Source organism: Shinella sp. 1A1, from assembly GCF_055379515.1.
Genome location: NZ_AP039671.1, coordinates 1158600 through 1214549, shown reverse-complemented (window position 1 = coordinate 1214549; position 55950 = coordinate 1158600). Strand labels below are relative to the sequence as shown.

The window sequence follows — 55950 nt, the reverse complement described above, 5'->3', positions numbered from 1 at the left end:
GTGCCGTCCTTGATGAGATCGATGATGCCGCCGAGCTGGGCGGGCGAAACCGGAGTCTCTTCAATGGCTTTGCCGTCCTTGTTCAAGGCGCCCAGCAAGTCGTTGATGACCCAGTTCGCGGCGATCTTGCCGTCGCGGCCGGCGGCCACGGCCTCGTAATAGTCGGCGATCGCCTTTTCCGAGACGAGCACCGAGGCGTCGTAGACCGAAAGGCCGAGATCCTTGACGAAGCGGATCTTCTTGTCATCCGGCAGTTCCGGCAGGTCGGCAAGCAGCGCGCCGACGAATTCGTTATCGAATTCGAGCGGCAGCAGGTCCGGGTCGGGGAAATAGCGGTAGTCGTGCGCGTCTTCCTTCGAGCGCATGGAGCGCGTCTCGCCCTTGCCGGGATCGAAGAGGCGGGTTTCCTGGTCGATACTGCCGCCATCCTCCAGAATGCCGATCTGGCGGCGGGCCTCATATTCGATGGCCTGGCCGATGAAGCGGATGGAGTTGACGTTCTTGATCTCGCAGCGCGTGCCGAAGGCTTCGCCCGGGCGGCGCACGGAGACGTTGACGTCGGCGCGCATGGAGCCTTCGTCCATGTTGCCGTCGCAGGTGCCGAGATAGCGCACGATGGAGCGCAGCTTCGTCATATAGGCCTTGGCCTCGTCCGAGGAGCGCATATCCGGCTTGGAGACGATCTCCATCAGCGCGACGCCCGAGCGGTTGAGGTCGACATAGGACATGGTCGGATGCTGGTCGTGCATCGACTTGCCGGCGTCCTGCTCCAGATGCAGGCGCTCGATGCCGATCTCGATATCCTCGAAATTGCCCTGGCGGTCCGGGCCGAGCGAGATGACGATCTTGCCCTCACCGACGATGGGGTCCTTGAACTGCGAGATCTGGTAGCCCTGCGGCAGGTCGGGGTAGAAGTAGTTCTTGCGGTCGAAGATCGAGCGGTGGTTGATCTGCGCCTTCAGGCCGAGGCCCGTGCGCACCGCCTGCCTGACGCACTCCTCGTTGATGACCGGCAGCATGCCCGGCATGGCGGCATCGACCAGCGAGACGTTGGCGTTCGGCGCCTTGCCGAATTCCGTCGATGCGCCGGAGAAGAGCTTGGAATTGGAAAGGACCTGCGCGTGCACCTCCATGCCGATGATGACTTCCCAGTCGCCGGTGGCGCCGGGGATCAAGCGTTTCGGATCGGGGGTGCGGACGTCGACGAGGGTCATTGCAGGCTCTTTTTGTGGTGTCTTCGGTGCTGTCTCGGTAGAACATATGGGCAGGCGGCGCAAGGTTTTCAGCGGGTGCCGTCCACCCTCGTTAGCCAAGCCGCAAGGATGATCGGCTAAAAGCATGCCATGGGCACGACAACAACGCTTTTCGTCATCTTCCTTCTCTTCAACGTCATCACGTTTTGCCTCTACTGGTGGGACAAGAAAGCGGCGCGGGACGGCCATTGGCGCGTTTCCGAAGCGCGGCTGCTGCAGTTCGCCTTCCTCGGCGGCAGTCTCGGCGCGGTCGCCGCCCAGCGGCTGCTGCGGCACAAGACGCGCAAGGAGCCGTTCCGAACGCAGCTCATGGCGATCCTCATCCTGCATGTGGCGCTCGTGCCGGCGGCGCTGATCTTCGGCCCTAGTCTCCTCGATATGCTGCGTGCCGGCTGATACCCCTTTCGCCGGCATGTGTTGACATGCGGCGAGATTCGTAACTATTATTGTTACATGAAAAGAAACAGCCGCCTTTCCGCCGTGCTCCATGCACTCATGCACATGGCCGAGCGCGAGGAGCCGATGACCTCGGACGATCTCGCGCTCTGCCTCGACACCAATGCCGTCGTCGTCCGGCGCACCATGGCCGGGCTGCGCGAGGCCGGCATCGTGCAGTCCGGCCGCGGCCATGGCGGCGGCTGGCATTTCGCCCGGCCGCTCGCCGAAATCTCGCTGCTCGACATCTACAATGCGCTCGGCGAGCCGATCCTCTTCCAGATCGGCCCGGCGACGGAAATGCCGGGCTGCGTGATCGAGCAATCCGTCAACCGGGTGATCGGCGACGCGCTGAAGGATGCCGAGGCGATCCTGATGGCGCGCTTCGCCGGCACGACGCTGGCCGATCTCGCGGCCGATTTCCGGATGGCGGCGAAACACTGCCGGACCGATACCGGCTAAAGGCAACCAATTCCCAAGACCTGCATCGAACGGGCGGCACCGGCCGGCCGAACGATGCCGCTCGCTCCATAGAAAGGATGAACCATGACCGAAGATGCCATCATCATCGGCGGGGGCTTTGCCGGCCTTTCCGCCGCCATGCAGCTCGCCCGCGCCCGCCGCCGCATCACCATTGTCGACACCGGCGAGCCGCGCAATCGCTTCGCCGCTCATTCGCACGGCTTCCTCGCGCAGGACGGAAGGCCGGGCGGCGAGATCCTTGCCGATGCCCGCCGCCAGCTTGCCGCCTACGAGACCGTGACCTTCCGTGATGCGCCGGCCGAGGGGCTGGAGGGGGAAAGGGACGCCTTCTGCGTGGTCACCGGCGACGGCGGGCGGATCGCGGCGCGGCGCGTGCTGCTCGCGACGGGTTTCGAGGACCGGCTGCCCGCCATTCCGGGCCTTGCGGAGCGCTGGGGCAAGACGGTGCTGCATTGCCCCTATTGCCATGGCTATGAAGTGGGCGGCGGGCCGGTCGGGGTGCTCGCACGCACGGCGGAGGCCGCGCGCTTCGCGGCGGTGGTCGCCGACTGGGGCGATGTCACGCTCTTCACCAATCAGGTGCCGGAGCCGGACGAGGAGGCCCTTGCCGTTCTCGCGAAACGCAATGTGAAGCTACGGCCGGGCCGCGTCACGGCCATTTCAGATGGCCCTGACGGCATGCTCGCCGTCGAGACCGGCCCCGGCATTCCGACGCTGGTCAAGGCGCTGTTTGTCATGCCGGAGGCGCGGGTGCGCAGCGCCATTCCGGCCGACCGCGGCCTGAGGCTGAAGGAGACGCCCGTCGGCAGCATCCTCGACACCGACGACACCGGCCAGACCTCCCTGCCCGGCCTCTATGCCGCCGGCGACATCGCGCTCGGCGCTGCCAATATTTCGCTCGCCTCGGCCAATGGCGTGAAGACCGGTGTCTTCCTGCACCATTCGCTGATCTGGCCCACGCATTGACCTTTACGGATGCCCCGGCTATTTCGGGGCATCCGCAATGGAGTTTTGATGTCTAGCTCTGAGGCCCGCTGAGGACCCTGCCCGCGAAAGCTTGCGCGCAGGGTCGGAAAAACGATGAGCCCTGCCACCCCTCGGTGGCGGAACGTTTTTTCGCGTTCATTCGAACGCCGGACGGATTCTCAGAACAATGGACATTTCACGCGCCGAACACGGATTCTCAGAACAATGGACATTTCACGCGCCGAACAGCGCATCCTCCACCTGCTCGCCCAGGGCGGCAGGATCGATATCGAAAAAGACGACGACACCCGCAAGATCGTAACGGTCGCCTGCATCACGCGGGACGGCTGGCGGGCGGGCGGCCTCGATCTCGAACTTTTCCGCAAGCTGAAACGCCGGCGCTGCATCGCGTCTTCCGGCGGCAGGCCCTACCGCATCACGCAGCGGGGCCTGGAGCTGGTGCGCGCGCAGCAGGATAACCAGTGACCGACGAACAGTGAAGCGACGGGAGGCGCGGCGAAAGCCCGCCTCCCTCAAAAACCGCCCGGCCCGTAGCCGATCGGCTCGTCCGCGACGAGCTGTCGGCGCAGGCCGATGGATTCGACGTTGCGGTCGAGCCGCGGCGAATAATCCACCGACAGCCAGCTCACCGAATAGCCGTGCTTCTGGAAGAAGCCGACGGCCGCGGTGTTGCGCGCATGCGTCTGGAGGCGCGCGGCCTCCAATCCGGCCGCGACGATCTCGTTTTCCATCGCGGCAAGCAGGGCGGAACCGAGCCCCTTCCGCTGCTGCGGCGGATCGATCCAGAGATCGGTGATCTCGTCGTCCAGCGCCTCGCGCGAGGCCCAGCCCGCAAGGACGCCGCCGAATTCGGCGACGCTGGCGCGCAGCCAATGGGCGGCAAGGAATTGCTGGAAGGCATTGCGGGCATGGTCGCGCCGCACCTGGAGGTCGGCCACGCCGGTGACGGCCTGTTCCCAGGCCCTGACGCCGATGTCGATCAGCGCCGGTACATCTTCCTCGAGGGCATTGCGAACGGTGATCATGCGGCTCTCTCCGCCGCCATCAAAGCACCGCGCGGCGCGATTGGCGAGAGACGCCGACCGCTATCCACGGAGATGATGAAGCGGCGGAAGCCGATAAGGGGCCGGACGCCCCCTTACCACCAGCGCGTCGGCGCGAAGCGGCCGGCGGCCTTTTCGATGACATGGGCCGTCTTGAAGAGGGTTTCCTCCTCGAAGGGCTTGCCGATGAGCTGGAGGCCGAGCGGCAGGCCCTTGTGATCGAGACCGGCGGGAACGGAAAGGCCCGGCAGGCCCGCCATGTTCACCGTCACCGTGAAGATGTCGTTGAGATACATCTTCACCGGATCGGAGGCGAGGTCCTCGTCGGCGATGCCGAAGGCCGACGACGGGGTGGCGGGCGTCAGAATGGCATCGACGCCGGCATGGAAGGCCAGTTCGAAGTCGCGCTTGATGAGCGTGCGCACCTTCTGGGCCTGCAGGTAATAGGCGTCGTAGTAGCCGGCCGAGAGCACATAGGTGCCGATCATGATGCGGCGCTTGACCTCGGTGCCGAAGCCGGCCGCACGGGTCTTCTCGTACATGTCGACGATATCCTTGCCGTCGACGCGCAGGCCGTAGCGCACGCCGTCGTAGCGGGCGAGGTTTGAGGAGGCTTCCGCCGGGGCGACGATGTAATAGGCCGGCAGGGCGTATTTCGTGTGCGGCAGGGAGATGTCGACGACTTCGGCGCCGGCATCCTTCAGCCAGGCGATGCCCTGCTGCCAGAGCGCCTCGATCTCCTCCGGCATGCCGTCGACGCGGTATTCGCGCGGAATGCCGATGCGCATGCCCTTCAGCGACTGGCCGAGCGAGGCTTCGTAATCCGGCACCGGCAGGTCGACCGAGGTCGTATCCTTGGCGTCGACGCTGGCCATGGATTTCAGGAGGATCGCGGCGTCGCGGACGTCGCGGGCGATGGGGCCGGCCTGGTCGAGCGAGGAGGCGAAAGCGACGATGCCCCAGCGCGAGCAGCGGCCGTAGGTCGGCTTGATGCCGACCGTGCCGGTGAAGGCGGCGGGCTGGCGGATCGAGCCGCCGGTATCCGTGGCGGTCGCGCCGGCGCACAGGAACGCGGCGACGGCGGCGGCCGAACCGCCCGAGGAGCCGCCCGGCACGAGATCGGCATTGGAGCCGGCCGCGCGCCACGGGTTCTTCACCGGGCCATAATAGGAAGACTCGTTGGAGGAGCCCATGGCGAACTCGTCCATGTTCAGCTTGCCGAGCATGACGGCGCCGTCGTTCCACAGGTTCTGCGTGACGGTCGATTCGTATTTCGGCTTGAAGCCGTCGAGGATGTGGCTGCAGGCCTGCGTGTGCACGCCCTCGGTGGCGAAGAGGTCCTTGATGCCGAGCGGAATGCCTTCCAGCGCGCCCGAATTGCCGGCGGCTATGCGGGCGTCGGAGGCCTTCGCCATCTCGCGCGCCTTTTCCGGCGTGACGGTGACATAGGCGTTGAGCGCACCGTTCGCGGCCTCGATCGCGCCGAGATAGGCGTCCGTCAGTTCGACGGCGGTGATCTCCTTGGCGCCGAGCTTTTCGCGGGCTTCGGCAATGGTGAGGCGGGTGAGTTCGGTCATGGAAGGACTACTTTCGGAAGCGGACGGCTCTGGCGGCGAAGGGCGTTATTCGACGACCTTGGGCACCTGGAAGAAGTTGCGGTCGGACGCCGGGGCATTGGCGACGATATCGTCCGCCTTGCTGCCGTCGTTGACGACGTCTTCGCGCTTGCGCATCTCCATGGGCGTGACGGATGTCATCGGCTCGACGCCCTCGACATTCACCTCGGAAAGCTGCTCGACGAAGCCGAGGATGCCGTTCAGCTCGCCCATCATGCGGCTTGCCTCTTCCTCGCTGACGGCGATGCGGGCAAGGCGCGCGACGCGCTTCACGGTGGCTAGATCTACGGACATGGATGGTCTCCGACAGGAAATTTCCTACCCGCTATACTGACCAAGCCCAAGGGGCGCAACGGGGGAATGCCCCCTTTGCAGCCCCTCGCCGCTTTTCCGGCTGCTCAGCGCGATACCGAGCCGCCGACCTTCGGCACCTCGATCTTCGCCGACGCGCCGTCCATCGCCTGCACGAAGAGGTCGGCCGTCTGGTCGATGATGCCGAAGGAGCCATAGTGGCAGGGCAGAACGGTGTCGAACTTGAAGAAGCGCTGGCAGGCGAGCGCGGCCACGGCACCGCCCATGGTGAAGCGGTCGCCGATCGGCACCAGGCCGATTTCCGGCTGGTGCAGCTCATTGACCAGCGCCATGTCGGAGAAGATGTCGGTGTCGCCCATGTGGTAGAGCGTCGGCTCGTCCTCGAAATGGAGGACGAGGCCATTGGCATTGCCGAGCGAATGGGAAACGCCGTCCTCGGTGATCTGCGCAGAGGAATGGAGCGCATTGACGAAGGTGGTCGAGAAGCCGTCGAAATGCACGGTGCCGCCGGTATTGCCCATGTCGACCTTCTCCACGCCCTTCGCGCCGAGCCAGGCGGCAAGGTCCGCATTGGCGAGAACCGTCGCGCCGGTTTCCGCCGCGATCTTGATCGTATCGCCGACATGGTCGCCGTGGCCGTGGGTCAAGAGGACATGGGTGAGGCCTGCGACGGCGTCCTTGCGGGTCGATTCGTCGAAGGCGGGATTGCCGGTGAAGAACGGGTCGATGAGGATTCTGGCCTTCGCCGTTTCGATCCGGAAGGCGGAGTGGCCGAGCCAGGTGATTTTCATACGTGTTCTCCCGATTGAGTGCCTGCCCGCAATATAGAAACCGCGAAGGCTGTTTCCATCCGCGGCGCGAACGCTATAAGCGTGATTTAAACCTTATAAGCGCGGCTTACACCATAATGAAGGAACCCCGCCATGAGCGACGACGACTACATCTATGACGAAGCCACCGGCGAATGGCGTCCGGCCTCGGAAATCGCAGCCGAAAAGGCCGCCTCGAACGTGGTGCACGATGCCAGCGGCAATGTGCTCGCGGACGGCGATTCGGTCGTGCTGATCAAGGACCTGAAGGTGAAGGGCGCCGGCCAGACGCTGAAACAGGGCACCGTGATCCGATCGATCCGCCTCACCGACAATCCGGAAGAGATCGACTGCCGGCACGACGCGATCAGGGGCCTCGTGCTGCGCACCGAATTCGTCCGCAAGCGCTGAGGGCTTTTCATGGCGACGCTCACCCTCGAAGAACTGGCGGCGATCCTCGGCCCCGGCCAGCCGATCGCCGGCCTCGACCTCGGCACCAAGACCATCGGCCTTTCCGTCTCGGACCTCGGCCGGCGGCTGGCGACGCCCCGGCCGGTGCTGAAGCGGGTGAAGTTCACGCAGGATGCCGAGGTGCTGCTCGCCTTTGCCGGGAAGGAGAAGGTCGTCGCCTTCGTCATCGGCCTGCCGATGAACATGGACGGCAGCGCCGGCCCGCGCGTGCAGGCGACGCGCGCCTTCGTGCGCTCGATGGCCGACAAGACCGACATCCCCTTCGTCTTCTGGGACGAGCGGCTGTCGACGGTCGCGGCGGAGCGCACGCTGATCGAGATGGACGTCTCGCGCAAGAAGCGGGCCGAGCGGATCGATTCGGCCGCCGCCTCCTTCATCCTTCAAGGCGCGCTGGACAGGCTCTCGTCGCTGGCAAGGGCTGCCGACGCCTGACGGCGCGCCCGCCACCAGGCGGCGATCTGCCTGCGGCGGCGGAAGGCGATGAGGCCGAACACCAGGAAACTGTCGAAGACGATGGCACGCAGCACGAGCGGCGGCAGGTCTTCCGGCGGAATGCCGAGGATATGGCCGTAGATGCGGAAGACGAGGTCATGCGCATCGCGCGTCAACATGAAGATGCCGAAATTCATGTCGTAGTAGGAAAGCCCGTACCAGCTTCCAAGCAGCGCAATGGGACCGGCCCAGAGAATCAGGAACCACTTCATGCCGCCCTCCTCCGCATCGCGAAGAGGTCGCCGGCTGCAAAGATCATCTCGCTGACCGCCACGCCCGCAACGAGCACGAGGAGCGGCACGACGATATCCACCGCCGCGAAGGAAAACAGGGTCGTCATGACCGATATGCGGGCCGTTCTGGCCATGGCAGGCACTCGCTTCACATGGTTAACACCAAGTAAACAGCACCTTTGCCCGTTAACCTTCCCCGCGCAACGGAAACCCTGCATTAAGGTTAATTTCCACACGGCGCGTCCCGGCCCTGCCCCTTGCAAGGCCGGCCGCGGCGTGGAATGAGCAGCGGTCCCTTCCCTGCCGATCCGGTGCCATGCCCGCCATCTTCGAAAGCATCCTGCCCGTCTTCCTGCTCGTGGTCCTCGGCGCCCTACTCAAGCGCTGGCGGCTGATCGACCGCGACATGTGGACGGGGCTCGAACAGCTCGGCTTCTTCGTGCTGTTCCCCTCTCTGCTCTTCACCACGCTCGCCAAGGCGGAATTCGCCGGCATGGCGGCGGGCGACGTCGCCCTCGGCTCCATCGGGTCGCTCAGCCTCATCGCGCTCCTCCTGGGCCTTTGCTGGCCACTATTCCGGGCGGCGGGCATTTCGCCGCCGACCTATACCTCAGTCTTCCAGACCTCGACGCGGTGGAACGCCTTCATCGCGCTGGCGATCGCCGAAAAGCTCTATGGCGCGCAGAGCCTCGCGCTCGTCGCACTGGTGGCGACGCTGATCATCATCCCGATCAACCTCTACAATATCGGCGTGCTGGTGCTCTTCGGCGGCGGCACGCGAAGCCTCGGGACCTTCGCGCGGAAGATCCTGACCAATCCGATGATCATCGGCTCGGTGCTCGGCGTCGCGGTGAACCTTCTCGGCATCCGCATCTATGCGCCGCTGATGCAGACGGCAGAGCTGGTGGCGGATACCTCGCTCAGCCTCGGGCTCATCATGGTGGGGGCCGGGCTGAAGCTCGCGGATGCCCTGCGGCCCCGGCCGCTGGTCTTTCTTCCCGTCGTGCTCAAGCTGCTCTTCATGCCGCTGGTCATGACGGGCGCGGCCTATGCGCTCGGCATGCGCGGCGAGCAGCTTCTCACCATCGCCATGGGCGCGAGCGTGCCGACCGCCATGAACGGCTATGTGCTGGCAAAGCAGATGGGCGGCGACGCGCCCTTCTACGCCGCCGTGGCGACGCTCCAGACGATCGCCTCCTTCTTCACCATTCCGATGGTGCTGGCGACGACGGCTTATCTCGCAGGCGGATAGAGCAGGTCGACGATATAGGCCGAATCGAAGCGCGAATCGAGCATACCGTAGGTCGAGCGCCAGCCGGAGGCGAGGCGCGTTTCCAGGAACGCATCGGCGATGCGGCCGGCACCGGCGCGGTAGAGCTCGGCGGCGGCGGCGGCAAGCGCGAGCTGCTCGATGAGCATGCGGGCCGCGCCCTCGTCGCGCTCGCAGAGCGACAGGCAGGCGCGCAGCACCTCCACCGTCTTGCGGCCTGCCGGGCCGAGATCGCGGGCAAGGCCAGCAAAGAGCATCTCGAAGAGATCCTTGCCCCGGCCGATGACGCGCATCAGGTCGAGCGCCATGACATTGCCGGAGCCTTCCCAGATCGCGTTGACCGGCGCCTCGCGGTAGTGCCGGGCGATGGGCCGCTCCTCGACATAGCCGCTGCCGCCGATGCATTCCATCGCCTCGTAGATGAGGGCGGGCGCGATCTTGCAGCACCAGTATTTGGTGACCGGCGTCATGATGCGGGCATAGGCGGCGTCTTCCGCGCTGTCGCGCGCCTTGTCGAAGGCTTCGGCAAGGCGCAGGGAAAGCGCGGTCGCCGCCGCGACGTCGAGCGCCATGTCGGCGAGGACCCGCGTCATGATCGGCTGGGCGACGAGCGGCTTGCCGAAGACATGGCGGCCGCGGGTATGGTGCACGGCCTCGGCCAGCGAGGCGCGCATGATGCCGGAGGAGGCCAGCGCGCAGTCGAGCCGCGTCAACGTCACCATGTCGAGGATCGTGCGGATACCGGCATCCGGCGCGCCGAGCAGGAAGCCGAAGGTCTCGGAGAACTCGACCTCCGAGGAGGCGTTGGAGCGGTTGCCGAGCTTGTCCTTCAACCGCTGGAAGCGCAGGCCGTTGCTGGAGCCGTCCTCCAGCAGGCGCGGCACGAGGAAGCAGCCGATGCCCTCGCGGGTCTGCGCCAGCATGACGAAGCCGTCGCTCATCGGCGCGGACATGAACCACTTGTGGCCGGTCAGTCGGTAGATGCCCTCGCCGACGCGCTCGGCACGCGAGGTGTTGGCGCGCACATCCGTGCCGCCCTGCTTTTCCGTCATGCCCATGCCGATGGTGACGGCGCTCTTCTGCATGGCGGGCTTGTTGGTGGAATCGTATTTGCGCGACAGGATCTTGCGGCCCCATTCGCGCTGCACCTGCGGCGAGGCGGAAAGCGCGGCGACCGAGGCGCTCGTCATCGTCAGCGGGCAGAGATGGCCGCATTCGAGCTGCGCCGTCAGGTAGAAGCGCACGGCGCGCGCCTTGTGCGCCCTGCCCTGCTCGTCGGGCACGTTTTCCCAGAGCGAGGAATGCAGGCCGTTCGCCATGGAGCGGCGCATCAGCGCGTGCCAGGCCGGATGGAAATCCACGACATCGAGCCGCTCGCCGCGCGGACCGTGCGTGCGAAGCTGCGGCACGCCTTCGTTCGCCATGCGGGCGAGCTCCTGCGCCTCCGGCGCGGTCACGTAGCGGCCGATCGCGTCGAACTCGTCGCGCAGCGCCTTCGGCATGGCATCGGTGGCATCGACCAGCAGCGGGTCGGAGCGATAGGCGTTGATGCCCGACCAGAGCGGCGGCTGGTTGAGATCGGCAAGTTTTTGTTCGGTGTCGCGAGTCATGAGCGGGTTCTATCCCAAGTCGGGGCGGTGCGAAACGGGGCCTTGCGGCCGCAGGCGCGGTTGCGCGCACAAAAGCGTGGGAATGCGCAAAGCATTGATCCCTTCGCCTTGCCGGGGCCGGATCGAGGCTCTATAGACCCCGCGTATCCACGACAGTTGAGGCGGAGCCCCCATGGACTTCTTTCCGCATCGCCACCTTCTCGGCATCAAGGGTTTGACCGAGCAGGAAATCACCCTCCTGCTCGACCGCGCCGACGAGGCCGTGAAGATCTCCCGCCAGCGGGAGAAGAAGACGTCGACCCTTCGGGGCCTGACGCAGATCAATCTCTTCTTCGAGGCCTCCACCCGCACGCAATCCTCCTTCGAGCTTGCCGGCAAACGCCTCGGCGCCGACGTGATGAACATGTCGGTCGGCAATTCCTCGGTGAAGAAGGGCGAGACGCTCATCGACACGGCGATGACGCTGAACGCCATGCACCCCGACGTGCTGGTGGTGCGCCACTCCTCGGCCGGCGCCGCCGCGCTGCTGGCGCAGAAGGTCTCCTGCTCGGTGGTCAATGCCGGCGACGGCCAGCACGAGCACCCGACGCAGGCCCTTCTCGACGCGCTGACCATCCGCCGCGCCAAGGGCAAGCTCTCGCGCATCATCGTCGCCATCTGCGGCGACGTGCTGCACTCGCGGGTCGCCCGCTCAAACATCCTGCTGCTCAACGCCATGGGCGCGCGGGTGCGCGTCGTCGCCCCGGCGACGTTGCTGCCCTCCGGCATCGCGGAGATGGGCGCAGAGGTCTACCACTCCATGGAAGAGGGCCTGAAGGACGCGGATGTCGTGATGATGCTGCGCCTCCAGCGCGAGCGCATGTCCGGCGCCTTCGTTCCCTCTGTGCGCGAATATTTCCACTATTTCGGCCTTGATGCCGAGAAGCTGAAGGCGGCGAAGGAGGATGCGCTCGTCATGCATCCCGGCCCGATGAACCGCGGCGTCGAGATCGCGTCGGAGATCGCCGACGGACCGCAGAGCGTGATCGAGCAGCAGGTCGAGATGGGCGTCGCCGTCCGCATGGCCGTGATGGAAACGCTTCTCCTCTCGCAGAACCAGGGTGCCCGCGCATGACCCGCACCACCGTCCTCAAGAACCTCCGCATCGTCGATCCTTCCCGCAACCTCGACGAATCCGGCTCCATCGTCATCGAGAACGGCAGGATTGCCGCCATCGGCAGCGGCGCGCAGAACCAGGGCGCGCCCGAGGGCGCCGAGATCGTCGACGGGCGCGGCATGATCGCCGCTCCCGGGCTTGTCGACGCCCGGGTCTTCGTCGGCGAGCCCGGCGCGGAGCACCGCGAGACCATCGAATCGGCCTCCCGCGCGGCGGCGGCTGGTGGCGTCACCACCTTCATCATGATGCCGGACACCGATCCGGTTATCGACGACATCGCGCTCGTCGAATTCGTGCTGAAGACGGCACGTGACAAGGCCGTGGTGAACATCCACGCGGCGGCCGCGCTCACCAAGCATCTCGCCGGCGAGGAGATGACGGAATTCGGCCTGCTCAAGGCGGCCGGCGCCGTCGCCTTCACCAATGGGCGCAACCCGATGCACAATGCGCAGGTGCTGCGCCGCGCGATGACCTATGCCCGCGAATTCGGCAGCGTCATTTCGCTGGAGACGCGCGACAAGCACCTGGGCGCCGGCGGCGTCATGAACGAGGGGCTTCTGGCAAGCTGGCTCGGCCTTTCCGGCACGCCGCGCGAGGCCGAACTCATCCCGCTCGAACGGGACCTGCGCATCGCCGGCCTCACCCGCGCGAAATACCATGCCGCACAGATCTCGGTGCCGGAATCGGCGGAGGCCGTGAAGATCGCCCGCGAGCGCGGCGCGAACGTCACCTGCGCCGCCTCGATCAACCACCTGACCTTGAACGAGAACGACATCGGCGAATACCGCACCTTCTTCAAGCTCTCCCCGCCCCTGCGCGGCGAGGACGACCGCAAGGCGATGGTGGATGCGCTTGCTCGGGGCGAGATCGACATCATCGTCTCCTCCCACGACCCGCAGGACGTCGACACCAAGCGCCTGCCCTTCGCGGATGCCGCGGACGGCGCCATCGGCCTCGAGACCATGCTGGCCGCGGCGCTCCGCCTCCACCACAGCGGCGAGGTTCCGCTGATGCGCCTCATCGATGCGCTCTCGACACGCCCGGCAAAGATCTTCGGCCTCGATGCCGGCACGCTGGCGCCGGGCGCCCGCGCCGACATCGTGCTGATCGATCCGGACGAGCCGTGGCTCGCCGTCAAGGACGGCTTCGTTTCGCGCTCGAAGAACACGCCGTTCGAAGATGCCCGCTTTACGGGGCGCGCCGTTAGCACCTATGTTGCCGGCGAACGGGTGCATTCGCTCGGCTGACGGGACGCGGCGAATTGCCCCTCATCCGCCCTGCCGGGCACCTTCTCCCCGCAGGCGGGGAGAAGGAGACTTGCCGCAACGCTTCCATTCGCCTCCCCGCTTGTGAGGAGGAGGTCAGGGGCAGAGCGGTTCCATGGAAAGAGACGTCTCGGGGGAGAACACAGTGTCCGACATCTTCACCTGGCAGCTCGGCGCCTTGCCGACGCTGGCCGCCCTCGCCTTCGGCTATCTTCTCGGCTCTATCCCCTTCGGCCTGATCCTCACCCGCATGGCGGGGCTCGGCGACGTGCGCGCCATCGGCTCCGGCAATATCGGCGCGACGAACGTGCTGCGCACCGGCAACAAGAAGCTCGCGGCCGCAACGCTGCTGCTCGACGCGCTGAAGGGCACGGCAGCGGCGGCCATCGCCTCGCGCTGGGGGCTCGATGCCGGCATCGCGGCGGGCCTTGCCGCCTTTCTCGGCCATCTCTTTCCCGTCTGGCTCGGCTTCAAGGGCGGCAAGGGCGTCGCGACCTATGTTGGCGTGCTGCTCGGCCTCGTGCCGGTGATGGTGGCGGTCTTCGCCGCGGTCTGGATCGGCATGGCCTATCTCACCCGCTATTCGTCGCTCTCGGCCCTGGTTGCAACAATCGTATCTCCGGTTGTATTGTGGTTCCTCGGTCACGAGAAGGTGGCGCTGCTCTTCGCCGTCCTCACCGTGATCACCTGGTGGAAGCATCGGGCCAATATCGGCCGTTTGATGAACGGCACCGAAAGCAGGATCGGCAGCAAGGGATAGCCATGGACGACCGCAGCGCAAGGACAAGGGGAATTGCGCTGACGGAACGACAGAGGATCGCCTGGCTGCGGCTGATCCGCAGTGACAATGTCGGTCCGGTTACCTTCCGCGAGCTCATCAATCATTTCGGCAGCGCCGAGACGGCGCTGGAAATGCTGCCGGAACTCTCCCGCCGCGGCGGGGCCTCGCGCAGCATCCGCGTCGCCGGCCGGGCCGAGGCGGAACGGGAGCTGGAGATCGCCGAGCGGCACGGCGCCGGCTTCGTGGGCATCGGCGAGCCGGACTATCCGCCGCTCCTGCGCCAGATCGACGGCGCGCCGCCGCTCCTCGCCGTCAAGGGCAACCGCAAGGTCACGGCGGCGCCGGCCGTCGGCATCGTCGGCGCGCGCAACGCCTCGATCTCCGGCATCAAGTTCGCCAGCCTCGTCGCGCGGGAGGTCGGGCGCACCGGCTATGTCATCGTGTCGGGCCTTGCGCGCGGCATCGATACGGCGGCCCACCGCGCCAGCCTTTCCACCGGCACCATCGCCGCCATGGCCGGCGGGCTCGACAAGCCCTATCCGCCGGAAAATATCGGCCTGCTGGAGGAGCTGACGGACGGACAGGGCCTTGCCGTCAGCGAAATGCCCTTCGGCTGGGAGCCGCGGGCGCGGGACTTTCCCCGCCGCAACCGGCTGATCGCCGGCATGGCGCTCGGACTGGTGGTCGTGGAGGCGGCGGTGCGCTCCGGCTCCCTGATCACGGCGCGCAACGCGGCCGATTTCGGCCGGCTGGTCTTCGCGGTGCCCGGCTCGCCGCTCGATCCGCGCTGCGAAGGCACCAACGGCCTGCTCAAGGACGGCGCGACCATCACCACGACGCCGGAGGATGTGCTGGAGGCCCTGCGGCCGCTGTCGGAGCCGGACCTCTTCACCCCCCGCCCCGGCGCCGGCGAGCCGGCGGAGGACCTCGCGCCCGGCCTGCGGCTGCCGCCGAGCGACGGGGAGCGCGACCGTATCGCGGATGCGCTGAGCCAGGTGCCCGCCGAGATCGACGAGATCATCCGCCATACCGGCATCCCGGCCGCGACGGTCTATCTCGTCCTTCTAGAACTTGACCTTGCCGGCCGGCTTCAGCGGCATGTCGGCGGCGGCGTCTCGCTGAACCTTGAATGACAGCGGGCGCAACCCCGCCAGGATATCGCCCGCCTCCATATAGGCCATCTCGATGAAATAGCGCAGGACGTCCGCACCCTCGTTGTTCACGACGGTGCGCAGCTCGCCCAGCATCTGGCGGCTGTAGGCGATATTCTCCTCTGCCGTATGCGGCGGAAGCGCAGGTCTGGTGGGTTTCGAGTTCATGGCTTTCCCGTTGTGCCTACGTTTCGGAATCACCGAAAGGTTGCAATTCCTCTCCCTAGGAAACGATACAACGATTATTTATAATTGCAACACCACAATAATCTCGTATTGGTTGCATCTCGTTGCATTCGACTAATTTCAACCCTACCTCTTGACCCGAACGCTTTCCCTGTTCATGTCGAGACACGACTTTCCGGCGGATAAACGCCCTTTCGCCGCGCATCCAACCCTGCGGCGCCCGGTATCAGAGAAATGACGATGAATGTTGTAGTTGTGGAATCGCCCGCCAAGGCCAAGACGATCAACAAGTATCTCGGCCCCGGCTACAAGGTGCTCGCCTCCTTCGGCCATGTGCGCGACCTGCCGGCCAAGGACGGCTCCGTGCGCCCGGACGAGGACTTCGAAATGTCCTGGGAAGTCGACAGCGCATCCGCCAAGCGCATCAAGGACATCGCCGACGCGATGAAGTCCTCCGACGGCCTCATTCTCGCGACCGACCCGGATCGCGAGGGAGAAGCCATTTCCTGGCACGTTCTGGACGTACTCAAGAAGAAGAAGGTGATCGGCGACAAGCCGGTCAAGCGCGTCGTCTTCAACGCCATCACCAAGTCGGCCGTGCTCGATGCCATGCGCAACCCGCGCGACATCGATATTTCGCTGGTGGACGCCTATCTCGCCCGCCGCGCGCTCGACTATCTCGTCGGCTTCAACCTGTCGCCGGTGCTCTGGCGCAAGCTGCCGGGCGCCCGCTCGGCCGGCCGCGTGCAGTCGGTCGCGCTGCGCCTCGTCTGCGACCGCGAGTCCGAGATCGAGCGCTTCGTCTCGGAAGAATACTGGAACCTCTCCGCGCTCCTGAAGACCCCGCGCGGCGACGAATTCGAGGCGCGCCTCGTCTCGGCCGAAGGCAAGCGCCTGCAGGCGAAATCCATCGGCAACGGCGAGGAGGCGAACCGCCTCAAGGCCCTGCTCGACGGCGCGGCCTACCGCGTCGAGAGCGTCGAGGCCAAGCCGACGAAGCGCAACCCGGCCCCGCCCTTCACCACATCCACGCTCCAGCAGGCCGCCTCCTCCAAGCTCGGCTTCTCGGCCTCGCGCACCATGCAGGTCGCGCAGCGGCTCTATGAGGGCATCGACATCGGCGGCGAGACGGTCGGTCTCATCACCTATATGCGTACCGACGGCGTGCAGATGGCGCCGGAGGCGATCGACGCGGCCCGCAAGGCCGTCGGCGAGCAGTTCGGTGCGCGCTACGTGCCGGAAAAGCCCCGCTTCTACTCCACCAAGGCCAAGAACGCCCAGGAAGCCCACGAGGCAATCCGCCCGACCTCCTTCGACCGCACGCCGGACCAGGTGCGCCGCTATCTCGACCCCGATCAGCTTCGCCTCTACGACCTCGTCTGGAAGCGCGGCATCGCCAGCCAGATGGCCTCCGCCGAGATCGAGCGCACCACCGTCGAGATCGAGGCCGACAACGGCGGCCGCAAGGCTGGCCTTCGCGCCACCGGCTCGGTCATCCGCTTCGATGGCTTCATCGCCGCCTATACGGATCAGAAGGAAGACGGCGAGCAGCCGGACGAGGGCGACGAGGACGGCCGCCTGCCGGAGATCAACGCCCAGGAAAAGCTCGACAAGCAGAAGGTGAACGCCACGCAGCACTTCACCGAGCCGCCGCCGCGCTATTCCGAAGCCTCGCTCATCAAGAAGATGGAAGAGCTCGGTATCGGCCGTCCGTCGACCTATGCCGCGACGCTGGCGACGCTGCGCGACCGCGAATATATCATCATCGACAAGCGCAAGCTGATCCCGGAGGCCAAGGGCCGGCTCGTCACCGCCTTCCTCGAAAGCTTCTTCACCCGCTATGTCGAATACGATTTCACGGCGGACCTCGAAGAGAAGCTCGACAAGATCTCGGCCGGCGAACTCGACTGGAAGCAGGTTCTCCGCGACTTCTGGAAGGACTTCTTCGCCCAGATCGAGGATACCAAGGAGCTGCGCGTCACCAACGTGCTCGACGCGCTGAACGAGGAACTGGCGCCGCTCGTCTTCCCCAAGCGCGAAGACGGCAGCGATCCGCGTATCTGCCAGGTCTGCGGCACCGGCAAGCTTTCGCTCAAGCTCGGCAAGTTCGGCGCCTTCGTCGGCTGCTCTAACTATCCGGAATGCAACTATACCCGCCAGCTTTCCGCCGATGGCGGCGCGGATGCGGAGGCGGCCGCCTCCAACGAGCCGCAGAGCCTCGGCAAGGACCCGCATACCGGCGAGGAGATCACGCTGCGCAACGGCCGCTTCGGGCCCTATGTCCAGCGCGGCGACGGCAAGGAGGCCAAGCGCGCCAGCCTGCCGAAGGGCTGGACGCCGGCGAGCATCGACCACGAGAAGGCGCTTGCCCTGCTCTCGCTGCCGCGCGACATCGGCCAGCATCCCGAGACCGGCAAGATGATCTCCGCCGGCATCGGCCGCTACGGCCCGTTCCTGCTGCATGACGGCAGCTATGCCAACCTCGAAACCGTCGAGGACGTGTTCTCCATCGGCCTCAACCGCGCCGTGACCGTGATCGCCGACAAGCAGTCGAAGGGCCCGGGCCGCGGCCGCTCCGCACCGGCCGCGCTGAAAACGCTGGGCGACCACCCGGATGGTGGCGCCATCACCGTTCGCGACGGCAAGTACGGGCCCTATGTCAACTGGGGCAAGGTCAACGCCACCCTGCCCAAGGGCAAGGCTGCCGACAGCGTCACGCTGGAAGAGGCCCTGGTGCTGATCGCCGACAAGGCCGGCAAGATGCCGGCCAAGGGCAAGAAAGCCCCGGCCAAGGCCAAGACCACGAAAACGGCCAAGGCCGGCGAAACCAAGACGGCAAAGCCGAAGGCGAAGGCTGCGGCCAAGCCCAAGGCGGCCGCGAAGGCAAAGAAGGCGTGAGGCCATGACGAAGGAACCACGCAGCCGGGCAGGACACGAAAGACGGCCCGGCCGCGCGGGCCGTGACCTGCCGCCTGCCGACAATGCCCCGATCATCCACGGCGCCGTCCCGCCGCGCGACGTGCTGCTGCGCTTCATTGCCGAGCATCCGGAACAGGCCTCCAAGCGCGAACTCGCCAAGGCCTTCGGCCTGAAGGGCGAGGCGCGCGTCGAGCTGAAGGCGTTGCTGAAATCCTTCGAGGAAGACGGACTCCTGGAAAAGCGCCGCAAGTCGCTGGTGCGGCCGGGCGCCCTGCCCCCCGTCACCGTGCTCGACATCACCACGCGCGACGTCGACGGCGAGCTGATCGGCCGCCCGGCGGAATGGCTCGACGATGCGGGCGTCGCGCCCGCCGTGCTGATCCGCCAGTCGGGCGGGCCGCGCAAGGACAAGGCGCCGGTGGCCGGGCTCGGCGACCGGGTGCTGGCGAAGATCTTCCCCGCCAAGGAACGCGGCGGGCCGGCCTATACGGGCCGCGTCATCAAGGTCCTCGACAAGAAGAAGAATTCCGGCATGGGCGTCTTCCGCTCCATGGCGGGCGGCGGCGGGCGCATCATGCCCATCGACCGGCGCGGCGAGGAGATGGAGGTCGACTCGGAATTCACGGCGGGCGCCAAGGACGGCGACCTCGTCGAGATCGATGTCGTGCGCATGGGCCGCTATGGCCTGCCGCGCGCGCAGATCAAGGGCGTGGTCGGCTCCGTCGCCTCGGAAAAGGCGATCTCGATGATCGCCATCCACGCCCACGGCATTCCCTACATCTTCCCCGATGCTGTCATCCGCGAGGCGGAGGCCGCAGGCCCCGCCACCATGTCGCATCGCGAGGACTGGCGCAGCCTCCCGCTCATCACAATCGACCCCGCCGACGCCAAGGACCATGACGACGCGGTCTTCGCCGAGCCGGATACATCGCCCGACAATCCGGGCGGCGTGATCGTCACCGTCGCCATCGCCGATGTCAGCTACTATGTCCGCCCGAAATCGGCGCTCGACCGCGAGGCGCTGAAGCGCGGCAACTCGGTCTATTTCCCGGACCGCGTCGTGCCGATGCTGCCGGAACGCATCTCCAACGACCTCTGCTCGCTGAAGGAAGGGGTCGACCGCCCGGCCCTCGCCGTGCGCATGGTCTTCTCGCATGAGGGCCGCAAGGCAAGCCACACCTTCCACCGCATCATGATGAAGAGCGCGGCCAAGCTCTCCTACCAGCAGGCGCAGGCCGCCATCGACGGCGCGCCGGACGACAAGACCGGCCCGATCCTCGAAACGATCCTGAAGCCGCTCTGGCAGGCCTATCGCATCATGACGGTCGGCCGGAACCGCCGCCAGCCGCTCGAACTCGACATGCCGGAGCGCAAGATCCTCCTGAAGGAGGACGGCACCGTGGACCGGGTCGTCGTGCCGCCGCGGCTCGATGCGCACAAGCTCATCGAGGAGATGATGATCCAGGCCAACGTCGCGGCTGCCGAGACGCTGGAGAAGAAGAAGCAGGTCCTCATCTACCGCGTGCACGACGCCCCCTCGCTTGCCAAGCAGGAGGTGCTGCGCGAGTTCCTGCAGACGCTCGACATCTCGCTGGTCAAGGGCGGCAACATGCGCTCCAACCATTTCAACGGCATCCTCGCCAAGGCCAAGGACAAGCCGTTCGAGCAGATGGTCAATGAAATGGTGCTGCGCTCGCAGAGCCAGGCGATCTACAGCCCGGAGAATATCGGCCATTTCGGCCTGAACCTCATGAAATACGCCCATTTCACCTCGCCGATCCGCCGCTATGCAGACCTGATCGTGCACCGGGCGCTGGTCGGCTCGCTCGGCCTCGGCGAAGGCGGCATCACGCCGGACGAAGAAGCCGTGCTCGACGATATCGCGGCGGAAATCTCCACCTTCGAGCGCCGCGCCATGGCGGCCGAGCGCGATACGGTCGACCGGCTGATCGCCCACCACCTTGCCGGGCGCATCGGCGAGGAATTCGACGGGCGTGTTTCCGGCGTCACCAAGGCGGGACTTTTTGTCACCCTGCCGGAGTATGGCGCCGACGGTTTCGTGCCTATATCCCTGCTCGGACGCGACTACTACATCTACGACGAGGCCCATCAGGCGCTTTCCGGCGAAAAGACCGGGCTCGGCTACCGTCTCGGGGATGAAGTGCGTGTAAGGCTCGCGGAAGCGGTGCCGCTCGCCGGTTCGCTCCGGTTCGACGTGATCAGCGAGGGACGCAAGATGCCGACGGCGGTGCGCTCGTTCCACAAGTCGGGCCGGCGCAAGGGTGGCGCGCCGAGACGCCAGCCGGGCACGCGCCCGCCCCACGGCAAACGCTAGGCCATACAGCGGCCGGCAGGAGACACGACATGCAGACGAACGAAACCGACGGCAGCACACAGCATTTCGGCGACATGCCGGCCACTACCCCCGCCGAGCGCCCGCTCGGGCGCGCCATCAAGCGCGGCATGCTGAACCGCTGCCCGGCCTGCGGCACCGGCAAGCTTTTCCGCTCCTACGTCAAGCCGGTCGACCATTGCGCCGCCTGCGGCGAGGACTACACGCACCAGCGCGCCGACGACCTGCCGCCTTATCTCGTCATCACCATCGTCGGCCATATCGTCGTCGGCGGCTACATGGCGACGGACCTCATCTGGCCGCTCAGCACCTGGCAGCACCTCGCGATCTGGACACCGATCACGCTCATCCTGTCCCTCCTCCTGCTGCAGCCCATCAAGGGCGGCGCCATCGGCCTGCAATGGGCGCTGAAGATGCACGGCTTCGGCGACAAGCGAGAGGAAGCGGAAGAATCGCCCGCCTACGGCGACAGAACCGCATGACCGCGGTCCGGCCCGTCGATGCAGCCTCCATCCTGCTTCTCGATCGGTCGGGCGGCGGAATACGCGTACTGGTCGGCCGGCGCAGCAGCCGGCATGTCTTCATGCCGGACGTCTATGTCTTTCCCGGCGGTCGGCGCGATGCGACGGACCGCCTGGTTCCCGTCTCCGGTCCGCTGAACCCGCTCGCCTGCGAGCGGCTTGCACTGCGGACGGGCACGCGATGTTCCGATTCGCGCCTGCGCGCCCTCGGCGTGGCGGCGCTGCGCGAACTCTACGAGGAGGCCGGCATCGCCGTCGGCCGCCCGCTGGACGCCGTGGCCGGGGGCGACCTCCCCTTCCGGCCGGACCTTTCCAACCTGCGCTTCCTCGCCCGCGCCATCACGCCCGCCGGCATGGTGCGGCGTTTCGATACCCGCTTTTTCACGTTCTTCACCGACGAAGCCGGCATCGATCCGGCCGGCGCGACCGCCAGCCACGAGCTGGAAGACGTGCAATGGATCGATATTTTTGATCACGGGGGCATCGATATGCCCGACATAACCGTATTGATCCTTGAAGAGCTTCGAAAAAGCATTCAGGAAGACAAGTCTTTACCCTTCGGGAGAGCCGCACCGCTGTACTACACCCAGCGCGGGCGCTTCCTGCGGGACCTGCTTTGAGGATCGATTGCATATGACGCAGCCGCAATCCGGCACAACCGGCCCGGTGGAGCACATTCACCGGCGGTCTCTCATTGCAGCCATCGCGGCCATTTCCGCAGTCGGCATCGCCATGGGCCTCGGCCTGCCGCTGCTCTCCATCATCATGGAAAAGCGCGGCATCTCCTCCACGATGATCGGCATCAATTCCGCCATGGCCGGCATCGCCGCCATGGCCGCCGCGCCCTTCACGACGCGCCTTGCGCATGACTGGGGCACCTCCACGACCATGCTCGGCGCAATCCTGCTCGCCGCCGTCAGCGGCCTCGGCTTCTACTACATCGAGAATTTCTGGCTCTGGTTCCCTCTGCGCCTCGTCTTCCACGGCGCGACGACCATGCTCTTCATCCTCTCCGAGTTCTGGATCAACGCGGCGGCGCCGCCGCGCCGGCGCGGGCTGGTGCTCGGCATCTATGCGACCGTGCTGTCGCTCGGCTTTGCCACCGGCCCCCTCATCTTCTCGCTGATCGGCAGCGACGGCGTGCTGCCCTTCGCGCTCGGGGCCGCGATCATCCTGCTCGCCGCCGTTCCCATCTTCATCGCGCGCGGCGAGAGCCCGATCATCGACGAGAAGCCGGAGCTGCATTTCATGCGCTACATCCTCCTCGTGCCGACGGCGACGGCGGCGGTCTTCATCTTCGGAGCTGTGCAGGTGGGCGGGCTCTCGCTGCTGCCGATCTACGGCACGCGCGCCGGCTTCACCGAATCGCAGGCCGCCCTGCTGCTCACCGTCATGGGCATCGGCAACATGGCCTTCCAGATCCCGCTCGGCATGCTTTCCGACCGCATGCGGGACCGCAGGAGCCTCCTGACGATCATGGCCGCCATCGGCCTCGTCGGCGCGCTCTCGCTGCCTGTCATCTCGCACAACTGGCTGCTGATGGCGGCGGTGCTGCTCGTGTGGGGCGGCTGCGTGGCGGGCCTCTACACGATCGGCCTCAGCCATCTCGGCTCCCGCCTCACCGGCGCGGATCTCGCCGCCGCCAATGCCGCCTTCATCTTCTGCTATGCGGTCGGCACGGTGGTCGGGCCGCAGGCGATCGGCGCGGCGATGGATGTCGGCGGCAATGACGGTTTTGCCTGGGCAATCGTCGGTTTCTTCGGCCTTTACCTGGTACTTTCTCTGGTGCGGATGGTTTTCCGGCCGAAACGGGCTTGACTTTTCGGGCGCGATTTGTAGTTTCCGGCCAGATTTAAAGCCGTGGAACAGAATGGCTGTCCGCGGCTTCGTTTTTCATAAAGGCAGGACGACCATGGCCAAGGCTACCACCATCAAGATCAAGCTGCTGTCGACGGCCGACACCGGTTTCTTCTACGTGACCACGAAGAACAGCCGTACGATGACGGACAAGATGACCAAGACCAAGTACGACCCGGTCGCCAAGAAGCACGTCGAATTCAAGGAAACCAAGATCAAGTGATCCTGGGAGCCCTTTGAGGTTCGCAAAGGCGCTGGACGGAAACGTCCGGCGCCTTTTCTTTTGCCCCCCTCGCCTGCAACCTCCTGCAACCGCCCGAATCGAAACGCCGCCCCCGTTTCCGGGAGCGGCGTCGAAACGGGGGTCGGTCAGGCACGACGACGGCACGAGGATTCCGTTTATGTCGTAGCTGACCGACCGACCCCACGACCCAGGAGATGCGGCGGACCTAGCATCATGGGGTAACCGGTTGTGCGGGCTTGTTTCCCGCCTATGAGTTGAGCATCGCGCGAAAGAGAAAAAAAATCAACGAATTCTTAACGCTCGCGGACCGCGTCCTTGTCTCATAGTTAACCGCCGGGCCCTGTTTTGTTCCATCGAGCGGCAGTTTCGTCATGGAAGGCGACACAGCGACGGGCGGCCGATTCGATCGTGGCACGAGCAAATCCACAACCGAGGAAACCTGCCGCCCTCACACGGCCAGATTGCGAAATCTGCAAGCCGTTGATTAGCTTCATCAAAAATGAATGGTACGACATACGGCCGAAAACCTGCCGAGAGACGTCAAGTTAACATGCGTCCAGGAATGCCCGGCAACTGCCCGGAATCAAAGATAAATGCCGGAAATGTGAATGCCCCTGTGGAAAAGCCGCTCAGGCGGCCGCGGCCACAACCCGGTTGCGGCCCGAGCGCTTGGCCTCGTAGAGCGCGGCGTCGGCACGCTTCACCAGCGCCTCGGGGCTGTCCCCTTCCGGCAGGATCGAGGCGATGCCCATGGAGGCGGTAATCGGCAGGAAGACATCCGTGCCGGGAATGCGGAAGGGCTCCCGCTCGACGATCGCCCGCAGGCGCTCGGCGACGCCCGCCGCCATCTCGGCGGAGGTATCGGGCATGACCAGCACGAACTCCTCCCCGCCATAGCGGCAGGCAAGGTCCGCGCCGCGCACGGCGGAGCGCACGCGGCTGGCGAATTCGCGCAGCACGGCATCGCCCGCATCGTGGCCATAGGTGTCGTTGACCAGCTTGAAGCGGTCGATATCCGTCATGCAGACGGAGAGCGCGCGGCCGCGCGCGGTCGCGCGGTCGATCAGCAGCTTCATGTGGTTGTCGAGATAGCGGCGGTTGTGCAGGCCCGTCAGACCGTCGGTGACGGCAAGCTCGATGGTCTGGCGCACGCTGGCGCGCAGGCGGTCGTTGCAGCGCTTGCGGCGGATCTGCGTGAGGCTGCGGGCGATCAGCTCGTTGGGATCGATCGGGCGCACCAGATAGTCGGTGACGCCGAGATCCAGCGCCCGCACGACCATGTCGTCGTCGCCCTGCTCGGCGATCAGCAGGATCGGCAGGAAGCGCGTGCGCTCCAGCGAGCGAAGCTGCGAGCAGAGGCGCAGCGGATCGTAGTCCTCGAAATTGGCGTTGACGATCACCAGCTCGTAATTGCTCTCGGCCGCCTGGAAGAGCGCGGCCTGCGGGTCGGACATGCAGGTGACGTCGGCGATGGGCTTCAGCGCGCGGGCGATGCGCTCCTGCGAGGTGGCGCGGCCATCGACGAGCAGGACGTCGCCCGGCTCGTCGCCGAGATTGCTGTCCAGTCCCTCTTCGAGGGAAATCGCGCGGGCCGTTGCGGCGCGCAGGCGCAGCTCGTCCGTCAGCGTCTTGAGACGCACGAGGCTCTTGACCCGCGACATGAGCTGCAGGTCGTTGACCGGCTTGGTCAGGAAGTCGTCGGCGCCGGCCTTGAGGCCGCGCACGCGGTCGGAGGGCTGGTCGAGCGCCGTGACCATGACGACGGGAATATGGGCGGTGCGCGGATTGGCCTTCAGCCGCTCGCAGACCTCGAAGCCGTCGATGCCCGGCATCATGATGTCGAGGAGAATGAGGTCGACCTGGGTGCTTTCGCAGATGGACAGGGCCTCGTAGCCGTTCTCGGCCGTCAGCACGTCGAAATATTCGGCTAGGAGGCGCGCTTCGAGCAGCTTCACATTGGCCGGGATATCGTCGACGACGAGGATGCGCGCTGTCATGTCGGCCTCACGCGTCCCCGAGATAGGTCTTGATGGTCTCGATGAACTTCGGCACGGAGATCGGCTTGGAGACATAGGCCTCGCAGCCGCCCTGCCGGATCCGCTCCTCGTCGCCCTTCATCGCGAAGGCCGTGACGGCGATCACGGGGATGACGTGCAGCTCGTCGTCCTCCTTCAGCCACTTGGTGACCTCGAGGCCGGAGACTTCCGGGAGCTGGATGTCCATCAGGATCAGGTCGGGACGGTGCTTGCGCGCGAGATCGAGGGCTTCCATCCCGTTCCGGGTCTGGATGGTCGCATAGCCGGATGCCTCGATGAGGTCCCGGAAGAGCTTCATGTTCAGCTCGTTGTCCTCGACAATCATGACCTGCTTGGGCATCGTGCGTCCCTGTTCCTCTCGCCGGCCTTGCAACCGTCCGGGAGATAGATAAGTTGCGGCGAAGCCGAAATCCCCCAGCCCGACCGCAGCCACGTTAGCGTCACTTGGTTGATGAAAAGGTAAATTTCCCGAAGGAAAAGGATGAAACGCCAAAAAGAAACACCCGCGCGTGAAGACGCGGATGCGACGGCCCTTTCCATCCTCGGCTGGCTGGCCGGCGAGCCGGAGCTCCTGTCGCGTTTCCTGGCGCTGACGGGCGTCGCCCCCGGCGAGGTCCGCAACGCGGTGAACGACCCCGGCTTCCTTGCCGGCCTCGTCGTTTTCCTCATGGAGCACGAGCCGACGCTCATGGCTTTCAGCGCCGCGACGGGCACCCAGCCGGAAGCCGTCGTCCACGCCCATGCGGTCCTGTCCGGCCCCCATGGCGGCGGCGACCTCTGACAAGCCGGCCCCTGTGGTCCATCCTGCGCATGCCTGTGCATCGTCATGCGTTCAGCCCCTCTGCCTGTTGAGACTCGCGAATTTAGGCTTTAATGTCGCGATGTTCAATATTTGTTCCAGATCATGAGCACCGCCGACACGCGTTTTCCGGGCTTCTGCCGCGACTGCCTTGCCGGGCAGCCCGCGGGCCTGCGCCGCTGCCGGGCCTGCGGCAGCCCGCGCATCCTCTATCACGGCGAGCTTTACGACCTGACGCTCGCCCATATCGACTGCGATGCCTTCTATGCCGCGATCGAAAAGCGCGACGATCCGGAGCTTGCCGACAAGCCGGTGATCATCGGCGGCGGCAAGCGCGGCGTCGTCTCCACCGCCTGCTACATCGCGCGCATCCACGGCGTGCGCTCGGCCATGCCGATGTTCAAGGCGCTGGAAGCCTGCCCGAACGCCGTCGTCATCAAGCCGGACATGGAGAAATACGTCAAGGTCGGCCGCGAGGTGCGCGCGATGATGCAGGAGCTGACGCCGCTCGTGCAGCCGATTTCCATCGACGAGGCCTTCCTGGAGCTGAAGGGCACCGAGCGGCTGCACGACGATCCCCCTGCCCGCGTGCTGGCGCGCTTTACCCAGCGCGTGGAAAAGGAGGTCGGCATCACCATTTCCGTCGGGCTTTCCTACTGCAAGTTCCTCGCCAAGGTCGCCTCGGACCTCAACAAGCCGCGCGGCTTTTCCATTATCGGCGCGGCCGAGGCGCTGGATTTCCTGCGCGACAAGCCGGTGCGGCTGATCTGGGGCGTCGGCAAGGCCTTTGCCGAGACGCTGGAGCGTGACGGCATCCGCAGCGTCGGCCAGCTCCAGACCATGGAGGAAACCGACCTGATGCGCCGCTACGGCGTCATGGGCAAGCGGCTCTTCCAACTGTCGCGCGGGCAGGACGACCGCGAAGTGCATCCCAACGACCCGGCAAAAAGCGTTTCGGCCGAGACCACCTTCTTCGACGACATCTCGCGCTATGACGAGCTCACCGCGCATCTGCGCCGGCTGAGCGAGAAGGTCGCCACGCGGCTGCGCAAATCCGGCATTGCCGGCCAGACCGTCGTGCTCAAGCTGAAGACGGCGGACTTCAAGAGCCGCACGCGCAACCGCAAGCTCGAAGACCCGACCATGCTCGCCGACCGGATCTTCCGCACCGGCATGGAGCTCCTGCGCAAGGAGGCGGACGGCACGAAATACCGCCTGATCGGCATCGGCGTCAGCGACCTTGCCGATCCCGGCCGCGCCGATCCGCCCGACCTCGTCGATCCCGCCGCGACGCGCCGCGCGGCGGCGGAAGCCGCCATGAACACGCTGCGCGACAAGTTCGGCAAGGCGAGCGTGGAGACCGGCTATACGTTCGGCAAGACGGGCCCGGAGCGCTTTCACGGAAAGTTGACCGTCAAGACCTCGGGAAAAACCGGCGATCCCGGCGAATAAATCCCCGCAGATCCGCGTCCTTCCCTGCATCGGGATGGCATGCATCAAGCCTTCCTTAAGCCCGATGTCCTAGGCTTGCCACCGGTTTGTATTGCGTACGGATGGGTTACATGAAGTTTCGCCTCGCCACTGGCATGAGCATTCTGGGCCTGATGCTGAGCTGCACCACCGTGCTCGGCGGAACGCTGGAAGGGCCGCTCCAGATCATCGTGTCGAAGGACCGCCAGGAACTGAAGATCTATGACGGCGGCGTGGTGGTGGCCACCTCGCGCGTCTCCACCGGCAAGGCCGGCCACGGGACGCCGACCGGCATCTTCTCGATCCTCGAAAAGAAGCGCTCACATTTCTCCAACATCTACGACAGCGCGCCGATGCCCTTCATGCAGCGGCTCACCTGGTCGGGCATCGCGCTGCATGCCTCCAACAGCGTGCCGTCCTACCCCGCCTCGCATGGCTGCGTGCGCCTGCCGAACGATTTCGCCAAGACGCTGTTTTCCGTCACGCGGCGCGGCGGCCATGTGCTGATCACCGACGGCGAGGTCGCGCCGCAGCGCATCGTGCACGATGCGCTCTTCCGGCCCTCCGTCGTCGTGCCCGACACGCCGCTGCTTTCCGATGCGGGCCTGCGCCCCGCGCTCATCGAGGCCGGCGACAAGAGCGTCGAGGTGGCGATGACCGATCCGAAGCCGGAAATCCTCACCCCGGCCGTGGAGCGCACCGAACAGGACCCGATCCGCATCCTCGTCACCCGCCGCGGGGAGCGTGAGATGCTGCTCGACCTCCAGCGAATGCTGACGGACCTCGGCTACGATGCCGGCGTGCCCGACGGGCGCCACGGCAAGCAGACGGTCGTCGCCATCCGCGCCTTCCAGCTCGCCGAAGGGCTCAAGGAGGACGGCATGGTGACGCCGGAACTCCTCGCCGCCGTCTATGCGAAAGCCGGCAAGGGCACGCCGCCGAACGGCCAGATCCTCGTGCGCCAGAAATTCGCGCCGCTCATCGAGGAGCCGATCACCATCCGCGAACCGGAGATCGCACTCGGCACGCACTTCCTGCTCGCCCGCGACGTCGATGCCGACAAGGGCACGGCCGAATGGTACGGCGTGAGCATGGACAACCAGCTCCCGAAGGCCACCATGAAGCGCCTCCGCATCACCACCGAGGCCGACGCCGAAGCACCGGACGCCATCGCGAGGACGCTCGACCGGCTCGATATTCCGGAAGAGACGCGCAACCACATCTCCCGCCTCGTCAGCGAAGGCGCGTCCCTCTCCATCTCCGACACAGGCCTCGGCCCTGAAACCGGCAACGGCACGGACTTCATCACCGTGACCCGCAAGGTGCAGAAGGCGGATGCCGCGGTCGTGCAGGGCAAGAAGAAGAAAAAGAAGAAGTCCTCGATCACGGTCGTCAACTGAACGGGCCGGACCTCAAGCCGGCAAGGTTCTGCCGGTTGGAAAGCGCCAGCCAAGCCGTACACCGAGCGTTCCGAGGGCGATCAGAACCATGCCGAGCGCCTGCGCGATCCCGAGCGGGTGACCATAGACGATCCAGTCGATGAGAATCGCGACCAGCGGATAGATGAAGGTCAGCACGCCGATGACCGGCGTCGACAGCTTCGGATAGGCCGAATACATCAGCACATAGGCAATGCCCGTGTGCAGGATGCCGATGCCGAGAAGCCATCCCCAGGACGCTGTCGGAATGGAACGGAAGATATCGGCAAACGGGGCAAGCAGGATGGTGCCGACAACGGTCTGGCACAAGGCCGTCACCTCCGGGCGTTGCTGCCCGAGGCCTTTCGCGAGAATGGTCGCGATCGCATAAAGCAGCGCGGCGCCAAGCGTCAGCGCGATCCCGACCACCCATGTCGTGTCGACCGCGCCGGAGGAGACGACAAGACCGCTGGCGAGAACGACGCCGATAAACGCACCGACCATCCAGACGACCTGGTCGAGCGTGATCCGCTCCTTGAGGAACAGCACGCCGATCAGGACCACGAAGAAGGGCTGGATATGGTAGACGATCGTCGTCGTGGCGATCGATGTCATCGCGAATCCGGCAAAGAACGCAATCCAGCTCAGGACCATGCAAACACCGCCGAGCGCAGCCAGCGCCAGCCGGGCCGGCGAGAGCTTCCTGTCCGGCAGATAGCCACGTATCAGGCACCATGCACCGAGAAAGACGGCACCGAAGGCGCACCGCCAGAAAACCGTCGTTACCGGGTCCAGTCCGGCCTCGACCGCAAATGCCCCGACCGTGCCGACGATCACCATCGCGGCCACGAGCTTTGCGGCAGGCAGACGTGTGTCGGATATTCTTTCCATGCTGGCCTCTCAAACAGGTTGAGAGGTCATATTGCGGCTTGGCGCAATTCAATCAAACGAATAGATTTGGAGAACACTATTCGTTATGCTGATAGCACCATGGCAAACCCTCTGGATATCGATCTGCTGCGAACCTTCGTTGCCGTCGTCGAAACGGGCAGCTTCTCCAATGCCGCTCCGCGGATCGGGCGCAGCCAGTCGGCCGTGAGCATGCAGATGCAGCGGCTGGAACTGGCCGTCGGCAAGCAGCTTCTGGTGCGCGGCCCGAAGGCCGTCACTCCCAACGCGGCCGGCTCGGATTTCCTGGTCCATGCCCGGCGGCTCCTGAAGCTGTCGGATGAGGCATGGGCAAGCGTCACGCGGCCGGAAGAGAGCGGCCGCGTCCGGCTAGGCGTTCCGGACGACTACGCGGCCTTCCTGCTGCCGCCGGTGCTGGCCCAGTTTGCGGCGGAGCATCCGCGGGTCACGGTCGAACTCGTGTGCGAGCCCACGACCGCATTGACGAAGGCGATAGAGGACGCGCGTATAGACCTTGCCATCGTCACACGCCTGGCCGAGCAACCCGTCGAGGTCCTGAGGCGGGAGCCCTTCGTCTGGGTCGCCTCTCCATCCCATATCGCCTGGGACGACGACCCGCTCCCTGTCGCGCTGTTCGAACCCGGCTGCACCGCGCGGATCAACGTCCTCAAAGCCCTCGCCGAAGGAGACCGCGCCTACCGGTGCACCTATTCGAGCGCCAGCCTGATGGGCCTTGTCGCGGTCGTGCAGGCCGGCCTTGCCATCGCCGGTCTGGCCCTGTGCAGCGTGCCGCCTTCCCTGCGCATTATCGGAGCCAACGAGGGCTTGCCGCGTCTCGACGAGCTGGAAATCAGCATCCTGCGAAACCCGCGATCACGCAGCCCGGCGGTGGAACGCCTGAACGACTTTCTTCGCCGCGCCCTGTCATAAGGCAGGCGAACGCCGCCAGCCCCGCCGAGGCGCTCCTTAAACGAGTTCCACATCCAGCACGCCCGGCGTCGAGCGCATGGCGGCGGCGATTTCGGGAGAGATGCGGAAGCGTTCGTTAAGCTCCACCTCGATCTCGCGCTGGCCGCTTTCCTTGATGACGATGAAGGAGACGAGGCCGTCGCCCTTCGTGTTGAGATGGGCGGCGATGGAGCGCAGCGGGCCGCTGTCGCGGACATAGACGCGCAGCGCCTTCTGGGTCTGGAGCGATTCCTCCTCCAGCGAGCGCAGCGTCTGGATGCGCAGGCCGATGCCCTCCGGCCGTTCTTCCGCCTGCACCGTCATGACCAGCGACTTGCCGGCCTCCAGCAGGTCGCGATACTGGTTCAGCATTTCGGAGAACAGTACCGCCTCGAACTGGCCGGAGGAATCGGAGAAGGCGACGATGCCCATCTTGTTGCCGGTGCGCGTCTTGCGCTCCTGCTTCGACGTCACCGTGCCCGCGAGCCGGCCGGCTGTGGCGCCGCGCTTCACCGCGGCGGAGAAATCGCCGAAGGTCTGCACGCGCATCTTGGCGAGGATCGGCGCATAGGTGTCGAGCGGATGGGCGGAGAGGTAGAAGCCGAGCACCTGGAATTCGCGGTGCAGCTTCTCCGAGGCCAGCCAAGGCGTGTAGGCGGGCAGCGTGATGACCTCCGGCCCCGTCGCCGCGCCCATGCCGAAGATATCGCCCTGCCCGCTCGTCTTGTTCTCCTGCGCGCGCTGGGCGGCGCCGAGCAGACGGTCGAGGCCGGCGATCATGGCCGCGCGGTCATGGCCGAAGCAATCGAAGGCGCCGGCGACGATCAGGCTTTCGAAGACGCGGCGATTGACGAATTTCGGATCGATGCGCTCGCAGAAATCCTCAAGGCTCCTGAAGGGCGCGTCGCCCCGCACCTCGACGATGTGCTGCACGGCCGCCTCGCCCACGCCCTTGATCGCGGCGAGCGCATAATAGATGCGGCTCTCGCCGGTCTCGAAATGGGCGAAGGAGGTCTGGACGGAGGGCGGGACCACCTCGATGCCGAGCCGCCCGGCATCCTGCCGGAAGTCGTTCAGCTTGTCCGTGTTGGACATATCGTAGGTCATCGACGCGGCGAGGAACTCGACCGGGTAATGCGCCTTCAGATAGGCCGTCTGGTAGGAGACGATGGCATAGGCGGCGGCGTGCGACTTGTTGAAGCCGTAGTTGGCGAACTTGGCGAGCAGGTCGAAGATCAGGTCGGATTGCGGCTTGGAAACGCCGTTCTTCACCGCACCGTCGACGAAGCGGGCGCGCTGCTTGTCCATCTCCTCCTTGATCTTCTTGCCCATGGCGCGGCGCAGGAGGTCGGCCTCGCCGAGCGAGTAGCCGGACAGGACCTGGGCGATCTGCATCACCTGTTCCTGGTAGACGATGACGCCCTGCGTTTCCTTCAGCAGATGGTCGATCATCGGATGGATCGATTCGATCTCCTCCTCGCCGTGCTTGCGGGCGTTGTAGACCGGGATGTTCTCCATCGGGCCGGGGCGGTAGAGCGCCACCAGAGCGATGATGTCCTCGATGCAGTCCGGCCGCATGCCGATCAGCGCCTTGCGCATGCCCGCGCTTTCCACCTGGAACACGCCGACCGTCTCGCCGCGCGAGAGCATCTCGTAGGTCGGCGGATCGTCGAGCGGCAGGCTTTCCAGCTTCACCTCGATGCCGCGCTTGCGGATGAAATCGACGGCGGTCTTGAGGACGGTCAGCGTCTTGAGGCCGAGGAAGTCGAACTTCACGAGGCCGGCCTGCTCCACCCATTTCATGTTGAACTGGGTGACCGGCATGTCGGAGCGCGGATCGCGGTACATCGGCACCAGCTGCGACAGCGGCCGGTCGCCGATCACGATGCCGGCGGCGTGGGTCGAGGCGTGGCGGTAGAGGCCCTCGATCTTCTGGGCGATGTCGAGCAGGCGCGCGACGACGGGCTCCTTCTCGGCCTCCTCCTGCAGCTTCGGCTCCTCCTCGATCGCCTTGTAGAGCGGCGTCGGATTGGCCGGATTGTTCGGCACGAGCTTGCAGATCTTGTCGACCTGGCCATAGGGCATTTCGAGCACGCGGCCGACGTCGCGCAGCGCCGCGCGGGCCTGGAGCGAACCGAAGGTGATGATCTGCGCCACCTGCTCGCGCCCGTATTTCTGCTGCACGTAGCGGATCACCTCTTCGCGGCGGTCCTGGCAGAAGTCGATGTCGAAGTCGGGCATCGAGACACGTTCCGGGTTGAGGAAGCGCTCGAAGAGCAGCGAGAAGCGCAGGGGATCGACGTCGGTGATGGTCAGCGCATAGGCGACGAGCGAGCCCGCGCCGGAGCCGCGGCCCGGCCCGACGGGGATGTTGTGCTGCTTGGCCCATTTGATGAAGTCGGCAACGATGAGGAAGTAGCCGGGGAACTTCATGCGCTCGATGACGCCGAGCTCGAAATCCAGCCGCTCGCGATAATCCTCCTCGCTATAGCCGGGCGTCAGGCCGAGCAGCGCCATGCGGCTCTCCAGACCCTCCACGGCCTGCCGGCGCAGTTCCGCCGCCTCGGCGCGCTCGGCCTCCTCCGGGTCCGCCGTCGCGCCGGTGAAGCGCGGCAGGATCGGCCCGCGCGTCTTCAGCACGAAGGAGCAGCGCCGGGCGATCTCCACCGTGTTCTCCAGCGCTTCCGGCAGGTCGGCGAAGAGCGTCGCCATGTCCTTGCGGCTCTTGAGGTAATGGTCCGGCGACAGGCGGAAGCGGTTGTCGTCCGACACCATGGCGTTGTGCGCCACGGCCATGAGCGCATCGTGGGCATCGTAATCGTCAGGCGCCGGGAAGAAGGGCTCGTTGGTCGCAACCAGCGGCACGTCCCGCGCATAGGCAAGCTCGACCATGCGCCGCTCGTGCTGCCTGTCGTAGCGCCCGTGACGCTGCAACTCGATATAGAGCCGGTCGCCGAAGACGCGCTTCAGCGAATCGAGACGGGCTTCTGCGACAGCAGGCTGGCCGGCGAGGTAAGCCATGTCAACTGGGCCGCCCCGCGCCCCGGTAAGGGCGATCAGCCCCTCCGTCCCCTCTTCCAGCCAGCGATAGGCGATGTGGATCGCCTGGTTGCCCTCACCGCCGAGATAGGCGCGGCTGACGAGGTCGACGAGGCGCGCATAACCGGCATCGCTCGCCGCCAGCACCACGATGGACGGCAGCTTCTGGAGATGCGCCTGCGGGCCGCGTCGCTCCCCCTCGCCTTCGTCTTCCATGTCGATGGAGAGCTGGCAGCCGATCAGCGGCTGGATGCCCTCGCCGACCGCCTTCTGCGAGAATTCGAGTGCGGCGAAAAGATTGTTCGTGTCGGTGATGGCGATCGCCGGTTGCTGGTCGGAGGTCGCCTTGCCGATGATCTTCTTGATCGGCAGGGCGCCTTCCAGCAGCGAGAAGGCCGAATGCACGCGCAGATGCACGAATTGCGGCGTCTCCGCGATCTTCCCGTCGTCCGTTCTGGGTGTCTCGTCCGCCATCGCAATCGTCCTTTCAGTCAGACGGGAAGCTTAAGCGGATTCGACCCCGTCTCGTCCAGACGGTTCTTGGCTTTGCGCCCGGTTTCCACGCCGGGCACACATGGCGGAAGGCCCGCCGTCAGATGCCGAAAAGAATGACGGAGAAGCTGGCGACGAACATTGCCATGGAGGCGAATGCAGCAAGATCACGAAGAAAATCGGTCATTTTGGCTTCCTTTCCCTTTATGTTTTTAGTTTGTTCTATTTTTGTTCATGCGTCAACCGGTTTTCCACAGGCACCCGGAAAAACCTTCCGGCCGAGGAAATCTGTGAATGCCGGGGCCCAGCCCGCGCATGGCGAAAGAGAGGGTTTCAGGGCTCTGTCAGACGTCGGCCGGCGGCGGCGACTTCCTGTTGATTTCTCCCATAGGGCGAGCGCAAATCGGCTGCATGCTTTCGCGGCGTGCTTTATGGTCGCCTCCACGAATGGAGGAAACATGATGAAGCCCTGGATTGCCGCCCTACTTCTCTCGGTCACACTGCCCGCCGCCGTTGCGGCCGCGGATTTTCCGGCCGGTCGTATCATCGCCATGGCGAGCGGCGACTGGGACAAGGATGGTGCGCAGGATCTTGCCGTGGTGGCGACGCCCGGAGACGACGGCGGCGACGACAACGGGCTTTATGTCTGGCTCGCAAAGAAGACGGAGGGGCGCCTGACGCCGGTCCTGTCGCTGCCCAATTCCGTCTGGGGCAACTTGACCCTTTACGGTCAGGAGCCGGAGCTGACGGCGCTTGCCAACGGCTCCTTCACGCTGACGACGAAGAACGACGCGGTCGGCCGCGACCGCTGGCGCCAGACGCTCACCATCGCCTATCGCAATTTCGACTTCATCGTCGCGGGCTACACCTTCTCCTCCTACGACACGATCGCGGAGGAAGGCGCCGAGAACAGCACGAACGAGTGCGACCTCAACGTCCTGACCGGCAAGGGCAAGAGCAATGGCCAGCCGGTGGCCGGCAAGGCGCAGTTCGTGCTTTTGAAGGACTGGAAGGACGAGATCGGCCGTTCGATCTGCGGGCTGGACTGACAGCCGTCAGGCCAGTTCGCGCACGAGGCCGTCCTCGATCGTCACCCGGCGGTCCATGAGGCCGGCCAGTTCGTGATTGTGGGTGGCGATCAACGCGGCAAGGCCCGACTGGCGGGCGAGCGCTTCCAGCGCCTCGAAGACATAGCCGGCGGTCTCCGGGTCGAGGTTGCCGGTCGGCTCGTCGGCGAGAAGGACGAGCGGAGCATTGGCGACGGCCCTTGCAATGGCCACGCGCTGCTGCTCGCCGCCGGAAAGCTCGGACGGGCGATGGTCGGCGCGATGACCGATGCGCATGTAGTCGAGAAGCTGGGCGGCGCGCTCGCGCGCCTCCGCCTTGGAGAGACCGCCGATCAGCTGCGGCATCATAATGTTCTCGAGCGCCGTAAATTCCGGCAGCAGATGGTGGAACTGGTAGACGAAGCCGATCTCGCCGCGGCGGATCGCCGTGCGCTGGTCGTCGGAAAGCTCGGCGCAGGAATGGCCGTTGACGAGGACCTCGCCCACATCGGGCCTTTCGAGAAGGCCGGCGATGTGGAGCAGGGTCGACTTGCCGGTGCCCGACGGGGCGACGAGCGCGACCGTCTCGCCGCTCCGCAGCGTGAAGTCCGCCCCCTTGAGGATGGTCAGCACGGTCTCGCCCTGGCCGTAGTGCCGTTCGATGCCCTTGAGTTCCAAAGCCACGCGCGCGTTCATGCGTTCTGTTCCTATTCGTACCGAAGGGCCTGGACCGGATCGAGCTTGGAGGCGCGCCAGGCGGGGAAGATCGTCGCGAGGAACGAGAGCGCCAGCGCCATGACGACGACCGAAACGGTCTCGCCGGCATTCATGTCGGCCGGCAGCTGGCTGAGGAAATAGAGTTCCGGGTTGAACAGCGTCGTGCCCGAAATCCACGAGAAGAACTGGCGGATGGATTCGACATTGAGGCAGACGACGACGCCGAGCAGGACGCCGGCAAACGTGCCGACCGTGCCGATGGCCGCCCCCGTCATGAAGAAGATGCGCATGATGGCGCCGGATGTCGCGCCCATGGTGCGCAGGATCGCGATGTCGCTGCCTTTGTCCTTCACCAGCATGATGAGGCCGGAGATGATGTTGAGCGCGGCGACGAGCACGATCAGCGTCAGGATCATGAACATGACGTTGCGCTCGACCTCCAGCGCCGAAAAGAAGGTGCGATTGCGCTGTCGCCAGTCGGTGATGAAGATTTGCCGCCCGGCGGCGGCCTCCAGCGGCTGGCGGAGCTGGTCGACGGCATCCGGGTTGGAGACGAAGAGCTCGATCGACTGCACGATGCCTTCGGAATTGAAGTAGAGCTGCGCTTCCTCCAGCGGCATGTAGATGATCGAGGCGTCGTATTCCGACATGCCGATCTCGAAGATGGCGGAGACGGTATAGGTCTTGACGCGCGGGTTCACGCCGAGCGGCGTGACGTCGCCCTCGGGCGCGACGAGCGTGATCTGGCCGCCGGCGCTGAGGCCGAGCTGCTCGGCCATGCGCGCGCCGATGGCAACGCCGCTGCCGGCGGCAAAGCCGACGAGGTCGCCTTCCTTGATATGGTCGGAGACGGCCTTCATCTTCGCAAGGTCGTCGGCGCGCACGCCGCGCACCAGTGCGCCGGTGCCCGCCCCCGCCGTGCCGGAGGCCAGCGTCTGGCCTTCGACGAGCGGGATCGCCATCGTCACGCCCGGTACGGCGGAAAAGCGGTCGGCCAGTGCGGCATAGTCGTTCAGCGGGCTGTCGATCGGCTGGACGATCATATGGCCGTTGATGCCGAGGATGCGCGAAATCAGCTCGGTGCGGAAGCCGTTCATCACCGCCATGACGATGATGAGGGTGGCGACGCCGAGCATGATGCCGATGAACGAGAAGCCGGCGATCACCGAGATGAAGGCTTCCTTGCGTCGCGAGCGCAGGTAGCGCCAGGCGACCATCCGCTCGAAAGCGGAGAACGGGCGGTTTTTCCTGAAGACCTGAGCCTCGGTTGCGGGCGCGCCGCTCGCTGCGTCAGCCATGTTACCTCCCGTTGCCGCCGGTCCGCATCAATTGCCGGACGTCAGGCGATTGATGGCTGCCTCGATGGTCAGCGTCTCGCGTTCGCCGGTCTTGCGATCCTTGATCTCGACCTCGCCGTTCGCTACGCCGCGCGGGCCGGCAATGACCTGCACCGGCGCGCCGATGAGGTCTGCGGTGGCGAACTTGGCGCCCGCGCGCTCGTCCTTGTCGTCGTAGAGCACGTCGACACCGGCGTTCAGCAGCGCGCCGTAGATCTTTTCGCAGGCCGCATCGCAGGCTTCGTCGCCCGACTTCATGTTGATGACGATTGCCTCGAAGGGCGCGACGGCCTTCGGCCAGATGATGCCGTTCTCGTCATGCGAGGCTTCGATGATCGCCGGCACGAGGCGCGTCGGGCCGATGCCGTAGGAGCCCATGTGCACGGTATGCTCCTTGCCGTCGGGCCCCTGCACCTTGGCGCCCATGGTTTCGGAATATTTCGTGCCGAAATAGAAGATGTGGCCGACCTCGATGCCGCGGGCGGACAGGCGCTCACCTTCCGGGATCGCCTCGAAGGCGGGTGCGTCATGCATCTCGGACGTCGCGGCGTAGCGCGAGGTCCACTTGTCGAAGATGGCGCGCAGGCCCGCGACGTCGTCGAAATTGGTGTCCACGCCCGGAATGTCGAAGTTCAGGAAGTCCTTGTGGCAGAAGACTTCGGATTCGCCCGTATCGGCGAGGATGATGAATTCATGGCTGAGATCGCCGCCGATCGGGCCGGTGTCGGCGCGCATCGGAATGGCGCGCAGGCCCATGCGCGAGAAGGTGCGCAGATAGGCCGCGAACATGCGGTTGTAGGCGTGCACGGCGCCTTCGCGGTTGAGGTCGAAGGAATAGGCGTCCTTCATCAGGAACTCGCGCGAGCGCATGGTGCCGAAGCGCGGACGGATCTCGTCGCGGAACTTGAGCTGGATGTGGTAGAGATTGAGCGGCAGATCCTTGTAGGACTTCACGAACGAGCGGAAGACGTCCGTGATCATCTCCTCGTTGGTCGGGCCGTAGAGCATCGGACGCTCCTGACGGTCCTTGATGCGCAGCATCTCCTTGCCATAGGCGTCGTAGCGGCCGCTTTCCTGCCAGAGCTCGGCCGACTGCAGCGTCGGCATCAGGAGTTCCACGGCGCCGGAGCGGTTCTGCTCCTCGCGGATGATGGCGTTGACCTTGTCGAGCACGCGCTTGCCGAGCGGCAGCCAGGTATAGATGCCCTGGGACTGCTGCTTGATCATGCCCGCACGCAGCATAAGCCGGTGGGAGACGATCTCGGCTTCCTTGGGGTTTTCCTTGAGGATGGGCAGGAAGAAGCGGGAAAGGCGCATATCGGGTTCCGGAGTGACTGATCCGCCCTATTCGGGGAATCGGGCAAAATGACGTTGATTTTCATGCGTTCATAAACGCTTCGCCACAGGAAGGGAACCCGGCAGGGCGGGTGGCGACATCGGCGCGAAGCACTGTCCACCGTCGTGGACGGCCCAAAGAAATGTGGCGAAAAAATGGGGCCGCAAATAACGGAAATTGCGCGTGCCTTGTCAACGGAAAAATTTTATTCCACTGTAGCAAAAATGCAAAAAAGCGGATGACAACGCCCAAGCTTTGGGCTAGTTTCAGGCCACAAAACAGGCAAGAAGTACAAATTCTCGCCAATTTCGCGGTCAAGTCTTGGGAGGATCAGATCTTTGGCGCGCGTAGACGCTGCCACCGCACAACGGATAAAGATCACGCGATACCTGTAAAACAAGGCTTTTAGCCTTGTTTTTTTTTGCTTTTCGCCCGAAGGCGCCTCTCCTCTAACAGCTTTCCCGTCCGGGTCCATGCGTCAAAGCCGCACACCGGCGGCCGCTGCGGAGATCTCCCCCACATACCGTAAGGCAAGACCGCGCGCAGGCGCTTCACGCTGGGTAGGGCATTCCCGTAAGACGGTTACTTCCCGGCAATATCCGAAGAAGGGCAATCGGAAGACTTTTTCTTCTTATCCCGGCAGTGGCGGAATGTCTTGCTTCCGGCCTGCTAACGATGCGTTAACGCCTGTGGCGGCCGCTCAGTCGTAGCTCGGATAGAATTGCGGGATCGCGTCGATGCCGTAGCCGAAGCGCACCGAGAGGATATACCAGGCGCCGTAGACGATGGCGGAGACGATGGTGTTCAGCAGCATGACACGGCCGCCGCGAAAGCGCGCGGGAGCGCTTTCCACCGTACCGGGCACCACTTCGTTCGCCTCGGCCTGGGTCTTCAGACCGAAGGGCAGGACGGCGAAGAGCGTCATCCACCAGACGACGAAATAGACGGCGAAGAAGGAAAACAGCTGCATGGTCGGTCCCTTGTGACAGCGGCCCTTTTACGCCTCTCGGCGAAGAAGTTCAAACGGGCGGGCGGCGCGACGTGCTGTCACACCTCTTCCAGCTCGACCAGCGTGCCGAGGAAATCCTTCGGATGGAGGAACAGCACCGGCTTGCCATGCGCGCCGGTCTTCGGCGTGCCGTCGCCGAGCACGCGCGCGCCGCTCGCCACCAGCCGGTCGCGGGCGGCGAGAATGTCGTCCACCTCGTAGCAGATGTGGTGCATGCCGCCGGCAGGCGCCTTTTCCAGGAAGGCGGCGATGGGAGAGCCCTCGCCCAGCGGCTCCAGCAGTTCCACCTTGGTGTTCGGCAGCTCGACGAAAACCACCGTCACGCCGTGTTCCGGCAGGGCCTGAGGGGCGGAAACCGTGGCGCCGAGCGTGTCACGATAGGTCGCGGTCGCGGCGGCGAGATCCGGCACGGCGATGGCGATATGGTTGACCCTTCCGAGCATGCGCGTCTCTCCCATGGGGCAATTGGTCTGCAGCACGCCCTTCATCCGGCTGCCGCCTCCTTCTCCCCGCAAGCGGGGAGAAGGGGATGTTGCAACGGTTTCCCGCCTATCGCCTCCCGCCAGACTGGGCGAAGGAGATGTCGTGCAGGTCTACCCAACGTCGTTCGAGGCAACGCCTCGCCCCACCCTCCTTCTCCCCGCTTGCGGGGAGAAGGTCGCGGCAGCGGGATGAGGGCTGCGCGGCAATCAGACCTTCGTCAGGAACACCGTCACGACGGGCTTCTTGCCCCAGATCTCGTTGGCCGTCGAACGCACGGCGCGGCGCACGGCCTCGCGCACCATTTCCAGATCCTTGCGGCGGGCGCGGGGGATGCTTTCGACGGCGCCGAGCACGGCGTCGTAGAGCGTGTCGCCCATATCCTCGCCCTCGTCGTCGAACTGCGGCAGGCCGAAGGGCTCGACTTCCGGGTCGCCCATGAAGTCGTAGCGGCTGTCGAGCAAAACGCTGACGGCGACGTGGCCGACGAAGGCGAGCTTGCGGCGGTCGCCGATGCCCATCTCCTCGTAATCGCCGATGAGGTTGCCGTCCTTGAAGATACGGCCGAAGGGGGCGTGGTCCACGACCTCGGGCGCGCCGGGCGCGAGCTTCAGCACGTCGCCGTTGCGCACCCGCGGCACCTCGGCGATACCGGACTGCTCGGCAAGCTCGGCATGAGCCGTCAGATGCGCCGCCTCGCCATGCACCGGCACGACCATCTTCGGGCGCACCCAGCCGTACATCTGCTGCAGCTCATGGCGGCGCGGATGGCCGGAGACGTGCACCAGCGCCTCGGAATCGGTGACGATGTGGATGCCCTGCTCGATCAGGCCGTTCTTGATGTCGTTGATCGCCTTCTCGTTGCCGGGAATGGCGCGCGAGGAGAAGATGATCGTGTCGCCGGCGGTGAAGGCGACGTTGCGCATCTCGTCGCGGGCGATCTTGGCCAGCGCGGCGCGCGGCTCGCCCTGGCTGCCCGTCAGGATCACGACGACCTTGTCGCGCGGGATATAGCCGAACTCGTCCTCGGCGATGAAGGGCTTCAGGCCCTCCATGAGGCCGATGTCACGTGCCACCTCCGTCACGCGTTTCATGGAACTGCCGAGCAGCAGCACCTCGCGGCCGGCGGCTTCCGCGGCCTGCGCGATGGAGCGGATGCGGCCGACATTCGAGGAGAAGGTGGTGATGCCCACCCTGCCCTCGGCGCTTTCGATGATCTTCGTCAGGCTCTCGGAAACCTCGCGCTCGGAGGGCGAGATGCCGTCGCGCACCGCGTTGGTGCTGTCGCAGATCAGCGCCAGAACGCCCTCGTCACCGAGCTTGCGGAAGCGCGCCTCGTCCGTCAGCGGCCCGAGCGAGGGTTCGAGGTCGATCTTCCAGTCGCCCGTGTGGACGACGGTGCCGAGCGGCGTCTTGATCGCCAGCGACATGGGCTCGGGGATCGAGTGGTTGACGCCGATGGCCTCGATCTCGAACGGGCCGAGATTGATCCTGTCGCCCTGCTTGAAGATCGTCACCGGGATCTCGACGCGGCTGCGCTCGAAGTCGCGCTTGGCTTCCAGCATGCCAGCCGTGAAGGGCGAGGCATAGACCGGCACGTTGAGGCCCGGCCACAGCTCGTTCAGCGCGCCGTAGTGGTCCTCGTGGGCGTGGGTGATGATAATGCCCTTGAGGTTCTTGCGCTCCTCGGCGAGGAAGCGGATATCGGGCAGGACGAGGTCGACGCCCGGCAGGTCCGGCCCCGGGAAGGTGACGCCGCAATCGACCATGATCCACTGGCGGTTCGTCTTCGGGCCGTAGCCGTAGAGCGCGAGGTTCATGCCGATTTCGCCGACGCCGCCAAGCGGCAGGAACACCAGTTCGTCTTCTTTTGCCATCGGGTTCAAAAAATCCTATCCAAAAAATACGTCGCCGGCCGCGATCAGGCGCGTGCCGTCGTCATCCGTCTCCAGTTTCAGGAGACCTGTATCATCAATTCCGGCAAAGCGCCCGGAAATAGAATGGTCGGGGAGATTCACGGTTATGTTTTCCCCGATGCCGCCGGCGACCCGTTTCCAGCGCTCCATGATGCCCGCGATGCCGCGCCCGCGGTTCCAGAGCGAGAGCGTTTCCGCCATGGACTGGAAGAGCCAGGCGAAAAGTTCCTCGGGCGCGGCGGAGGCACCAAAATCGCGCAGCGTCGCGACCGGATAGAGCCCGGCATCCGGCGCGATGGCGACATTGATGCCAATGCCGATCACCAGGGCATGGCGGCCGTCGGGCAGCGGCTCGCCCTCGACGAGGATGCCGCAGACCTTGCGCCGGTCGATCAGGATGTCATTCGGCCATTTGACCAGCACATCGGGCGCGCCGGGCGGCATGATGCGGCGAACGGCATCCTGTACGGCGACGGCGACGGCGAGTGGCAGGGAGCCGAGGCGGTCCATCGGCGCGGGATCGATCAAGAGCAGCGAGGCATAGAGATTGCCGGGCTCGGAAAACCAGGCGCGCCCGCGCCTGCCACGCCCGACTGTCTGCCGTCCGGCGGTGATCCAGAGACCGGAAAGCGCGCCCTTTCGGGCGCGCTCCAGGCATTCCGTATTGGTGGAGCCCACTTCTGCGAGCGCCTCGTGCCGGAAGTCGTCGAGCGACAACCGGCGAGGACTATCGGACCCGCTCAAAAGAAGGTCCGCGCCGCAGCTTCGGCCGCATTGCCGATCGGCCCGCCGATCAGCACATAGCCGAGCACGAAGAGGCCGGCGAGGCCGAAGACCAGCTTCAGTTCGCCCGAGGTGCGGGCGAATTCGCCGGTCGGATCGTCGAACCACATCACCTTGATGACGCGCAGGTAATAGTAGGCGCCGACGACCGAGGAGAGTACGCCGATGATGGCCAGCGCATAGAGCTGCGCCTCGATGGCCGCCATGAAGACGAAGTACTTGGCGAAGAAGCCTGCCAGCGGCGGAATGCCGGCCAGCGAGAACATCATGATCGTCATCGCCGTCGCCATGAACGGATTGGTCGAGGACAAGCCCGCCAGATCGTTGATCTCCTCGACATTGCCGCCTTCCTTGCGGCGCATGGCGAGGATGCAGGCGAAGGTGCCGAGCGTCATGACCATGTAGATGAGCATGTAGAGCGCCACGCCGCGCACGCCGGCCATGGAGCCGGAGGCAAGGCCGACGAGCGCGTAGCCCATATGGCCGATCGAGGAATAGGCCATCAGGCGCTTGATGTTGCGCTGGCCGATGGCGGCGAACGAGCCGAGAAGCATCGAGGCGATCGAGATAAAGACCACGACCTGCTGCCAGTCGGCGACGACCGGCTCGAAAGCGTCGATGACGATGCGAACCAGCATGCCCATGGCGGCGACCTTCGGGGCGGCCGCGAAGAAGGCCGTGACCGGGGTCGGCGCGCCTTCATAGACGTCCGGCGTCCACATGTGGAACGGCACGGCCGAGATCTTGAAGGCAAGGCCGGCAAGGATGAACACGAGGCCGAAGACGAGGCCGATCGAACGGCCTTCCGCCGTCAGGGCCGCGGCGATCTCCTGGAAGCCGATATGACCGGTGAAGCCGTAGACCAGCGACATGCCGTAGAGCAGCATGCCCGAGGAAAGCGCGCCGAGCACGAAATACTTCAGGCCGGCTTCCGTCGAGCGCAGGCTCTCGCGGTTGATCGCAGCGACCACGTAGAGGGCGAGAGACTGGAGTTCAAGCGCGAGGTAGAGCGACAGCAGGCTGTTGGCCGAGAGCATCAGCAGCATGCCGAGCGTCGAGAGCACGATCAGCACCGGGAACTCGAAGCGGTCGAGCTGCTCGGAGCGGGCATGGCCGACGGTCATCACCATGGCGGTGATGGAGCCGATCAGCGCCAGCACCTTCATGAACTTGGCGAAGGCGTCGGAGACGAAGGCGCCGCCATAGGCCTGCCCCTCGCCCGTCGCCAGCACCAGCCAGAGGCCGGCGATGATGAGAACCGCGACGGCGAGCCCGGTCACGGTCGTTCCCGACCGTTCGCCCGAGAAGACACCGATCATCAGCAGGACCAGGCCGCCGACGGCGAGGATGATCTCCGGCGTCGAGAGCTGAAGGCTGGCAAGGATTGTATCAGCAGTCATGTCTTGGGTCCCGTCGTCAGTTCGCCAGGAGCGCAACGGATTGCTGCGCCGCCTGCAGAGCCGCGGAATATTGGTTGAGAAGCGCGTCGACCGAGGCCGCCGTCACATTGAACACCGGAGCCGGATAGACGCCGAAGAAGATCGTCAGGATCACGAGCGGGTAAAGCAGCAGCTTCTCGCGGCCCGACAGGTCGAGCAGCGACTTCAGGCTTTCCTTCTCGAGCGCGCCGAAGATCACGCGGCGATAGAGCCACAGCGCGTAGGAGGCCGAGAGGATGACGCCCGTCGTGGCGAAGAACGCGACCCAGGTATTGGCGCGGAAGGCGCCGAGCAGGGTCATGATTTCGCCGACGAAGCCCGAGGTGCCCGGCAGGCCGACATTGGCCATGGTGAAGACCATGAAGGCGACGGCATATTTCGGCATGTTGTTGACGAGGCCGCCATAGGCGGAGATCTCGCGGGTATGCAGCCGGTCGTAGACGACGCCGACGCACAGGAACAGCGCGCCGGAGACGATGCCGTGCGAGAGCATCTGGAAGATGGCGCCCTGGAGACCCTGTGCGTTCGCCGCGAAGATGCCCATGGTGACATAGCCCATGTGGGCGACCGACGAATAGGCGATCAGCTTCTTGATGTCGTCCTGCATCATCGCGACCAGCGAGGTGTAGATGATGGCGATGACCGACAGCGCGAAGACGAAGGGCGCGAAATAGTCGGAGGCGAGCGGGAACATGGCCAGCGAGAAGCGGATGAAACCGTAGCCGCCGAGCTTCAGGAGGACGCCGGCCAGGATGACCGAGCCCGCCGTCGGCGCCTGCACGTGCGCGTCGGGAAGCCAGGTATGGACCGGCCACATCGGCATCTTCACCGCAAACGAGGCGAAGAAGGCGAGCCATAGCCAGGTCTGCATATGGGCCGGGAAGTTGTAGGCGAGCAGTTCCGTGATGTCCGTCGTGCCGGCCTGCCAGTACATCGCCATGATGGCGAGCAGCATCAGCACCGAGCCGAGCAGCGTATAGAGGAAGAACTTGTAGGATGCGTAGACGCGATCCTTGCCGCCCCACACGCCGATGATGATGAACATCGGAATGAGGCCCGCTTCGAAGAAGACGTAGAAGAGAACGATGTCGAGCGAGACGAAGACGCCGACCATGAACACTTCCAGAAGCAGGAAGGCGATCATGTATTCCTTCAGGCGCTTCTCGATGGTGTTCCAGCTTGCGAGCACGCAGAACGGCATCAGGAAGGTCGACAGGATGACGAACAGCATGGAGATGCCGTCGATGCCGAGATGATAGGAAATGCCGGTGCCGAGCCATTCATGCTTCTCGACCATCTGGAAGCCGGGGTTCGAATAATCGAAACCGACCCAGATGAAGAGCGAGAGGACGAAGGTGAAGACCGTCGTCAGCAGCGCCACGTTCAGGATGTTGCGGCGGCCGTACGGGCTGTCCTCGCGGGTCAGCAGCAGGAGCGCCACGCCGACGAGCGGGAGGAAGGTGACCGCTGAAAGAATGGGCCAATCGGTCATCAGAGGGAACTCCCGAGCATCATCCATGTGACGAGTGCCGCAATACCGAGCAGCATCGCGAATGCGTAGTGATAGAGGTAACCGGTCTGGAGGCGGACGACGCGGTTGGTGACGTCGACGACGCGGGCGGCGATGCCGTTCGGGCCGAAGCCGTCGATGACGGTGCCGTCACCCTTCTTCCAGAGGAACTTGCCGAGCGCCTTCGCCGGACGGACGAAGATGGCGTCGTAGAGCTCGTCGAAGTACCACTTGTTGAGCAGGAACTGGTAGAGGCCGCGGTGCTGCTCGGCGAGGTACTTCGGGGTTTCCGGCGAACGGATGTACATGTACCAGGCGGTGACGAAGCCGATGGCCATGGCGGCGAACGGACTCCACTTCACCCAGAGCGGGACGTTGTGGAACTCGTGCACGAGGTGGTTTTCGGCACCCGTGAAGAGCGCGCCCTGCCAGAACTCGTCGTAGTGGTGGCCGTAGAAATATTCCACGAAGAGCCAGCCGGCGAAGATCGCGCCCGCGCCGAGGATGAAGAGCGGAACCAGCATGACGGCCGGCGACTCGTGGACGTGGTGCATGACGTCGGCGGAAGCGCGCGGCTTGCCGAAGAAGGTCATGAAGGCCAGGCGCCAGGAGTAGAAGCTCGTGAAGAGCGCGGCGATGACCAGCAGCACGAAGGCGAAGCCGGCGATCGGGCTGTGCGAGGCGAAGGTGCTCTCGATGATCGCATCCTTCGAGAAGAAGCCCGCGAAGCCGATAACGGTGCCGGGAATGCCGACGCCCGTCAGCGCCAGCGTGCCGATCGTCATCATCCAGAAGGTGATCGGGATGTGCTTCCTCAGGCCGCCCATGTAGCGCATGTCCTGCTCGCCGTCGACGGCATGGATGACCGAGCCGGCGCCGAGGAACAGGAGAGCCTTGAAGAAGGCGTGCGTGAAGAGGTGGAAGACGGCCGCGCCATAGGCGCCGATGCCGAGCGCCACGAACATGTAGCCGAGCTGCGAGCAGGTCGAATAGGCGATGACGCGCTTGATGTCGTTCTGCACGAGGCCGACGGTCGCCGCGAAGAAGGCGGTGATGGCGCCGATGAGCGTCACGACCATCAGGGCGTTGTGCGAGAGTTCGAAGATCGGCGACATGCGGGCGACGAGGAAGACGCCGGCGGTGACCATGGTGGCGGCATGGATGAGGGCCGAGACCGGGGTCGGGCCTTCCATTGCGTCCGGCAGCCAGGTGTGCAGCAGGAACTGCGCCGACTTGCCCATCGCGCCCATGAAGAGCAGCAGGCAGGTGGCAGTCAGCGCCTGCGACTTGTCGAGGCTCATGCCGAAGAGGTTGATGACGGGCTCTGCCGCATCGGCCGCACCTTCGGCCGGAAGGTAGGTCGCGGCGGTCGCGAAGATCGTCTCGAAGTTGATCGAGCCGAAGAGCACGAAGACCGAGAAGATGCCGAGCGCGAAGCCGAAGTCGCCGACGCGGTTGACGATGAAGGCCTTCATGGCGGCGGCGCTTGCCGAGGGCTTCTTGTACCAGAAGCCGATCAGCAGGTAGGACGCCAGGCCCACGCCTTCCCAGCCGAAGAACATCTGCAGCAGGTTGTCCGACGTCACCAGCATGAGCATGGCGAAGGTGAAGAGCGAGAGATAGGCGAAGAAGCGTGGCCGGTGCGGGTCGTGATGCATGTAGCCGATGGAATAGACATGCACGAGCGTCGAGACCGTGTTCACGACCACGAGCATGACGGCCGTCAGCGTATCGACGCGGAAGGCCCATTCGACATCGAAGCTGCCGGACCGGATCCAGGTCAGCACGCTCACCTTGATCATTTCCGTCTCGCCCATGGCGACGTCGAAGAAGACGATCCAGGACAGGACGGCCGCGATGATCATGAAGCCGGACGTGACGTATTCGGACGCCTTGGCGCCGATGGCGTTGCCGCCGAGGCCGGCGATCAGGAAGCCGATCAGCGGAAGGAAGACGATTGCCTTGATGATGGTATCCATGACCCGATCAGCCCTTCATCATATTGACGTCTTCGACGGCAATCGAACCGCGGTTACGGTAGAAGACGACGAGAATTGCAAGACCGATGGCCGCTTCTGCAGCCGCGACGGTCAGAATGAACAGCGCGAAGACCTGGCCGACGATGTCGTTCAGGAAGTGCGAGAACGCCACCATGTTGATATTGACCGAAAGCAGGATGAGCTCGATCGACATCAGGATGACGATGACGTTCTTCCGGTTCAGGAAGATGCCGAAAACGCCGAGGATGAAGAGGATGGCGCTGACGGTGAGATAGTGGGAAATACCGATTTCCATGATGCTTTTCCTTGTCCGCGCGGCCTCAGATACCCTGCCCCGGCTTCACCTTGACCACCTCGACGGCGGTTTCCGGCGAGCGGGCGACCTGCTGCGAGATGTTCTGGCGCTTGATGTGCGGCTTGTGGCGCAACGTCAGCACGATCGCGCCGATCATCGCGACCAGCAGCACGAGGCCGGCGATCTGGAAGTAGTAGACGTAATGCGTATAGAGCACGTCGCCGAGGGCGGCGGTGTTCGTGCGCTCGGCGATCGGCGGGATCGGCATCGAGACGGTCTTGGCAAGCTCCGGCGACAGGACCCAGCCGCCGGCGACCACCAGCAGCTCGATCGCCAGGACGATGCCGATCAGCGCACCGACCGGGGCATATTCGAGCGCGCCCGCGCGCAGCTCGGCAAAGTCGATGTCGAGCATCATCACGACGAAGAGGAAGAGGACCGCGACGGCGCCGACATAGACGACCAGGAGGATCATCGCCAGGAACTCGGCACCCGTCAAAAGGAACAGGCCCGCCGAATTGAAGAAGGTGAGGATCAGGAACAGCACGGAATAGACCGGGTTCCTGGACGCGATCACCATGAAGGCGGACGCCACCGCCACGAAGGCGAACAGATAGAAGAATAGAGCCTGAAGACCCATTTTGGTGCCTTTTCGTCTTCCCCGGAGAAGGTTCCCCCTCCCCCGTCGAAGCCTGACGACCCTTCGTCAGGCACGTGCTTTCATTTTGCCTTTCCGCTGCATATCAGCGGTAAGGCGAGTCCATAGCGATGTTGCGGGCGATCTCCCGCTCCCAGCGGTCGCCATTATCGAGGAGCTTCTGCTTGTCGTAGTAGAGCTCTTCGCGCGTCTCGGTCGAGAACTCGAAGTTCGGACCTTCGACGATGGCGTCGACCGGGCAGGCTTCCTGGCAGAAACCGCAATAGATGCACTTCACCATGTCGATGTCGTAGCGCACCGTGCGGCGCGTGCCGTCGTTGCGGCGGGGACCCGCCTCGATGGTGATGGCCTGGGCAGGACAGATGGCCTCGCACAGCTTGCAGGCGATGCAGCGTTCCTCGCCGTTCGGATAGCGGCGCAGCGCATGCTCGCCGCGGAAGCGCGGGGAGACCGGGCCCTTCTCGAAGGGATAGTTCACCGTCGCCTTGGCGCGGAAGAAGTAGCGCATCGACAGGAAGAACGCGCCGACGAATTCCTTGAGGAACAGCGAATTTACGGCTTGCGAAAGACTAGCCATGCTTAAGCTCCAATGCTGCTGAAATCCCGGGCGGTCATGCGGACCAGCCCGTGAGCTTCAGCACGAATGCAACGATGACGACCATGGCGAGCGAGATCGGGAGGAAGACCTTCCAGCCGAGACGCATGAGCTGGTCGTAGCGGTAGCGCGGCACGAAGGCCTTCACCATCGCGAACATGAAGAAGACGAAGAGCGCCTTCAGGACGAACCAGACGATGCCCGGGACCCAGTTGAGGAACCAGACGTCCACCGGCGGCAGCCAGCCGCCGAGGAAGAGGATCGTCGTCAGGGCGCACATCAGGCAGATGGCGGCATATTCACCGAGCATGAACATCATGTACGGGGTCGAGCCATATTCGACCATGAAGCCGGCGACGAGTTCGGATTCGGCTTCGGGAAGGTCGAAGGGCGGGCGGTTCGTCTCGGCGAGCGCCGAGATGAAGAACACCACGAACATCGGGAACAGCGCCAGCCAGTGCCAGTCGAGGAAGGACGGCGGCAGGCCGAGGCGCGTACCGAGGCCGTCATGCTGGGCATTGACGATGTCGGACAGGTTCAGCGAGCCGACGCAGAGCAGGACGGTGACGATGACGAAGCCGATGGAGACTTCGTAGGACACCATCTGCGCGGCCGAGCGCAGCGCGCCGAGGAACGGGTACTTCGAGTTCGAAGCCCAGCCGCCCATGATGATGCCGTACACTTCGAGCGAGGAGATCGCGAAGATGTAGAGGATGCCGACATTGATGTTGGCGATCATCCAGCCGTCATTGACCGGCACGACCGCCCAGGTGGCGAGCGCCAGCGTCACGGAGACGAGCGGGGCGAGCAGGAAGATCGCCTTGTTGGCGCTGGCCGGAATCACCGGCTCCTTGAAGACGAACTTCAGAAGGTCGGCGAAGGACTGCAGCAGGCCGAAGGGTCCGACGACGTTCGGACCGCGGCGAAGCTGCACGGCAGCCCAGATCTTGCGGTCGGCCAGCAGGATGAAGGCGATGGAGACCAGGAGCAGCACCAGAAGCAGGAGCGACTGGGCCACGATGATCACGCCAGGCCAGACATAGGTCGAAATGAAAGCGTCCATAATGCTTTATCCCTTCGCGCTCATTCCGCCGCGACTTTGAAATTGTTGCGGGCCAGAGCCGAGCATTCGGCCATGACCGCGGAGGCGCGCGCTATCGGGTTCGTCAAATAGAAGTCTTTGACCGGAGACGCAAACCCGGAATTCGCCATCGTCCCGCCTTTTTTCGCAAGGGCGGAGAGATCGGCGATATCGCCGGCTGCAATCTCGTCGATCGCGGCGAAATGCGGATGCGCCGCATAGAGCTTCGCGCGCAGCTCGGCGAGCGAATCGAAGGGCAGCTTCTTGCCGAGCACGTCGGAAAGTGCGCGCAGGATCGCCCAGTCCTCGCGGGCATCGCCCGGCGCGAAGCCGGCGCGGTTGCCCATCTGGACGCGGCCTTCGGTGTTGACCCAGGTGCCCGACTTCTCGGTATAGGTCGCGCCCGGCAGGATGACGTCGGCGACATGCGCCGCGTTGTCGCCGTGCGAGCCGATATAGACCGTGAAGGCAGTCTTCCTGGAGAAGTCCATCTCGTCGGCGCCGAGCAGGAAGAGCACGTCCGTACCCGTCAGCATGTCGGCTGCCGTCTTGCCGCCCTCGCCCGGCACGAAGCCGAGGTCGAGGCCGCCGACGCGCGAGGCCGCCGTATGGAGGACGGCGAGGCCGTTCCAGTCCGCCTTCACCGCACCGACCTTTTCCGCGAGCGCAGAGACGGCCGAGAGAACGGCAAGGCCATCGGCGCGCGACAGCGCGCCCTGGCCGACGATGATCATCGGGCGCTCGGCCTTCTTGAGCTTGGCGGCGAACTTGACCGAACCGTCAATGAGGCCGGAGAGCGTGTCCGTGCCGGCGCCGAGATATTCGTAGCCGTAGCGCAGTTCGCCCTCTTCGCCGATCACGCCGATCGGGAAGTTGTCCATGCGCCAGCGCTTGCGGATGCGGGCGTTGAGCACGGCCGCTTCCAGGCGCGGGTTGGAGCCGACGATGAGCAGCGCGTCAGCCTGCTCGATGCCTTCGATGGTCGGGTTGAAGAGGTAGCTGGCACGGCCGAGCGACGGATCGAGCACCGAACCGTCCTGGCGGCAGTCGACATTCTTCGAGCCGAGCGCGGTCATCAGTTCGCGCAGCGCATAGATTTCCTCGACGGAGGCGAGGTCGCCGGCGATGGCGCCGATGCGGTCGCCCGCCTTGCCGGCAACGGCGGCCTTGACGGCGCCGAAGGCTTCCGCCCAGCTTGCCGGCTGGAGGCGGCCATCCTTGCGGACATAGGGGCGGTCGAGACGCTGGGTCTTCAGGCCATCCCAGATGTAGCGGGTCTTGTCGGAGATCCACTCCTCGTTGATCTCTTCATTGACGCGCGGCAGGATGCGCATGACTTCGCGGCCGCGCGTATCGACGCGGATGGCCGAGCCGACCGCGTCCATGACGTCGATGGATTCCGTCTTGTTCAGTTCCCACGGGCGGGCCGTGAAAGCGAAGGGCTTGGAGGTCAGCGCGCCGACCGGGCAAAGGTCGACCACGTTGCCCTGAAGCTCCGACGTCATCGCCTGCTCGAGATAGGTGGTGATCTCGGCATCCTCGCCACGGCCGATCAGGCCGAGCTCGGTGATGCCGGCGACTTCCGTCGTGAAGCGGACGCAGCGCGTGCAGTGGATGCAGCGGTTCATGACCGTCTTGACGAGCGGGCCGATATACTTGTCCTCGACCGCGCGCTTGTTCTCGGCATAGCGCGAACTGTCGATGCCGAAGGCCATCGCCTGGTCCTGCAGGTCGCATTCGCCGCCCTGGTCGCAGATCGGGCAATCCAACGGGTGGTTGATGAGCAGGAATTCCATCACGCCTTCGCGCGCCTTCTTGACCATCGGCGTGGTCGTGAAGACTTCCGGCGGCTCGCCGTTCGGGCCGGGACGCAGGTCGCGCACGCCCATGGCGCAGGAAGCAGCCGGCTTCGGCGGGCCGCCCTTCACCTCGACGAGGCACATGCGGCAGTTGCCGGCAACCGACAGCCGCTCGTGGAAACAGAAGCGCGGAACTTCGGCACCCGCCTCCTCGCACGCCTGAAGCAGCGTGAAGTGATCCGGGACTTCAATTTCTTTTCCGTCGACTATCAGCTTTGCCATATCTCAATCCCGCTTCTGACGCGGGGAATCCCGCGTCCTGCCAGCGCCATTCTCCGGCTTCCGTTCCGGGCGTTCGCCCTTCCCTTCGGCCTTTGTTCCATCTGCCGGTTCCGGCGGGCCTAGCCCCTGCCCTTCGCCAGCGTCCTTGCCTGCTCCACCCAGCCGTCGCGGGCGATGCGCCCGCCGAGACCGAGTTCGGCTTCGATCCTTGCGACATCCGCGTCCGTCAGGGCCGCGATGTCGGCGTAGCGCTTGAGCCCCATGCCGTTCAGCACCTGCTCCAGCTTCGGCCCGATGCCCGAAATCGCCTTCAGGTCATCGGCCTTCCCGGCTTTGGCCGCCGGCGCCCTACGCACCGGTTTGGCTTCCGCCGTCTTCGGCGTCGCGCTCTTCTCGCGCGCCACCTTGACCTTCGGTTCCGCCGCTGGCGTTTCCGTCTTCGGAACCACCCGCAGCTCCGGCTTCGCCTTCACCGGCGCCGCCGTCTCTTTCGCGGCTTCGGCCTCGGCGGCGAGTTCCGCCGCCTCGTCCAGCATTGCCTTCGTCCGCTCCGCCGCGCTCTGCATCACGCCCAGCATCGCCCCGGCCATCTGGCCCGCAATGCCGAAGCCGATCGCGGTCGTGGCGGCCATCGCCGCCATCGGATGCGCCATCAGCGGATGCAGCGGCATGTCCGGCATCTGCTTCAGCCACGGCGACAGCCCGAACGGATCGTCGCCGGCAGCTTCAGCCGGCGGGACATGGGTCGCATTCGCATCCTGTCCAACCGGCTTCGTCATCGTCCTACTCCGCGGCTTCCAGCACCGCGCCATGCGCCATGGCATTGGCGGTGTACTGGTCGATACGCGCCTCGATTTCGGGGCGGAAGTTGCGGATGAGGCCCTGGATCGGCCAGGCCGCGGCGTCGCCGAGCGCGCAGATCGTGTGGCCCTCGATCTGCTTCGTCACGTCGAAGAGCATGTCGATCTCACGCTTCTGCGCGTTACCGCGCACCATGCGCTCCATGACGCGCATCATCCAGCCCGTGCCTTCGCGGCAGGGCGTGCACTGGCCGCAGCTCTCGTGCTTGAAGAAGGCCGAGATGCGCCAGATCGCCTTGATGATGTCCGTCGAGCGATCCATGATGATCATGCCGCCGGTGCCGAAGGAGGACTTCACCTCGCGCAGGCCGTCGAAGTCGAGCGTGACGTTCATCATGTCCTCGGCCTTGACGACCGGGCACGATGCACCGCCGGGGATGACGGCGAGCAGGTTGTCCCAGCCGCCGCGAATGCCGCCGCCGTGCTTCTCGACCATTTCACGGAAGGAGATGCCCATGCTCTCTTCGACCGTGCACGGCTTGTTGACGTGGCCGGACATCATGAACAGCTTGGTGCCGACATTGTTCGGGCGGCCGAAGCTGGAGAACCAGCTTGCGCCGCGGCGCAGGATCGTCGGCGTGACGGCGATGGACTCGACGTTGTTGACGGTCGTCGGGCAGCCGTAGAGGCCCATATTCGCCGGGAACGGCGGCTTGAGGCGCGGCTGGCCCTTCTTGCCTTCGAGGCTTTCGAGCAGCGCGGTCTCTTCACCGCAGATGTAGGCGCCGGCGCCGTGGTGAACGTAGATGTCGATATCGTAGCCGAGCTTGTTGTTCTTGCCGAGCAGGCCGGCCTCGTAGCACTCGTCGATGGCAGCCTGGAGCGCTTCACGCTCGCGGATGAACTCGCCGCGCACGTAGATATAGGCCGCATGCGCGCCCATGGCGAAGGAGGCGACGACGCAGCCTTCGATCAGCGTGTGCGGATCGTGGCGCAGGATATCGCGGTCCTTGCAGGTGCCGGGCTCGGATTCGTCGGCATTGACGACGAGGTAATGCGGACGGCCGTCGGATTCCTTCGGCATGAAGGACCACTTGAGGCCGGTCGGGAAGCCGGCGCCGCCACGACCGCGCAGGCCCGAGGCCTTGACCTCGTTGATGATCCAGTCACGGCCCTTTTCGAGCAGCTGCTTGGTGCCGTCCCAATGGCCGCGAGCCATGGCGCCCTTCAGCGACTTGTCCTTGGTGCCGTAGATATTGGTGAAGATGCGATCCTGGTCTTTAAGCATGATTCACCCCTTTACCGCGGCTTCTTGCCGAAGACGCGGATGTATTCCGCTTCACCGCCCTTGGCGAGCGCCTTGGCCTGCTTGACCCAGTCGTCGCGCTCGATGCGGCCCTTGAAATTCAGATAGAGATCGACCCACTCGCGCTCCGCCTTCTTCCATCCCGCGACTTGCGCGAAGGTGAAGATGCCGAGCTCGTGCAGCGTGCCCTCGATCTTCGGGCCGACGCCGGAAATGAGCTTGAGGTCATCGAGCGTTGCCGGGCGTTCGATGCCGGCCGGACGATTCTTGTCTTCCAGCGAAGGCTTGCCGACAGCGGCCGCGATCGGCTGCTTGGCGCTCGCATCGCCGCCTTCGGCACGCGTGTCGCCCTTCGCCTTGGTGTTGGCGGCAGCGTCCGTCTTGGCGGTCGCCGGCGTCTTCAGCTTCGGATTGGTCTCGTCGGCGTCCGTCTTGGCGCGGGCGGCGTTCGACGGGGGAACGCTGACGCTGTCCTCGTCGACCTTCTTGGCGCGCGTCGTGGTCTTCTTCGCAGCCGGTTCCGGTTCGTTCAGGCTGGTGAGGCCACCGGCCGGCGCGGAATAGATGCGGTCGATCTGCGTGCCCGGCGTGACGTCGGCGCCCTTGCCGGCGTCGAAACGGTCGATGATGTGCTCGAGCTGCGTCGGCGTCAGGTCTTCATAGCTGTCCTTGAAGATCATGATCATGGGCGCATTCACGCAAGCGCCCTGACACTCGACCTCTTCCCAGGAAAGCGTGCCGCTCTCGTTGAGGTGGAAGGGCTCGGCGTGGATGCGCTTCTTGCAGACGTTGATCAGGTCTTCCGCGCCGCGCAGCATGCAGGGCGTCGTGCCGCAGACCTGGACATGGGCGCGCGTGCCGACCGGCAGCAGCTGGAACTGGGTGTAGAAGGTCGCCACTTCCAGCACGCGGATATAGGCCATGTCGAGCATGTCGGCGACATATTCGATGGCCGCCTTGGTGACCCAGCCGTCCTGCTCCTGCGCCCGCATCAGCAGCGGAA

The 55950-nt window shown here is 65.1% G+C and carries 53 protein-coding genes (2 of these 53 running past the window's edge); 22 read left to right on the top strand and 31 right to left on the bottom strand.

The genetic code is table 11. The features are described 5' to 3' along the window. Positions 1 to 1214, bottom strand: partial view of an Asp-tRNA(Asn)/Glu-tRNA(Gln) amidotransferase subunit GatB gene (gatB, locus tag ACZ48C_RS06075; protein ID WP_464782507.1) — the 5' portion only. Its footprint begins 289 nt before the window's first position; 1214 of the gene's 1503 nt are visible here — the first part of the coding sequence; the start codon lies at positions 1212 to 1214; its stop codon lies beyond the left edge, outside the window. Positions 1215 to 1343: 129 nt separating this feature from the next. On the opposite strand from gatB, the gene ACZ48C_RS06070 reads away from it, so the two are divergent. The 4 genes from ACZ48C_RS06070 (at position 1344) to ACZ48C_RS06055 (ending at position 3623) form a co-directional block, all read left to right on the top strand. Then, positions 1344 to 1649, top strand: a complete 306-nt coding sequence (locus ACZ48C_RS06070; protein WP_464782506.1) for a DUF1294 domain-containing protein — start codon at positions 1344 to 1346, stop codon at positions 1647 to 1649. A 57-nt stretch (positions 1650 to 1706) separates the two neighbouring features. Next, positions 1707 to 2150 carry an RrF2 family transcriptional regulator gene (locus ACZ48C_RS06065; RefSeq protein WP_464782505.1) on the top strand — a complete coding sequence of 148 codons (444 nt, stop codon included), beginning with the start codon at positions 1707 to 1709 and terminating at the stop codon, positions 2148 to 2150. Between the two features lie 84 nt (positions 2151 to 2234). Next, complete coding sequence (locus ACZ48C_RS06060) at positions 2235 to 3137, top strand: NAD(P)/FAD-dependent oxidoreductase (RefSeq protein WP_464782504.1); 903 nt, start codon at positions 2235 to 2237, stop codon at positions 3135 to 3137. A 225-nt stretch (positions 3138 to 3362) separates the two neighbouring features. After that, positions 3363 to 3623 (top strand): YjhX family toxin, encoded by a 261-nt coding sequence (locus ACZ48C_RS06055; protein ID WP_424547182.1) that lies wholly within the window; start codon positions 3363 to 3365, stop codon positions 3621 to 3623. 47 nt (positions 3624 to 3670) lie between these two features. On the opposite strand, the gene ACZ48C_RS06050 is transcribed toward ACZ48C_RS06055, so the two are convergent. From ACZ48C_RS06050 to ACZ48C_RS06035, 4 genes are all read right to left on the bottom strand, one after another. Continuing rightward, complete coding sequence (locus tag ACZ48C_RS06050) at positions 3671 to 4183, bottom strand: GNAT family N-acetyltransferase (protein WP_415212355.1); 513 nt, start codon at positions 4181 to 4183, stop codon at positions 3671 to 3673. Between the two features lie 113 nt (positions 4184 to 4296). Continuing rightward, on the bottom strand, positions 4297 to 5778 hold the full coding sequence (gatA, locus tag ACZ48C_RS06045) for an Asp-tRNA(Asn)/Glu-tRNA(Gln) amidotransferase subunit GatA (RefSeq protein ID WP_464782503.1): 1482 nt from the start codon (positions 5776 to 5778) through the stop codon (positions 4297 to 4299). 45 nt (positions 5779 to 5823) lie between these two features. Then, positions 5824 to 6111: an Asp-tRNA(Asn)/Glu-tRNA(Gln) amidotransferase subunit GatC gene (gene gatC / locus ACZ48C_RS06040; RefSeq protein ID WP_119258661.1), complete on the bottom strand. Its 288-nt coding sequence runs from the start codon at positions 6109 to 6111 to the stop codon at positions 5824 to 5826. A 104-nt stretch (positions 6112 to 6215) separates the two neighbouring features. Beyond that, the gene (locus ACZ48C_RS06035; protein WP_119258662.1) at positions 6216 to 6920 is read right to left on the bottom strand and encodes a metal-dependent hydrolase; all 705 of its coding nucleotides are present in this window, start codon (positions 6918 to 6920) and stop codon (positions 6216 to 6218) included. Positions 6921 to 7052: 132 nt separating this feature from the next. On the opposite strand from ACZ48C_RS06035, the gene ACZ48C_RS06030 reads away from it, so the two are divergent. Together ACZ48C_RS06030 and ruvX are read left to right on the top strand one after the other, a co-directional pair. Then, positions 7053 to 7349 carry an alkylphosphonate utilization protein gene (locus ACZ48C_RS06030; protein ID WP_464782502.1) on the top strand — a complete coding sequence of 99 codons (297 nt, stop codon included), beginning with the start codon at positions 7053 to 7055 and terminating at the stop codon, positions 7347 to 7349. Between the two features lie 9 nt (positions 7350 to 7358). Then, entirely contained in the window at positions 7359 to 7841 is a 483-nt protein-coding gene (ruvX, locus tag ACZ48C_RS06025) for a Holliday junction resolvase RuvX (RefSeq protein WP_424547185.1), read from the top strand. Here the strand turns inward: ruvX and ACZ48C_RS06020 are convergent. Together ACZ48C_RS06020 and ACZ48C_RS06015 are read right to left on the bottom strand one after the other, a co-directional pair. Further along, a complete protein-coding gene (locus ACZ48C_RS06020; protein ID WP_119258665.1) occupies positions 7790 to 8113 on the bottom strand; it encodes a DUF6105 family protein in 324 nt (107 codons plus the stop codon). The genes ruvX and ACZ48C_RS06020 overlap by 52 nt on opposite strands. Then, positions 8110 to 8268, bottom strand: a complete 159-nt coding sequence (locus tag ACZ48C_RS06015; protein WP_162911518.1) for a hypothetical protein — start codon at positions 8266 to 8268, stop codon at positions 8110 to 8112. Before ACZ48C_RS06015 ends, ACZ48C_RS06020 begins: the two co-directional genes overlap by 4 nt. A gap of 182 nt (positions 8269 to 8450) precedes the next feature. Between ACZ48C_RS06015 and ACZ48C_RS06010 the strand changes: the two genes are divergently transcribed. Beyond that, positions 8451 to 9386, top strand: a complete 936-nt coding sequence (locus tag ACZ48C_RS06010; protein WP_318911400.1) for an AEC family transporter — start codon at positions 8451 to 8453, stop codon at positions 9384 to 9386. On the opposite strand, the gene ACZ48C_RS06005 is transcribed toward ACZ48C_RS06010, so the two are convergent. Next, complete coding sequence (locus tag ACZ48C_RS06005; protein WP_119258667.1) at positions 9368 to 11014, bottom strand: acyl-CoA dehydrogenase family protein; 1647 nt, start codon at positions 11012 to 11014, stop codon at positions 9368 to 9370. The two genes, ACZ48C_RS06010 and ACZ48C_RS06005, sit on opposite strands and share 19 nt — an antisense overlap. Positions 11015 to 11186: 172 nt before the next feature. Here ACZ48C_RS06005 and ACZ48C_RS06000 point away from each other — a divergent pair, with 172 nt between their 5' ends. From ACZ48C_RS06000 to dprA, 4 genes are all read left to right on the top strand, one after another. Further along, entirely contained in the window at positions 11187 to 12128 is a 942-nt protein-coding gene (locus ACZ48C_RS06000; RefSeq protein WP_119258668.1) for an aspartate carbamoyltransferase catalytic subunit, read from the top strand. Then, the gene (locus ACZ48C_RS05995; RefSeq protein ID WP_464782501.1) at positions 12125 to 13417 is read left to right on the top strand and encodes a dihydroorotase; all 1293 of its coding nucleotides are present in this window, start codon (positions 12125 to 12127) and stop codon (positions 13415 to 13417) included. The genes ACZ48C_RS06000 and ACZ48C_RS05995 overlap by 4 nt, the downstream gene beginning before the upstream one ends. Positions 13418 to 13589: 172 nt before the next feature. Then, positions 13590 to 14195, top strand: coding sequence for a glycerol-3-phosphate 1-O-acyltransferase PlsY (gene plsY, locus ACZ48C_RS05990; protein ID WP_234189392.1), 606 nt, complete (start codon positions 13590 to 13592; stop codon positions 14193 to 14195). 2 nt (positions 14196 to 14197) lie between these two features. Beyond that, positions 14198 to 15349, top strand: a complete 1152-nt coding sequence (gene dprA / locus ACZ48C_RS05985; RefSeq protein WP_464782500.1) for a DNA-processing protein DprA — start codon at positions 14198 to 14200, stop codon at positions 15347 to 15349. On the opposite strand, the gene ACZ48C_RS05980 is transcribed toward dprA, so the two are convergent. Then, entirely contained in the window at positions 15281 to 15535 is a 255-nt protein-coding gene (locus ACZ48C_RS05980) for a hypothetical protein (RefSeq protein WP_119258679.1), read from the bottom strand. The genes dprA and ACZ48C_RS05980 overlap by 69 nt on opposite strands. Positions 15536 to 15793: 258 nt before the next feature. Between ACZ48C_RS05980 and topA the strand changes: the two genes are divergently transcribed. From topA to rpmG, 6 genes are all read left to right on the top strand, one after another. Further along, positions 15794 to 18451, top strand: a complete 2658-nt coding sequence (topA, locus tag ACZ48C_RS05975; protein WP_318911397.1) for a type I DNA topoisomerase — start codon at positions 15794 to 15796, stop codon at positions 18449 to 18451. 4 nt (positions 18452 to 18455) lie between these two features. Next, on the top strand, positions 18456 to 20807 hold the full coding sequence (gene rnr, locus ACZ48C_RS05970) for a ribonuclease R (protein WP_464782499.1): 2352 nt from the start codon (positions 18456 to 18458) through the stop codon (positions 20805 to 20807). 29 nt (positions 20808 to 20836) lie between these two features. After that, positions 20837 to 21307 carry a DUF983 domain-containing protein gene (locus ACZ48C_RS05965; protein WP_464782498.1) on the top strand — a complete coding sequence of 157 codons (471 nt, stop codon included), beginning with the start codon at positions 20837 to 20839 and terminating at the stop codon, positions 21305 to 21307. Beyond that, positions 21304 to 21966, top strand: coding sequence for an NUDIX hydrolase (locus ACZ48C_RS05960; RefSeq protein WP_464782497.1), 663 nt, complete (start codon positions 21304 to 21306; stop codon positions 21964 to 21966). Before ACZ48C_RS05965 ends, ACZ48C_RS05960 begins: the two co-directional genes overlap by 4 nt. Positions 21967 to 21979: 13 nt before the next feature. Next, complete coding sequence (locus tag ACZ48C_RS05955) at positions 21980 to 23164, top strand: MFS transporter (RefSeq protein WP_119258684.1); 1185 nt, start codon at positions 21980 to 21982, stop codon at positions 23162 to 23164. A gap of 94 nt (positions 23165 to 23258) precedes the next feature. Continuing rightward, entirely contained in the window at positions 23259 to 23426 is a 168-nt protein-coding gene (rpmG, locus tag ACZ48C_RS05950; RefSeq protein WP_003547442.1) for a 50S ribosomal protein L33, read from the top strand. 650 nt (positions 23427 to 24076) lie between these two features. Here rpmG and ACZ48C_RS05945 read toward each other — a convergent pair. Then, positions 24077 to 25444: a PleD family two-component system response regulator gene (locus tag ACZ48C_RS05945; protein ID WP_464782496.1), complete on the bottom strand. Its 1368-nt coding sequence runs from the start codon at positions 25442 to 25444 to the stop codon at positions 24077 to 24079. Between the two features lie 7 nt (positions 25445 to 25451). Continuing rightward, positions 25452 to 25823: a response regulator gene (locus tag ACZ48C_RS05940; RefSeq protein WP_119258686.1), complete on the bottom strand. Its 372-nt coding sequence runs from the start codon at positions 25821 to 25823 to the stop codon at positions 25452 to 25454. A 141-nt stretch (positions 25824 to 25964) separates the two neighbouring features. Here ACZ48C_RS05940 and ACZ48C_RS05935 point away from each other — a divergent pair, with 141 nt between their 5' ends. The 3 genes from ACZ48C_RS05935 to ACZ48C_RS05925 all read left to right on the top strand — a co-directional run bounded on the left by ACZ48C_RS05935 (position 25965) and on the right by ACZ48C_RS05925 (position 29152). Further along, entirely contained in the window at positions 25965 to 26264 is a 300-nt protein-coding gene (locus tag ACZ48C_RS05935; protein ID WP_464782495.1) for a DUF3572 domain-containing protein, read from the top strand. A 123-nt stretch (positions 26265 to 26387) separates the two neighbouring features. Continuing rightward, positions 26388 to 27734, top strand: a complete 1347-nt coding sequence (locus tag ACZ48C_RS05930; protein ID WP_464782494.1) for a DNA polymerase IV — start codon at positions 26388 to 26390, stop codon at positions 27732 to 27734. A 110-nt stretch (positions 27735 to 27844) separates the two neighbouring features. Continuing rightward, complete coding sequence (locus ACZ48C_RS05925; RefSeq protein ID WP_464782493.1) at positions 27845 to 29152, top strand: L,D-transpeptidase family protein; 1308 nt, start codon at positions 27845 to 27847, stop codon at positions 29150 to 29152. Positions 29153 to 29164: 12 nt separating this feature from the next. On the opposite strand, the gene ACZ48C_RS05920 is transcribed toward ACZ48C_RS05925, so the two are convergent. Further along, the gene (locus ACZ48C_RS05920; RefSeq protein WP_464782492.1) at positions 29165 to 30010 is read right to left on the bottom strand and encodes a DMT family transporter; all 846 of its coding nucleotides are present in this window, start codon (positions 30008 to 30010) and stop codon (positions 29165 to 29167) included. A 150-nt stretch (positions 30011 to 30160) separates the two neighbouring features. On the opposite strand from ACZ48C_RS05920, the gene ACZ48C_RS05915 reads away from it, so the two are divergent. Further along, a complete protein-coding gene (locus ACZ48C_RS05915; RefSeq protein WP_464782491.1) occupies positions 30161 to 31009 on the top strand; it encodes a LysR substrate-binding domain-containing protein in 849 nt (282 codons plus the stop codon). A gap of 36 nt (positions 31010 to 31045) precedes the next feature. Here ACZ48C_RS05915 and dnaE read toward each other — a convergent pair whose 3' ends face one another. Next, positions 31046 to 34540, bottom strand: a complete 3495-nt coding sequence (dnaE, locus tag ACZ48C_RS05910) for a DNA polymerase III subunit alpha (protein ID WP_464782490.1) — start codon at positions 34538 to 34540, stop codon at positions 31046 to 31048. 476 nt (positions 34541 to 35016) lie between these two features. Here dnaE and ACZ48C_RS05905 point away from each other — a divergent pair, with 476 nt between their 5' ends. Beyond that, positions 35017 to 35607, top strand: coding sequence for a hypothetical protein (locus ACZ48C_RS05905; protein WP_464782489.1), 591 nt, complete (start codon positions 35017 to 35019; stop codon positions 35605 to 35607). A 6-nt stretch (positions 35608 to 35613) separates the two neighbouring features. Here ACZ48C_RS05905 and ACZ48C_RS05900 read toward each other — a convergent pair whose 3' ends face one another. From ACZ48C_RS05900 to ACZ48C_RS05815, 18 genes are all read right to left on the bottom strand, one after another. After that, complete coding sequence (locus tag ACZ48C_RS05900) at positions 35614 to 36300, bottom strand: ABC transporter ATP-binding protein (protein ID WP_318911384.1); 687 nt, start codon at positions 36298 to 36300, stop codon at positions 35614 to 35616. A gap of 11 nt (positions 36301 to 36311) precedes the next feature. Continuing rightward, on the bottom strand, positions 36312 to 37619 hold the full coding sequence (locus ACZ48C_RS05895) for a lipoprotein-releasing ABC transporter permease subunit (RefSeq protein ID WP_318911383.1): 1308 nt from the start codon (positions 37617 to 37619) through the stop codon (positions 36312 to 36314). A gap of 27 nt (positions 37620 to 37646) precedes the next feature. Further along, positions 37647 to 38975, bottom strand: a complete 1329-nt coding sequence (proS, locus tag ACZ48C_RS05890; RefSeq protein WP_318911382.1) for a proline--tRNA ligase — start codon at positions 38973 to 38975, stop codon at positions 37647 to 37649. A gap of 719 nt (positions 38976 to 39694) precedes the next feature. After that, positions 39695 to 39964: a DUF1467 family protein gene (locus tag ACZ48C_RS05885; RefSeq protein WP_119258695.1), complete on the bottom strand. Its 270-nt coding sequence runs from the start codon at positions 39962 to 39964 to the stop codon at positions 39695 to 39697. Between the two features lie 77 nt (positions 39965 to 40041). Further along, positions 40042 to 40446 (bottom strand): methylmalonyl-CoA epimerase, encoded by a 405-nt coding sequence (mce, locus tag ACZ48C_RS05880; protein WP_313196328.1) that lies wholly within the window; start codon positions 40444 to 40446, stop codon positions 40042 to 40044. A gap of 246 nt (positions 40447 to 40692) precedes the next feature. After that, positions 40693 to 42360: a ribonuclease J gene (locus ACZ48C_RS05875; RefSeq protein WP_119258697.1), complete on the bottom strand. Its 1668-nt coding sequence runs from the start codon at positions 42358 to 42360 to the stop codon at positions 40693 to 40695. A gap of 15 nt (positions 42361 to 42375) precedes the next feature. Beyond that, positions 42376 to 43143 carry a biotin--[acetyl-CoA-carboxylase] ligase gene (locus ACZ48C_RS05870; RefSeq protein ID WP_464782488.1) on the bottom strand — a complete coding sequence of 256 codons (768 nt, stop codon included), beginning with the start codon at positions 43141 to 43143 and terminating at the stop codon, positions 42376 to 42378. Next, a complete protein-coding gene (gene nuoN / locus ACZ48C_RS05865) occupies positions 43140 to 44582 on the bottom strand; it encodes an NADH-quinone oxidoreductase subunit NuoN (protein ID WP_119258699.1) in 1443 nt (480 codons plus the stop codon). Before nuoN ends, ACZ48C_RS05870 begins: the two co-directional genes overlap by 4 nt. A gap of 16 nt (positions 44583 to 44598) precedes the next feature. After that, positions 44599 to 46113 (bottom strand): NADH-quinone oxidoreductase subunit M, encoded by a 1515-nt coding sequence (locus ACZ48C_RS05860; RefSeq protein WP_119258700.1) that lies wholly within the window; start codon positions 46111 to 46113, stop codon positions 44599 to 44601. Then, the gene (gene nuoL, locus ACZ48C_RS05855) at positions 46113 to 48110 is read right to left on the bottom strand and encodes an NADH-quinone oxidoreductase subunit L (RefSeq protein WP_464782487.1); all 1998 of its coding nucleotides are present in this window, start codon (positions 48108 to 48110) and stop codon (positions 46113 to 46115) included. The genes ACZ48C_RS05860 and nuoL overlap by 1 nt, the downstream gene beginning before the upstream one ends. Positions 48111 to 48117: 7 nt before the next feature. Continuing rightward, positions 48118 to 48426 (bottom strand): NADH-quinone oxidoreductase subunit NuoK, encoded by a 309-nt coding sequence (nuoK, locus tag ACZ48C_RS05850; RefSeq protein WP_119258702.1) that lies wholly within the window; start codon positions 48424 to 48426, stop codon positions 48118 to 48120. A 25-nt stretch (positions 48427 to 48451) separates the two neighbouring features. Further along, a complete protein-coding gene (locus ACZ48C_RS05845) occupies positions 48452 to 49066 on the bottom strand; it encodes an NADH-quinone oxidoreductase subunit J (protein ID WP_119258703.1) in 615 nt (204 codons plus the stop codon). Between the two features lie 103 nt (positions 49067 to 49169). After that, positions 49170 to 49661, bottom strand: a complete 492-nt coding sequence (gene nuoI, locus ACZ48C_RS05840) for an NADH-quinone oxidoreductase subunit NuoI (RefSeq protein WP_119258704.1) — start codon at positions 49659 to 49661, stop codon at positions 49170 to 49172. A 34-nt stretch (positions 49662 to 49695) separates the two neighbouring features. Further along, a complete protein-coding gene (gene nuoH / locus ACZ48C_RS05835; RefSeq protein ID WP_119258705.1) occupies positions 49696 to 50742 on the bottom strand; it encodes an NADH-quinone oxidoreductase subunit NuoH in 1047 nt (348 codons plus the stop codon). A gap of 20 nt (positions 50743 to 50762) precedes the next feature. Then, positions 50763 to 52841 carry an NADH-quinone oxidoreductase subunit NuoG gene (gene nuoG, locus ACZ48C_RS05830; protein WP_119258706.1) on the bottom strand — a complete coding sequence of 693 codons (2079 nt, stop codon included), beginning with the start codon at positions 52839 to 52841 and terminating at the stop codon, positions 50763 to 50765. A gap of 119 nt (positions 52842 to 52960) precedes the next feature. Further along, entirely contained in the window at positions 52961 to 53620 is a 660-nt protein-coding gene (locus ACZ48C_RS05825) for an NADH:ubiquinone oxidoreductase (RefSeq protein WP_464782486.1), read from the bottom strand. A 4-nt stretch (positions 53621 to 53624) separates the two neighbouring features. Then, entirely contained in the window at positions 53625 to 54929 is a 1305-nt protein-coding gene (nuoF, locus tag ACZ48C_RS05820) for an NADH-quinone oxidoreductase subunit NuoF (protein WP_464782485.1), read from the bottom strand. An 11-nt stretch (positions 54930 to 54940) separates the two neighbouring features. Continuing rightward, positions 54941 to 55950: the 3' portion of an NADH-quinone oxidoreductase subunit E gene (locus tag ACZ48C_RS05815; protein ID WP_464782484.1), read on the bottom strand. 127 nt of this gene lie beyond the right edge of the window; 1010 of the gene's 1137 nt are visible here — the last part of the coding sequence; its start codon lies beyond the right edge, outside the window; it ends in the stop codon at positions 54941 to 54943.

Coding starts and splice junctions, on each gene's coding strand:
- nuoL (WP_464782487.1), bottom strand. CDS start 48,110: ATGGATACCATCATCAAGGCAATCGTCTTCCTTCCGCTGATCGGCTTC.
- ACZ48C_RS05905 (WP_464782489.1), top strand. CDS start 35,017: ATGATGAAGCCCTGGATTGCCGCCCTACTTCTCTCGGTCACACTGCCC.
- ACZ48C_RS05940 (WP_119258686.1), bottom strand. CDS start 25,823: ATGCCCAAGCAGGTCATGATTGTCGAGGACAACGAGCTGAACATGAAG.
- ACZ48C_RS05920 (WP_464782492.1), bottom strand. CDS start 30,010: ATGGTGATCGTCGGCACGGTCGGGGCATTTGCGGTCGAGGCCGGACTG.
- ACZ48C_RS05935 (WP_464782495.1), top strand. CDS start 25,965: ATGAAACGCCAAAAAGAAACACCCGCGCGTGAAGACGCGGATGCGACG.
- rnr (WP_464782499.1), top strand. CDS start 18,456: ATGACGAAGGAACCACGCAGCCGGGCAGGACACGAAAGACGGCCCGGC.
- ACZ48C_RS05895 (WP_318911383.1), bottom strand. CDS start 37,619: ATGGCTGACGCAGCGAGCGGCGCGCCCGCAACCGAGGCTCAGGTCTTC.
- ACZ48C_RS05960 (WP_464782497.1), top strand. CDS start 21,304: ATGACCGCGGTCCGGCCCGTCGATGCAGCCTCCATCCTGCTTCTCGAT.
- ACZ48C_RS05955 (WP_119258684.1), top strand. CDS start 21,980: ATGACGCAGCCGCAATCCGGCACAACCGGCCCGGTGGAGCACATTCAC.
- ACZ48C_RS05845 (WP_119258703.1), bottom strand. CDS start 49,066: ATGGGTCTTCAGGCTCTATTCTTCTATCTGTTCGCCTTCGTGGCGGTG.
- ACZ48C_RS06060 (WP_464782504.1), top strand. CDS start 2,235: ATGACCGAAGATGCCATCATCATCGGCGGGGGCTTTGCCGGCCTTTCC.
- ACZ48C_RS06035 (WP_119258662.1), bottom strand. CDS start 6,920: ATGAAAATCACCTGGCTCGGCCACTCCGCCTTCCGGATCGAAACGGCG.
- gatA (WP_464782503.1), bottom strand. CDS start 5,778: ATGACCGAACTCACCCGCCTCACCATTGCCGAAGCCCGCGAAAAGCTC.
- ACZ48C_RS05925 (WP_464782493.1), top strand. CDS start 27,845: ATGAAGTTTCGCCTCGCCACTGGCATGAGCATTCTGGGCCTGATGCTG.
- ACZ48C_RS05860 (WP_119258700.1), bottom strand. CDS start 46,113: ATGACCGATTGGCCCATTCTTTCAGCGGTCACCTTCCTCCCGCTCGTC.
- ACZ48C_RS06050 (WP_415212355.1), bottom strand. CDS start 4,183: ATGATCACCGTTCGCAATGCCCTCGAGGAAGATGTACCGGCGCTGATC.
- ACZ48C_RS06005 (WP_119258667.1), bottom strand. CDS start 11,014: ATGACTCGCGACACCGAACAAAAACTTGCCGATCTCAACCAGCCGCCG.
- ACZ48C_RS05885 (WP_119258695.1), bottom strand. CDS start 39,964: ATGCAGCTGTTTTCCTTCTTCGCCGTCTATTTCGTCGTCTGGTGGATG.
- gatC (WP_119258661.1), bottom strand. CDS start 6,111: ATGTCCGTAGATCTAGCCACCGTGAAGCGCGTCGCGCGCCTTGCCCGC.
- nuoH (WP_119258705.1), bottom strand. CDS start 50,742: ATGGACGCTTTCATTTCGACCTATGTCTGGCCTGGCGTGATCATCGTG.
- nuoN (WP_119258699.1), bottom strand. CDS start 44,582: ATGACTGCTGATACAATCCTTGCCAGCCTTCAGCTCTCGACGCCGGAG.
- ACZ48C_RS05900 (WP_318911384.1), bottom strand. CDS start 36,300: ATGAACGCGCGCGTGGCTTTGGAACTCAAGGGCATCGAACGGCACTAC.
- nuoI (WP_119258704.1), bottom strand. CDS start 49,661: ATGGCTAGTCTTTCGCAAGCCGTAAATTCGCTGTTCCTCAAGGAATTC.
- ACZ48C_RS05825 (WP_464782486.1), bottom strand. CDS start 53,620: ATGACGAAGCCGGTTGGACAGGATGCGAATGCGACCCATGTCCCGCCG.
- ACZ48C_RS05995 (WP_464782501.1), top strand. CDS start 12,125: ATGACCCGCACCACCGTCCTCAAGAACCTCCGCATCGTCGATCCTTCC.
- ACZ48C_RS06030 (WP_464782502.1), top strand. CDS start 7,053: ATGAGCGACGACGACTACATCTATGACGAAGCCACCGGCGAATGGCGT.
- topA (WP_318911397.1), top strand. CDS start 15,794: ATGAATGTTGTAGTTGTGGAATCGCCCGCCAAGGCCAAGACGATCAAC.
- ACZ48C_RS05945 (WP_464782496.1), bottom strand. CDS start 25,444: ATGACAGCGCGCATCCTCGTCGTCGACGATATCCCGGCCAATGTGAAG.
- mce (WP_313196328.1), bottom strand. CDS start 40,446: ATGCTCGGAAGGGTCAACCATATCGCCATCGCCGTGCCGGATCTCGCC.
- proS (WP_318911382.1), bottom strand. CDS start 38,975: ATGCGCCTTTCCCGCTTCTTCCTGCCCATCCTCAAGGAAAACCCCAAG.
- ACZ48C_RS06065 (WP_464782505.1), top strand. CDS start 1,707: ATGAAAAGAAACAGCCGCCTTTCCGCCGTGCTCCATGCACTCATGCAC.
- ACZ48C_RS06020 (WP_119258665.1), bottom strand. CDS start 8,113: ATGAAGTGGTTCCTGATTCTCTGGGCCGGTCCCATTGCGCTGCTTGGA.
- ACZ48C_RS06010 (WP_318911400.1), top strand. CDS start 8,451: ATGCCCGCCATCTTCGAAAGCATCCTGCCCGTCTTCCTGCTCGTGGTC.
- ACZ48C_RS05915 (WP_464782491.1), top strand. CDS start 30,161: ATGGCAAACCCTCTGGATATCGATCTGCTGCGAACCTTCGTTGCCGTC.
- ruvX (WP_424547185.1), top strand. CDS start 7,359: ATGGCGACGCTCACCCTCGAAGAACTGGCGGCGATCCTCGGCCCCGGC.
- dnaE (WP_464782490.1), bottom strand. CDS start 34,540: ATGGCGGACGAGACACCCAGAACGGACGACGGGAAGATCGCGGAGACG.
- ACZ48C_RS05980 (WP_119258679.1), bottom strand. CDS start 15,535: ATGAACTCGAAACCCACCAGACCTGCGCTTCCGCCGCATACGGCAGAG.
- ACZ48C_RS06070 (WP_464782506.1), top strand. CDS start 1,344: ATGGGCACGACAACAACGCTTTTCGTCATCTTCCTTCTCTTCAACGTC.
- ACZ48C_RS06000 (WP_119258668.1), top strand. CDS start 11,187: ATGGACTTCTTTCCGCATCGCCACCTTCTCGGCATCAAGGGTTTGACC.
- ACZ48C_RS06055 (WP_424547182.1), top strand. CDS start 3,363: ATGGACATTTCACGCGCCGAACAGCGCATCCTCCACCTGCTCGCCCAG.
- dprA (WP_464782500.1), top strand. CDS start 14,198: ATGGACGACCGCAGCGCAAGGACAAGGGGAATTGCGCTGACGGAACGA.
- ACZ48C_RS06015 (WP_162911518.1), bottom strand. CDS start 8,268: ATGGCCAGAACGGCCCGCATATCGGTCATGACGACCCTGTTTTCCTTC.
- ACZ48C_RS05930 (WP_464782494.1), top strand. CDS start 26,388: ATGAGCACCGCCGACACGCGTTTTCCGGGCTTCTGCCGCGACTGCCTT.
- ACZ48C_RS05965 (WP_464782498.1), top strand. CDS start 20,837: ATGCAGACGAACGAAACCGACGGCAGCACACAGCATTTCGGCGACATG.
- nuoG (WP_119258706.1), bottom strand. CDS start 52,841: ATGGCAAAGCTGATAGTCGACGGAAAAGAAATTGAAGTCCCGGATCAC.
- rpmG (WP_003547442.1), top strand. CDS start 23,259: ATGGCCAAGGCTACCACCATCAAGATCAAGCTGCTGTCGACGGCCGAC.
- nuoF (WP_464782485.1), bottom strand. CDS start 54,929: ATGCTTAAAGACCAGGATCGCATCTTCACCAATATCTACGGCACCAAG.
- ACZ48C_RS05875 (WP_119258697.1), bottom strand. CDS start 42,360: ATGGCAAAAGAAGACGAACTGGTGTTCCTGCCGCTTGGCGGCGTCGGC.
- nuoK (WP_119258702.1), bottom strand. CDS start 48,426: ATGGAAATCGGTATTTCCCACTATCTCACCGTCAGCGCCATCCTCTTC.